The following is a 56,493-nucleotide window of genomic DNA, read 5'->3' on the forward strand; positions in this document are numbered from 1 at the left end:
ACTGCGCCGAGCCGGAGCGGTGTACACTTCGGAAGGTCGGGCGTCGGCGCAGAACAGAAATGTCGCTGATATTTCCGCACCGAGACGGTGCGATCCATCTCAGTACGAGACGCCTCTATCTGATGATGAACCCTGAATATCCGCCTGCGGAAACTTCGTCGCACTTCTGTCGGTAGGCCCCAACGCCACCGATGTAGGAAAGAAGTCTGCGCGTCTTGCCTTCGATATTCGACCCCATGTACCAGGAATTGGTTTTCGTCACGAGTGTCGCTTCGGCGATGCCGTCATGATGATCGACCCATCGGTCCTGGAACTGCTGATCGGCCTCGATGACCTGCAGACCGCGCTCGCGCATGTAAGCGATGCAGTTGCTGATCCACTCCGCCTGCTGCTGAAGACAGGTCGTCATGTTGCAGAGGGCGGCGGACGGCGCGAGCGGCGCGGCCGTGGTGAAAAGGTTCGGATAGCCATGCACCTGCAGGCCCATGGCGGTGCGGATATCCCGGCCCCACTCTTCCTTGAGCGAGCGACCCTCGCGACCGCGGATGTCGATCCGGGTCAGGGCTCCCGTCCCCGCATCGAAGCCGGTGGCCAGGATCAGGACGTCGAGGGCGTGCTCGGTGCCGTCCGCCAGACGCAAACCCTTGGGCGTGATGGCGGCAATCGGGTTGTCCTTGACGCTGACCAGCGACACGTTCGGGCGATGGAAGGTCCGCAGGAAGCCGCGCTCCAGCGGGACTCGGTGGGTGCCGAAGCCGTAATCCGTCGGGATCAGGAGTTCGCAGAGCGTCGGATCCTTGAGTTCCTCGCGCATCTTGCCGCGCACGAACTCCGACACTTCCGCGTTGACGGCGTCGTCGAAGAACATTTCCGCGAACGACGCGAGCCACAGCTTCAAGGAGCCGTCCTGCCAGACCTGCTCGAGGACCTCGCGGCGCTCCTCCGGCGTCTTCTCGGCCCAGGCCCCGTTCTCGAAATCGTACTCGAAGCCGGCGAAGGTGTGCGGAATGCGGGCGGCGAGATCATGGAACTTCGCCTTGTACGCCTCCTGATCGGCCGGCGTGTAGGTTGGGTTCTTCATCGGCAAGACGTATTGCGGCGTCCGGACGAAGACCGAGAGATGGCCGACCGTGCTGGCGATCGTCTGCACGACCTGGATGCCGGTAGCGCCGATGCCGATCACGCCGACGCGCTTTCCGGCGAAGTCGACCGGCTCCTTGGGCCAGCGCGCGGTATGGAAGAGATCGCCCTCGAACGTGTCCTGACCCTGGAACATCTCGGTCAGGGGGGCCGAGAGCATGCCGCAGCACGTGATCAGGAAGCGGGCATCGATGACCTGGCCCTGATCGGTTTCGATCCGCCAACGACCCGTCGCCTCGTCGAAATGCGCACTGGCGATCGTCGTATTGAAACGGATGTCCTTGCGCAGATCGAGCCGATCGGCGACGTAGTGCAGCCAGCGTTCGATTTCCGGCTGTGCCGGGAACTTCTCGCTCCAGCTCCAGCCCTTGTAGAGCTCTTCCGAGAACAAGTATTGATAAATATACCCCTCAGAGTCGAAGCGGGCGCCGGGATAGCGGTTCCAGTACCACGTTCCTCCGACATCCGAGGCCGTGTCGAAGGCTTTTACCGTCAACCCTTGCTTGCGTAACAGGTAGAGCTGATAGAGACCAGCGACGCCAGCGCCGATCACGGCGGCATCGAGTTGAAGTGGCGCCGTGGAAATTCCCACATCGCGCGATGAAGACATCACGGAGGACATTTCACTCTCCAGTTCTTGATTGCTTTGCAGCGAAACGAGATGATTTGCCGATGCGTTTCGGCGTGATCATCCCGCGGACATCGCTCCATCGACGGAATACAATCCGCCGGAACAGAAGGCGCTTTCGTCGCTAGCCAGGAACAACCCCACGGAGGCGACTTCCTCCGGCGTACCGTATCGGCCGGCCGGGATCTGGGTGAGGAAGTCGGCCTTCGCCGTGTTCGCCGCTCCTGGGGCAGCACCCTCCTCGATGGCGCGCATCATTCGCGTCTCGATCGGAGACGGGTGGATGGTATTGACCCGGATTCCGTGCGCCGCACCTTCGAGCGCAGCGCACCGCATGAGGCCGACCACGGCGTGCTTGCTGGTGGCGTATGCCGAAAGACCGGCGAAGCCCCGCAAGCCGGCGATCGACGAGGTGATGACGATGCTGCCGCCGCCCGTGCGCTGCATCGCCGGCATCGCGGCGCGCAAGCTGAGCCAGACACCGCGGACGTTGATCGCCATCACGCGGTCGAACACCTCGATCGGATAATCCGTCAATGGGACGACATGGCCCTCGATCCCGGCATTGCTCATCAGGATGTCGAGCCGCCCGTATCGGGCGAGGGCCATCTCGGTCGCCCGCTCGACATCGTCCGGATTGGACATGTCGGCCACGCAGGAGCTGCACCCGTGCGGCCCGATCCGCGCGGCCAGATCCCCCAATCCCTTCTCATCGCGATCGACGAGAAGCAACTTGGCCCCCTCGCGGACGAACAAGGCCGCAATGGCTTATCCGATACCGCCCGCCGCGCCTGTGACGATCGCGACTTTCCCCGACAACCGAGGCACGATTCCCTCCCCCTTTTCGTTTTCAGACCTGGATCGGTTCAGTGTTCCGAACGGTCAGGTTTCGGAGCATTAGGCTCGGCGAGCGGAAGGGGGTCTTGAATGAAAAGGCATGCCACGTTGTTCAAAATTGCTCTTGGCATCGCGCAGCCGGTCATCCGGCAAGGTGCCGGCGGTGGGTGGCCGGGGTCGTGCCGAGGAGGCTGCGGACGACGCGCGTCATATGGCTCTGGTCGGAGAGGCCGCACTCGGCCGCCACGACCTTGAGCGGAAGCTCGCGACGCGCCAGAAGGCGCTTGGCGCCTTCGAGACGCTGGCGCATCACGTAGTCATGCGGTGGCAGCCGAGCGTGCTGCGGAACTTGCGCGTGAAGTGGAACATGCTCAAGCCGACAGCGCCTGCGAGTTCGGCGAGCGTGACGGCGTGGTCGAGATTGTCCTCGATATCGGAAGCAAGCCGTCGGCCTTGGATCGCGGAGCGGCGTCCACGCGTCTCGGGCTCTCGGAACTGCACCTCTGCGTGGTGTCGCAGGAGGTCGATGCCGGCGGCCTGCTTCAGGGCTTCGACGTAGAGGCTGCTGCCGAGGCCGCCATGCCGCCTCTCCTGCGCGAAGCCGGCGACGAGACCCGCGAGAAGACGATCATCGGCCCGGAGCACATCGAAGGTTGACCTCGCCGAACTCGCGCTGGGAGAGGTCGGAGGCGGTCCGGGCCACCATCTCGGGCGAGACGGAGCGGTGCAGCACGTCGATGTTCTCGCTCCAGCGCCAGTGGGATCTCTGTGCGTGGCTGAGGACCGAGATCGAACCCGGCAGCATCTGGTTCGTCGGCCAGTCACCGGTGCAATGCCGGTGCAGCGGTGACGCCCCCTCTCTGTCGGTCACGAGCCGGTCGTCGCGCAGCGGGGGGGAATGGCCACGTCGGAGCCCGCGTACCGATAGCCGACCAGACGCCCCCCCTTCCCAGGAGAGAGGCGCGCTGTCGACGGTGAGCGTCCCAGGAGCCCAGATGGGGAGTTCGTCCGGCGTGATTGGCTTGCTCATTCGCGTTCTCCCCACCTTTGCGACCCGATCAGCCGTCGCGTTGGGCGGGAGATCTGCACCTCCCTATCCACGCCCGTAGCCGCGGCGCCCGCTCGGCGCCGAGCCGCGCCAGCGCGATGCCCTGCGCGTGGTGGTCGCTCATCCGGCGGATGAAGCCCTGATCCTGCGCGAGGTCGGACCCCGCCCAGGGCAGTTCGCGGCCGAGCGCGCCGAGGAGCGCGAGGAGACCGAGACCGAGGAGCGCGAGACCGCCGAAGCCGGCGCCGAGGCCTGCGGCCCGCGCGTGCGGGGAGGCGTGCGGGGAGGGACGCCCGGCGATCCGGTCCCGCAGCCAGGGAAAGAGCGGATAGACCAGCGCGGAGGTCAGGTGGACGAGGAAGCCGATCCAGCAGGGGCTGCTCCGGCGGGAAGATCGGCTGCCGGAAGGGGAGGGCGGGCACCAGCACGAGCCATGCCGCCGCCGAGGTGAGGAGGGCCCAGGGTACGGCGAGGGCGAAGAGCATGCGCGGGCGCAACTCCGCCGTGAAGCGACCGGGGAGGCCGAAGAACACCACCGCCCAGGAGAAGTCCGCCCCTTGGTGGAACAGGATGCCGGCCAGGATGGCGCTCCATCCCGGCTCGGCCTGGATCGCTCAGTCCCGGAGCGGGATCGCGGCGACCACCATCCCGTCGACCGCGGCGTCGCGGCCGATCCGCGCCGCCGCGGACTGGCTCGCCAGCGTCGAGACGCTGCTGCTGACGAGCCCGAGCAGGGCCGCCGCCCGCCAGTTCAAGCCGGCGGGCGCGCCCGCCCGATCACCCGTTCCGGGCGCGGGCCGAACCTCAGCAGAGCTGAATCGGGCCATTCCGCCGAGGTCCTTGGTTTCGCATCATGGGCACCGCCGAACCGGGGACCGCTTCGGCACCGGCCGCTTCGGCCGGCGGCATGATGCTGAGCGCAGGGGCGCCCGGTCACACCTTGCTGTTGGTGACCGGCGGCTCGGTCATCTGCTCCTTCTGGGCCCCGGAATCGGGCCGGGCCGGGCCGAGCACCGGCTCCTCGCCGAGGGGCTCGAAGGCCTTGAAGTGGAACTGGCCACGGCCGTCGATGGAGGGGCCCTCGCTGTAGCGGCCGGGCGTCACCGGGGTGCCGTTGCGCTCCGTTCCCATGAACATGTAGCTGAATTCCTGCGCCTCCTTCGACTGGTCGAAGCTGTTGGGCACCGGCAGCGACTCGCGCAGGCCCCCCAGATCCTCGATCACCGCGAGCCATTGCTGCTGGTGCATGGTGTCCCGGGCGATGAGGAAGCGCAGCATGTCCTGCATGCCGGTGTCGTGGGCGGCGTTGAACAGGCGCACCGCCAGGGTGCGGCCGGTCGCCTCCGCGGCGACGTTGGCGAACATGTCGCCCACGAGATTGCCGCTCGCGTAGACATGCGAGCAGTCGAAGGGCACGCCGTCGCAATTGGCCGGGAAGGCGGCCATGCCGGTGGACAGGATGTGGCGGTGGAGCATGCCCTCGATCACGTGGCGCGGGCGCTCGCCGCCGCTCATCACCGCGCCGATGATCGGGTTGGCCTGCGCGCTCGTCTCCTGCAGGGTCGCCGGCGCGTTCTCCAGGTTGAGCGCGACCGCGGTGGCGAGCATCTCGATGTGGCTGATCTCCTCCGTCGCCGTATTGAGCAGCACGTCGCGATACTTGTTGTCCGGCCCACGTGCGCCCCACGCCTGAAAGAAATATTGCAGACAGACACGGATCTCACCTTCGATGCCGCCGATCGCCTGTTGCAACTGGCGGGCGAAGATGGGGTCCGGCTTCTCCACCTTGACCGGATATTGCAGGCGCTTGTCGTGGTAATACATCGGGCTCTCCTGATCGTGTGATCCGGACGCGGCGGGGCCCGAGCCCCAAGATACTCGGCATGAGTATGACGCGCATCGCCGCCTCAACGCGTCGCCCTGACGAGGGTTCATGCGCCGGCGGGATTTTGCGCCGACGGATCCCGACCCGTTCCGGCGGCGACGCGCGCGATCGCACGGGCGGGTGCCGGGCGAGCGAAGAAACCGGCCGAGCGTCCAGAGCATCACCTCAGCAAGATGTGCATTCCCGAATGCTCTCATCGTCATTGATCGCACGTCACGCCATATCGGCCTGCCGGCGTCCATCTCACACGCCGCCGCAACAGCCCGCGACGAAAACCACCCAGCCAATCGGCATGGCGGCGTAAGATGAGAAAGAATTCACCCAACGGCGGCGTCCGCCCAGTATCAATGCATTCTTTACAATTTTAGATGTCACTGTCGGTGTCACGCCCAAGAACGCCACCAATCACAACAATGGGGAGCTTCTGACGCCATGAACCGCAGGCAATTCCTCTCGGCCGGTGCTTCCGCATTGGCCTGCATCGGGCTTCCGCCCCGGCCGGCCCGGGCCCATATCCGGCCTCAGGTCATGCGGTTCTCCTGCTCCAACGGCATCTCGTCGCAGCAGGGTCAATATGCCGTGGCCTTCGCGGCCCAGGTCCAGGCCCTGTCCGGCGGGCGCCTGCGGATCGAGGTCTACCCGTCATCGTCGCTCGGTGGCGAGGCCGAGACGATCGCGGACACGAGCAAGGGCGTCCTGGAGATGACCCTGGTCTCCAGCGCGGGCTACGCGGCCGTCGCCCCGCGCCTCGGCGTCTTCGACATCCCGTTCCTGTTCCGCGACGTGGCGCATGCCCGTGCAGTGCTGGACGGCCCGATCGGCCAGCAGGCGCTCTCGGAGGTCGAGGCCGCGGGCCTCGTCGGCCTGGCCTGGGGCGAGAACGGCCTGCGGCACCTGACGACCGCCACGGTCCCCGTCACCAAGCCGGAGGATCTGGCCGGGCTGAAGGTGCGCGTGCCCCAGTCGGAGATCATGGTGAAGGGACTGAAGGCCCTCGGCGCCGATGCGCGGCCGCTCTCCTTCCCGGAACTCTATGGCGCGCTCAGCTCGGGCGAGTTCCAGGCCCAGGAGAACCCGCTCTCCAACATCCTGAGCTCCAACTTCGATCGCGTTCAGAAGTATCTCAGCCTGACGGGACACGTGTATTCCCCGGCCATGCTGGTCATGTCGCGCCGCGCCTATGACGGCGTGCCCGAGGAGGACCGGCCCCTGCTGCATCGGGCGGCCCGGATCGCGGCGCGGACCTCGCGCGATTACGGCGACCAGTCGGAGGCCAGCGCCACCGCCGAACTCAAGCGGCGCGGCATGACGGTGCTCACCGACATCGATCGCCAGGCCTTCATGACGGCCTCGCTCCGGACGCAGGGCGAGTTCGAGGCGCTGTTCGGCCCGGCGACCCTCGCGGCCATCCGCGCCTACGGCAAGTAAACCGGCCCCTGAACCTCGTTCCATTCCCGCTTCTGCACGAGCGAACCATGACCTCGCTTCTCATGCGCGTGACCGATCGCCCGATCGGCACCCGGATCAATTTCGGGTTCGGATTGCTGCTGCTGCTGCTGTGCGGCATCGCCGTCTTCAACGGGGTGACCCTGCGCACCGTGGCGACCGGCGTCGCCGACATCGACGCGGCAGCGGCCGGATCGGACGCCCTGTCGGATTTCGCCGGCAGCGTGTTCGACGGCGAGCTGCGCGCCACCCGCTACCTGCGCTCCGCCAGCGGCTCCGACCTCACCGCCGTGCGCCAGGCGCAGACCGTCGTGCGCGACAGCATCGACAGGGTCGCGGCCCTGATCGGCAACGACGCGGCCGGGCTGAGACGGATCACCGCCGAGCTCGATGCGAGCTTCGACAAGGTCGTCGCCGACACCAAGCAGCGGGAGGGCGCCCTGTCCGCGATGACCGCGGCCTCCGCCCGGCTCACGAACTACACCCACACCCTGACGGCGGAGCTCGGCCGGTCGGCCGATCCGGCCGGCGAGGCGGCCCTGCGGCTCCAGCAGGCGGTCCAGTCCCTGATGGCTGCGGCCCGCCGCTACGCGCTGCGGCCGGTGGCGGCCGAGGCGGACATCCTCGCCGCCGAGCAGCAGCGCATCCGGCGGGAACTCGACGAACTCAAGCAGGCGCCCCCGGAGGCCGCCCTGGCGCGCGACATCGCGGGCGGCCTGCCCGCGACGATCGACCGGCTCCTGACCGCGGCGGAGACCTTCACGAAGGCCGCGCAATCCTTCGAGCAGGATGTCGCCGCGTGGCAGCAGGCCTCCGTGCGGATCGGCACCGCGGCGGACGCCCTGCGGACGCGCATGCTGAACCAGCGGAACGCGGATCTCGCCGCCACGAAGGGGCTGATCGGGCAGATCCTGACCACGGCGGCCGCGGTCGCCCTCGTCTCGCTCCTGCTCGGCGCGGCCTTCGCGGTGATGCTGGGCCGCTCCATCAGCCGTCCGCTCGCCAAGCTCGACCGCTCGGTCCAGGCGATCGCCCGCGGCGACCTCGACGTCGCCGTCGAGGGCACCGAGCGCAAGGACGAGATCGGGGCGCTGGCCCGGGCCCTGCAGGTGTTCAAGGCCAACGCGGTCGCCCGGTCGGAGCTGGAGGCCGAGCAGCGCGCCGAGCAATCCGCCCGCCAGCGCCGGGCCGATCAGGTGGATGCGCTGGTGAAGAGCTTCCAGCGCAAGATCTCGGGCTCGCTCCAGATCGTCACCGCGGCCGCCACGGAACTCGACGCCACCGCGCGCAGCATGAGCAGCGTGGCCGACGGCACCAACAGCCAGGCGGCCGCGTCGAGCGCCGCCGCCGAACAGACCTCCGCCAACGTGCAGACCGTCGCGGCGGCGGCCGAGGAGATGGTGTCCTCGCTCCGGGAGATCGAGCGCCAGGTTCTCCGCTCCACCGCGGTCGCGGGGGATGCGGCCCGCGAGGCCGAGGCCACCGACGTCGCGATGGCGCGCCTGAGCGCGGCGGCCGAGCAGATCGGCTCCACGATGAGCATGATCGCCTCGATCGCCGGCCAGACCAACCTGCTGGCCTTGAACGCCACCATCGAGGCGGCGCGGGCCGGGGAGGCGGGGCGCGGCTTCGCGGTGGTCGCCGCCGAGGTCAAGGAACTCGCCACCCAGACCGCCAAGGCGACGGAGGAGGTCGGCGGCCACATCGCGGCGATCCAGGGCGCGACCACGGAGGCCGTGACGGCGATCCGGCAGATCGGCCGGACGATCGGCATGGTCAACGAGATCTCGGGAACCATCGCCTCGACCGTGGTGCAGCAGACCGCGGCGACGAACGAGATCTCGCGCAGCGCGGCCGAGGCCGCCCGGGGCACGCACGAGGTCTCGGCCACCATGGCGGGTGTTCTGTCCTCGGCGGGCGAGACCGGCAGCGCCGCCTCCCAGGTCCTGAGCGCGGCGGCCGAACTCGCCAAGCAGTCCCTCTCGGTCAAGCAGGAGGTCGACGGCTTCCTGCGCGACATCCAGGCCGCCTGAGCCTCGTTCACCGAGGCGGTCACCGATCCCGCCACCCCGCCGCGTCGCCGCGGCGGGGCTCCGGCCGACCGGAACACCCCGGCCGTCCCGGAGGTTGACCGGGCGCACCCGGGCGGGCCGCGCCGGCTCGTCCCGGCGCTGCTGTCGCGCGCGGCCCGAGGCGGAGCATGGCTGAGACCCGGACGGATCTTCCCCCGACCCACACGACGAAGCCGATCGACCCGCCGCCCGCCACCGGGGCCACCACGGCGCAGCTCAAGGCCGACATCGACAGCGGCCGCACGGGCGACAAGGTGGAGGTCTACGATCCCGGCCTCTCGCCGCTCGGCACCGACGACGAGGCCGCGGGCCACCCGCCCACGCCCGAGCGGGTGGCCGAGGCGCGGCGGAACGAAGGCCCGGCCCGCTTCGCCGGCGGCGCCGAGAAGCCGTCCTACGCCCATCACCGGCAGAACAAGGCGCTGCCCTTCTTCCTCGCCTTCATCGTGCTGGCCGCCCTGGTCTTCGCCAGCGTGCTCTGGTTCAAGTGACGCCGGATCGCGCCGTCAGTCGAAATGGCCGACCCAGCGCAGGGTGTAGCGCTGCCCCTCGGGCCGGTTGCGGGCGCCGAACTCGTAATAGGCGTTGAAGAACAGGAAGTTGTCCTTGTCGAGGGCGAGCAGCGCGCCCGGGCCGAGGCCGAAGACGCGCTCGCGCCGGCCCGGCACCGCAATCCCGTTGGCGAGGGTGTCGGTGATCTGCTGGAGCCAGTAGCCGTTGACGCCGAGCTTCAGCGCCTTCGACACGCTGACCTCGCTGGCGAAGTTCGCGTGCAGCGCCTGCCCGGCCTGGGTCGAGAGCACGCTCGGGCCGAAAGCGACGGCCGGCCGGTCGTTGGTTCCGTTCCACAGGTAGTGGAAGCGGGCCGAGATGGTCCAATCCGGGGTCACGAACAGGGTCCCGGCGATGTAGGGGTTGAACGACCAGGCATTGGCCCCCGGGTTCACGGCCGCCGCCGGATCGTAGCGGCCGGTCGGGACGATCACCTGCGCCTCGATGCGGGCGAGGAAGCGCGGCCCCTGGTCGCCCATGATCGGCGCGAATTGATAGAAGGGACCGATCAGCAGGTCGCCCACCCCCTGCCGCGCCTTCAGGGCCGCACCGCCGAGCCCGTCATCCGTGCTCGAATCCGGGAGGTAGGGCAGCAGGATGTCGAGGCCGAGCGACCCGGGGCCGAGCGTGACCGGCGAGACGTAGAGGAGCTGGGTGATGCCGGCGATGACGCTCACGTCCTGGCGCGGCAGCCCGAGCCGCCGGCCGGCATTGTCGGTGAGCCGTCCGGCCGTATAGACCTGCAGGTACTGCGTCGGATACCAGCCCGGCCCCAAGGGCGGGGCCCCGTCGAGGAAGCTGGTGAAGCCGAGATTGAGGTTCGGCAGGTCGTAGGACGAGGCCGGGCCGGCGAGCAGGGTGGCGCCCATCAGGCCGGCGGCGATGCTGCGCAGGCTGTGGCGGGGGGCGTGCGGTGTTCTCATCGGGGAGCCTGGATGCGGGGTCGGGCGCCCGGGTGCCGGGCGTGGGCTGTCGATCGGGACGGGGGGCGGCTCACGCGCCCGGAACAGCGCCCGGCGGCAGGAAGTCGACCTCGCAAGTGGCGGAGCGGCGCACCACCTCGGCCGGATCGGTAAGGCCGTGCAGGAGGTCGAACAGCTCCTTCAGGCGGCGGCCGGGGCTGACCCAGAAGATCGCGCGGTTCGGCCGGTCCGTGCGGTTGTAGTAGGCGTGCGGCTTGCCCATCGGCATGCGCACGAGGTCGCCCGGCTGCGCCTTCAGCCACTGCCCGTCGAGGTAGAGATCGAACGTTCCCTCAAGGACGTAGATGAATTCGTCCTGGGTCGGGTGAATGTGCGGCGGCACGAAGGTGCCGGGCGGATCGAAGGTCTCGAAGGAGAAGGCGCTGTCGCTGTTGGCCTTCAGCCAATAGGTGTGTCCCAGCACGTTCCAGACGGTGCCGTCGATGCCCTCGCCCGCACGCGTGATGCCGGCGGCCAGCGGTCCGATGCTCATGTGTCGCCCATCCCGATGATGAATGCACCCCTGCCCGGCCCGATGATCGGGGCTCACCCGCCCGATGATGAGGGCTCGACTTGGCGGTCTCTACTTGCGAAGTGTCTTTTACCTCTCCGGCAGGCGCTATCCGGACCGTGCCGCCCCTGTCCAGATCGCGCGGGAAAATGGATGAGGTTCCAGGGCGCGCAACGGCGTGGCATCATTCCCGCTTCGACGATCCGGCCTCTGAAGACCGGACGAGGGGGGAAAGGCCATGGACGACCCCGGAGCGGCCGCGCGGCCGCTCGCTCGCTACAGCGTCGTCGACACGCGCGACCCGGATGCCGCGCGCGAGCAGATCGGGCGGATCTTCTGTCCGCACCGGCTGCTGCCGATCGGCCCGGAGGCGGCGGCGTGCTTCGACGCCCGCCACCACAGCGCTCCGTTCGGGCCGCTCCTCGTCAATTACGTGGCCTATGGGGCGCAGGTGACGATCGATCCCGGCTGCCTCGGGCGCTTCTACCTGCTCCAGGTTCCCCTCGGCGGCAGCGCCCTGGTCGCCAGCGGCGGCCACCTCGTCGAGGCCGGTCCCGCCCGCGCCACGCTCCTCTCGCCGACCGTCGAGACGCGCATGACCTGGGCGGAGGGCTGCGAGAAGCTCATCGTCCTGGTGCCGCGCTCCGTGATGGAGGAGCATCTGGCGCGGCTGCTCGACCAGCCCCCGCGCAGCGTCGCGTTCGACCCGGCGGTTTCCCTCGCCGACCCGCGCGGATCGGCGATCCTCGCCCAGGCCCGGCTGCTGCAGCATCTCGTGGAGGAGCGCCCGCCCGGCGCCGCGGCGGGCGGCGTGCTGGAGCGTGAACTCGCCTCCTCCTTCGTCACGATGCTGCTCGGCCACGCGCTCGTGGCGGGGGCCTGCGGCGGCGCACCGGCACCGGCCTCCACCGTCGCCCCGGCCCATGTCCGGCGCGCCGAGGAGTATATCCGCGCCCATCTGGAGGAGGCGCTGACGCTGCCGCATCTCGCCCGGCAGGCCGGCAGCAGCATCCGGACCCTGCAGGAGGGCTTCCGGCAGTTCCGGAACACCACGATCTCGGACTTCATCCTCGCCCAGCGCCTCGACCGCTGGCGGGCGCTGATCCGCTCGTCGACGGGCGAGGCCCGGGTGGGCGACCTCGCCTTCGCGGTGGGCCTGAACCATCTCGGGCGCGCGGCGGCAGCCTACCGCGAGCGGTTCGGCGAGAGCCCGTCGCAGACGCGCGCCGCCCGCCGCGGCTGATCCCGGCCGCTCGGCAGGCGGGCGCCGGCGCGTCCGGGCGCCCGCGCGGCCTCATACGGTTTCCGGATGATCGCTTCGCGATGCGGAAACCGGCCTCGCTCAGGCGCCGCGCGGGCTCGTGATACGGTTTCCGAAAGTGATCGTCCGGAAACCGTATCAGGCGGGGCGCGGCGTCCGCTCGGGCCGGCCGGCCGGCGCGTCCGCGGGCCGGGCGCGGTCGTCGGGGGCCCGCGCGAGCAGGGCGGCGTAGGTCGACGGCCGCAGGGGCGCGAAGGTGGCGGTGAGCGGGTTCGGTCCCCGGGTCCGCACCCCGATGTCGCGCAGGAGCGCATCGAAGTGCCGGTTGTGATAGGGCGCGATGCACAATCCGCCGTAAGCGCGGGCGGAGGGCCGCTCGCTGCGTCGCCACGCCAGGGAGCGGGCGATCTCGGCCTCCATCGCGCCCCGGCCCGGCTGCCGCCGCAAGCGGCCCTCCATGTAGCGCACGAGCCAGTGGGCGCCGATCTCGGCCGAGAGATTGGTGGCGAAGCTGGAGTTGAAGCCCACGAAGCCGAGATCGGGCAGATCCGGATTCACGATCATCCGGTAGAGGCGGTACTGCCCGTCCGGCTCGACCAGCCTGGCGCGGTCGGCAGGCTCCAGGATCGGCAGGTCCTGCTTCCAGCCGGTCGCCATCACGACGAGATCGGCCTCGACGCGCTCGCCCCCCGTGAGCACCGCCGTCGCTCCCTCGTAGCGGTCGATGGTGCCCTGGACCGGCCGGATCTTGCCCTCCGCGATGAGCCGGTAGAAGCCCGGGGTCTCGACCGCGAGGTTGCAGTGGATCTCGTCCTCGATGCGCGCCGTCGGGACGAGGCCGTGCCGCTTGAGCCCGAACTGCAGCGTGAGCAGCGCCTCGAGGGCGCGCCAGTTGGCCCAGGTCAGCGGCGCGGCGAGGCGCTGAAGCACGCGCCGGACCGGCCCGGCATCGAAGGGCAGGAACATCGCCTCGGCGGCGCGGCAGTACAGGATCCGCTTGAAGTTGATCAGGCCGCCGAAGAAGTAGGGGATCTTCCAGGCCGGTTCGAGGAAGACGAGCGTCACCGCCTGCGCGCCGTGCCGCACGGCGCTGACTGCGACGTCGGTGGCCGATTTGGAATAGCCGAGCACGATCACGCGCCGGCCGCGAACCGACGCGGCATCCGTGTGCTCGCTCGAGTGGAGGATCGTGCCGCCCCGTGCGGCGAAGCCCTCGGCCCCCGGATGCACGGGCTTGTTCTTCTGGCTGAACTGTCCGGTGCAGACCGCGACGAAGTCGTAGGCTTCGGTCGTGGACCCGTTCCCGGCGGTGACGGTCACGTCCCAGCCGCGGTCCGGGCGCCGCCGGATCCCCGTCACCGTGCGGCCGAAGCGCAGGGCCGGCCGCAGGCCGAAGCGCTCCGCATAGCTCGTCAGATAGGCATGGACCTGATGGCCGGCCGGCCACTCGGGATAGGCGGCGGGCATCGGCATCTCGCTGAAGGCGTAGATGTCCTTGGGTGTCTGGGTCCTGACGTCCGGGTAGGAGCGCGAGGGCTCCCAGACCCCGCCGAGATCCGGACCGCGCTCCAGGACGGTGACCCGGTGCCCGCGGGCCAGGAACGCCTTGGCGGCGGACAGGCCGCTGATCCCGGCACCGATGACGCACACGTTGCGGCTGCTGACCTTAGTCATCGCGACCTCCCCTGCGCACCCGGCGGCGGCCGGGCCGATGGCGGAAGTCTCCCGCGGGGGGGGCGCGCCGGCTATCCTTCCTGCGAGGGCGCTGTCCGGATCGCGCGGCAATGCGCCGGACGCGCCGGATCCGGTCAGCCGCCCCGGATCGCGGTTTCCACCGCGCGGGCGAGCACGCCGTCCGGCTCGCTCAGGCTCAGCGCGATGTCGAAATGGTGGTGGTCCGGCATCGCGATCCGGCGGGTGGGATGGCCCGCTGCCTCCCAGGCCCGCGCGAAGGCCTCCGTCTGCGCCTTGAAGGCGTCGCTCTCGCGCCCGCCCACCGCGGCGAGCAGCCGGGCATCGGAGCGCGCCGGGATGTGCCGGAGCGGGCTGTTGCGCCGCGCCGCCGCCGGATCGAGCCCCATCCAGGCGTTGATGTGGGTGTGGATCAGCGGCTCCAGATCCATCAGGCCGGAGAGCAGCAGGGCGGAGGCGATCACGTCCTCCGGCAGGTCGAACGCCGTGTGCCAGCCCTCCGCCAGCAGCATGCCGCCGAGATGGCCCCCGGCCGAGGAGCCGCCCAGGTGCAGCCGGCGCGCATCGATGCCGTAGCGGCCCGCGTTCCGGTGCAGCCACGCCGCCGCCGCCCGGGTCTGCCGCACGATCTCGTCGAGATGGACGGCGGGCGCGAGGCCGTAGTTCAGCACCGCCACCGAGACGCCCCCCGGGACGAGGCCGAGCGCCGCGAAGGCGTTGTCGTCCTTGGACAGGGCCCGCCAGTAGCCGCCGTGGATCCACAGGAACAGGGGCGTGCCGGGACCGGCCGGATAGAGATCGAGCACCTGCGCCGAGGCCGGGTCGTAGACGAGGTCGGGGATGCGCGCGAGCTCGGCCCGCGCCCGCTCGCTCGCGGCCACGTAGCGCGCGTATTCCGCCTCGAAGCTCGGGACACTCGCCCGCGCGTTGTATTCCCGGTCCAGCCGCTCGCGCTCCTCAGGCGTCATCGTCCCGCTCTCCGTCTCGTCACTCCGGCAGGACGGCGGTCGCCTCGATCTCGACCCGCGCGGCCGGCTCGACCAAGCGCACCACCTGCACCAGCGCCATGGCCGGGTAATGGTCGCCGAACACCGCCCGGTAAACCCCGCCGAGGTCGCGCCGGGCGCCGAGATACTCGTCCATGTCCACGACGTACCATGTCAGGCGCACGAGGTGGCGCGGCTCGGCGCCGGCCTCGGCCAGGATCGCCCGGATGTTCTCCAGCGCCTGGGCGACCTGCGCCACCAGCCCCTCGGGGAAACGCTCCTGCGCGTCCCAGCCGACGACGCCGCCGGTCACCACGAGGCGGCCGCGCGCCGCCATGCCGTTGGCGTAGCCGCGCGGCGCGGGCCAGCCGGCCGGTTGCAGGCGTGCCGGGCCGTCCGGCGTCCCGATCACGGGTTCCATCACTCTCACGGGCTCACTCTCCAGATGGGGCGGGGCGCGGGGCCGGCGGGCCGGTCCCCCCGCGGCGGGTCAGGCGGGAACCGAGACGGGCGCGGCGGAGGCGGCCTCGGCGGCGAGCCGGCGCAGCTCGAAGCGCTGGATCTTGCCGGAGGTGGTCTTCGGCAGGGCGGCGACGAACTCGACCGCGCGCGGATACTTGTAGGGGGCGATTTCTGCCTTCACGAAATCCTGCAGGGCCTTGGCGAGGTCCGGCCCCGCCTCCGAACCGGGCGCCAGCACCACGTAGGCCTTCACGAGGGTGCCGCGGGCCGGATCGGGGGCGCCGACCACGGCGCATTCCAGCACGGCCGGATGGCGCAGCAGGGCCGCCTCCACCTCCGGGCCGGCGATGTTGTAGCCGGCCGACACGATCATGTCGTCGGTGCGGGCCTGATACCAGAAGTAGCCGTCCTCATCCATGAGGTAGCTGTCGCCGGGATAGTTCCAGCCGTCGACGACGTATTGGGTCTGGCGCGCATCGGCGAGGTAGCGGCAGCCGACCGGGCCCCGCACGGCGAGGCGCCCGACCGTGCCCGGCGGCACCTCCCGGCCCGCCTCGTCGACGACGCGCGCCTCGAAGCCCGGGACCGGCCGGCCGGTGGCGCCGGGCCGGACCTGATCCTCCGGGGCGCTGATGTAGATGTGCAGCATCTCGGTGCCGCCGATCCCGTCGAGGAGCTTCAGCCCGGTGGCGGCCTGCCACGCCTCGAAGGTCGCCCGCGGCAGCGCCTCGCCCGCCGAGACGCAGCGGCGCAGGGAGGTGAGGTCGTAATGCGCGATCTTGGCCAGCATCGCCCGGTAGGCGGTGGGGGCCGTGAAGCAGATCGTCGCCCGCTCCCGGGCGATCGCGGTGGCGAGGGCGTCCGGCCCGGTCAGCTCCAGCACGATCCCGGTCGCCCCGATCCGCATCGGGAACAGCACGATGGCGAGGCCGAAGGTGAAGGCGAGGGGCGCCGTGCCGATGAAGCGGTCCTCCGGCGCCGCCCGCACCACGTGGCGGGCATAGGTGTCGCAGATCGCCAGCATGTCCCGGTGGAAGTGCATCGCCCCCTTCGGCTCGCCGGTGGTGCCCGAGGTGAAGGCGATCAGGCAGACGTCGTCCGCGGCGGTGTCGAGCGCCGTGAAGGCCGGGCTCTCCCGGGCCGCCAGGGCTTCGAGGGAATCCGGGGCGCCCGAGCCCCAGTAGACGACCCGCTCCAGCCCCGGCGCCATCGCCCGCGCCCGCTCCATCTCGTCGGCGAGGCGGTGATCGCAGAGGGCGAGCGCGATCTTCGCCTTGTCGAGCGGGTAGGCGAGTTCGCGCGCGCGCAGCATCGGCATGGTGGCGACGACGATACCGCCCGCCTTGATCACCGCCAGATAGGCCGCGACGAGGGCCGGGGTGTTGCCGGAGCGGAGCAGCACCCGGTGGCCGGGCTTCAGCCCGAGCCGGTTCACCAGGAGGTTCGCGATGCGGTTCACCCGCTCGAAGAGCTGGCGGTAGGTCAGCGATTCCTGCTCGCCGACGAGGCAGAGGGCATGGCCGCGCCCCTCGGCGATCCAGCGGTCGAGGAACTGCGAGACGCAGTTGAGCCTCGCCGGATAGCGCAGCTCCGGCAGCGCGAAGACCAGGTCGGGCCAGAGCTCGCGGGGCGGAAGGTTGTCGCGGGCGAACGGATCGAGATGAGCGGATTCGGTCACGGGATGTCACCTTGGGCTCGACGCGTCGGCGGCCGCCGGACACCCCGTCGAGCGTCTGGCGGATATCAGTGGCTGATCTCTTGCATGCTCCCCGGGAGGCGGCGCCCGCCTTCCCGCAACCTGACGCAACCTGGAGCCTCCGCGACGGACGCGGGGGGCTCGAACGCAATGCTTTAGGCTTAAAGCATCTTGCCGCCGGCGACAAGATGCTTTAAGCCTGAAACATCACCCCGGGCGGGCGCCGCAGCGCCGTGAGCCAAGGAGCGGGCGCGATGCCGAAGTCGATTGCGGTGGTCGGAGGCGGCCCTGCCGGGCTCTACTTGTCGCTCCTCGTCAAGAAGCGCTTTCCCGAGACGGCGATCACGGTCTACGAGCGCAATCGGGCCGACGACACCTTCGGATTCGGGGTGGTGTTCTCGGACGCCACGCTCGACATCTTCGAGCGCTACGATCTCCCGAGCTACGAGCGGATCACGCAGGAATTCGCCTACTGGGACGACATCGCCATCCACGTGAAGGGCGAGGTCCACCGCATCGGCGGCAACGGCTTCTGCGGCTGCGCCCGGGGCACGCTGCTCGGCATCCTGCAGGAGCGGGCCCGCGGCCTCGGCGTCGATCTGCGCTTCGGGCAGGAGATCGATGCGGGGGAGATCGAGGCCGATCTCGTCGTGGTGGCGGACGGCATCAACAGCGCCTATCGGCAGCGCCATGCCGATCATTTCGGCACCAGCACCGACCTGCGCCCCAACCGCTTCGCCTGGATGGGCTCCACCAAGCCCCTCGACGCCTTCACGTTCCTGTTCCGCGAGACGGAATGGGGGCCCTTCATCGCCCATGCCTACCAGTACGAGCGGAACCGCTCGACCTGGGTGTTCGAGACCGATCCCGACACCTTCGAGCGGGCCGGGCTGCCGGGGATGGGGGAGGCGGACTCGGCCGCCCTGATGGAGCGGATCTTCGGCGATTTCCTCGACGGCCACCGCATCCTCACCAACCGCTCGATCTGGCGGCAATTCCCGATGATCCGCAACACCCGCTGGGTGCGCGGCAACCGGGTGCTGATCGGCGACGCCAAGGCGACGGCCCACTTCTCGATCGGCTCGGGCACCAAGCTCGCCATGGAGGACGCCATCGCCCTCTACGAGGCGCTGGCGGCGGAGCCGGAGGTGGAGGCGGCCCTCGCCCGCTTCGAGCGCGGCCGGCGCGAGGAGGTCGAGAAGACCCAGCACGCCGCCGACGTGTCGCTGGTCTGGTTCGAGCACGTGGCGCGCTACCTCGATTTCGAGCCGGTGCAGTTCGCCTTCGGGGCGATGACCCGCGCCAAGGCGATCACCTACGACAACCTGCGCCTGCGCGCCCCCGGCTTCGTCGCCGAGGTCGACCGCGCCTTCGCGGAGGGCGTGCGGCGCGAGGGCTTCGACGTCTCCGTGGAGGCACCCGCCGCGCCGATGTTCCAGCCGCTGCGCCTGCGCGAGATGGTTATCGGCAACCGGGTCGCGATGTCGCCGATGTGCATGTACTCGGCGCAGGAGGGCGTGCCGGGCGAGTGGCACCTCGTGCATTACGGCTCGCGGGCGATCGGCGGCCCCGGGCTGATGTTCACGGAAATGACCTGCGTCTCGCGCGAGGCCCGCATCACGCCCGGCTGCGCGGGCCTGTGGACCGACGAGCAGGAGGCGGCCTGGGCCCGCATCGCCGCCTTCGTGCACGCCCATTCGGCGACGAAGATCTGCCTCCAGCTCGGCCATGCGGGCCGGAAGGGCGCGACCAAGCTGATGTGGGAGGGGATGGACCGGCCCCTGGAGCAGGGGGGCTGGGACGTGCTCTCGGCCTCGCCGCTGCCCTACTTCCCCGACGGCCCGGTGCCGCGCGAGGTCACGCGCACCGACATGGACCGGATCGTCGCCGATTTCGCCGCCGCGACCCGGCGGGCCGAGCGGGCGGGCTTCGACATGCTGGAGCTGCACTGCGCCCACGGCTACCTGCTCGCGAGCTTCCTCTCGCCGCTCACGAACCGGCGCACGGATGCCTATGGCGGCAGCGTCGCGAACCGCCTGCGCTTCCCCCTGGAGGTCTTTGCCGCCATGCGCGCGGTCTGGCCGGCCCACAAGCCGATGTCGGTGCGCCTCTCGGCCACCGACTGGGCGGAGGGCGGGCTGACGCCGGAGGATTCGGTCGCCATCGCGGCGGGCTTCCGGGAGGCGGGGGTCGACCTCGTGGACGTCTCGACGGGCCAGACCGTGCGCGGCGCGCGGCCCCTCTACGGCCGGATGTTCCAGACGCCCTTCGCCGAGCGGATCCGCAACGAGGCGAAGACGGCGACGATGTGCGTGGGCAACATCACCACGGCGGATCAGGTCAACACGATCCTGGCGGCGGGCCGGGCCGACATCGTCGCCCTGGGGCGCCCGCACCTCGTCGACCCGTTCTTCACGATGCGGGCGGCCGCCTGGTACGGGGCGCCGGACTTCCCCTGCCCGCCGCAATACGCGCCGGGCCAGGACCAGATCGTGCGCAACGCCGTGCGCGACCGGGCCGACCTCGACGACCTGAAGCGCCGCGGCAAGCCGAAGACCCGGGCGGAGCTGCGGCAGGCCGGAGAGGCGTGACGACGCGAAGGCGCCCCAGGTCCTGGACTTCCCGCGCCTGATACGGTTTCCGGAAGATCACTTTCGGAAACCGTATCACGAGCCCGCGCGGCGCCTGAGCGAGGCCGGTTTCCGCATCGCGAAGCGATCATCCGGAAACCGTATGACGCGTGGAACACGACCGGGGCGAGCGCTGCATGATCGCTGCCGATTTTGCCCGCCCCTTTCCCGGATCCCCGTCCACTGACGCTTCAATCGTCCGGGAAAGGGCGTGTCGGGGCCTGCGAAGGCGGTGGAGCAGGCGTCCCGAGGCCGGCCATCGCCGCAAGGTTGGCATCCCGCGCGATCTGGCCCACCATTCGCTTCCCGAAGCCATCGGGCCGCACGGATGTGGACGGACATCGTCCACGGCGTCTTGCCCCGATCCGTTCCATCGGCCCCGGCCGGGCGCCAACCGAAAGTCCGTCCCTTGACCCTGGTTCCGCAGCCCAACGACCTCCGCCCCGTCATCGAAGCCGACCGCGCGCATGTCTGGCACCACCTGCTCCAGCACAAGGCGCTGGAGACGAGCGACCCGCGCATCATCGTGGAGGGCAAGGGCCTGCGGGTCTGGGACGCGACGGGCCGCGAATTCATCGACGCGGTGTCCGGCGGCGTCTGGACGGTGAATGTCGGCTACGGCCGCGCCTCGATCGCCGATGCGGTCCGCGACCAGCTCCTGCGGATGAACTACTTCGCGCAGGCCGCGGGGTCGGTCCCGGCGGCCCGCTTCGCCGAGGCGCTGCTGGGCAAGATGCCCGGCCTCTCGCGCGTGTATTTCGGCAATTCCGGCTCGGAGGCCAACGAGAAGGTCTTCAAGATGGTGCGCCAGATCGCGCAGCGCCATCACGGCGGCCGCAAGTGGAAGATCCTGTACCGCGAGCGCGACTATCACGGCACCACGATCGGCGCCCTCGCCTCGTCCGGACAGCCCGAGCGGGCGGCGATGTACGGCCCCTATCCGGACGGCTTCGTGATGGTTCCGCACTGCCTCGAATACCGCAAGCAGTGGGACGTGGAGAATTACGGCGAACGGGCGGCCGACGCGATCGAGGAGGTGATCCTGCGCGAGGGGCCCGATTCCATCGGGCTGCTCTGCCTCGAACCGATCACGGCGGGCGGCGGCGTGATCGTCCCGCCGGACGGCTACTGGGAGCGGGTGCAGGAGATCTGCCGGAAATACGACATCCTGCTCCACATCGACGAGGTGGTCTGCGGTCTCGGGCGGACCGGCACGTGGTTCGGCTACCAGAATTTCGGCATCCGGCCGGATTTCGTCACGATGGCGAAGGGCGTCGCCTCCGGCTACGCCGCCATCTCCTGCACGGTGACGACGGAGGCGATCTTCGACCTGTTCAAGGACGCCTCCGACCCGATGGCGCATTTCCGCGACATCTCGACCTTCGGCGGCTGCACGGCCGGCCCGGCTGCGGCGATCGAGAACATGCGCATCATCGAGGCGGAGGATCTGCTGGGCAATTGCCGCGTCATGGGCGAGCGGCTGACGGCGAATCTCGCGGCGCTGAAGGCGAAGCACGCCGTCATCGGCGACGTGCGGGGCAAAGGCCTGTTCCAGGGCGCGGAACTCGTCGCCGACCGGGCGACGAAGGAGCCGGTGGACGAGAAGCGGGCCCAGCGCGTGGTGGCCGAGGCGAGCGCCCGCGGCGTCATCATCGGCATGTCCAACCGCTCGATCCCGGGCTTCAACAACGTCATCTGCCTCGCGCCCGCTCTCGTGGCCACGGCCGACGAGATCGACCGCATCACGGACGCCATCGACGGCGCGCTGACCGCCGTCTTCGGCTGAGCCGGCGGCCGGACGATCCGTTCGTCGCTCAGGCCCGGGAGCCCCTCACGGGAGAGGGGCTCCCGGGCCTGGATCGGAACGCACGGGCCAGATCCGGACGCTCATGAAGGCCGTCGCGGCCCTCATCCGCGGGGTTCGCAGCCGCTGGACAATTCCTGCTGAGGTGCCGCGCGATCGGCGATCACCCTGCATCTCATACGATTTCCGGTTGATTGCTTCGCAATGCGGAAATCGGCTTCGCTCAAGCGCCGCGCGGGCTTGCTGAGACGCAATCCGCTTCGATCAAGCGGATTGCGTATCAGCCGGAGGAGCATTGCGAGTTCCGTCCTCTGCCGCATGCCGAGCGATCACGCCGCCGCGTCGGCCGCGATCAGATCCGCGGCCTTCTCGGCGATCATGAACACCGCGGCCTGGGTGTTGCCCGAGACGATGTCGGGCATGATCGAGGCATCCGCCACCCGCAAGGCCCGCAGGCCGCGCACCCGCAGCGCCGGATCCGTGACGGCGAGCGCGTCGCTTCCCATGCGGCAGGTGCCGCAGATGTGGTAGATCGTCTGGCCGTCCCGGCGGGCGAAGTCGAGCCAGTCGGCATCGGTCCGGCAATCCGGGCCCGGGGCCAGCTCATGGGCGCGGAAGGGATCCATCGGCGCCTGCTCGACGATGTGCCGCGCGATCTTCATGCCCTCGACCATGGCGCGGCGATCCTCCTCGGCCGACAGGAAGTTCGGGCGGATGGCGGGGGGCGCCAGGGGATCGGGCGAGGCGGCGTGGATGGTGCCGCGCGATTGCGGCCGCAGCTGCGTCACCCCGATCGTCATGCCGGGCTGACGGTCGAGCTTGCGCTCGGCGGCGTTGGCGTAGCTCGCATGCATGAAGAAGTACTGGACGTCCGGCCCCGCCAGACCCGGCCGGGTGCGCACGAAGCCGTGGGCGAGGCCGGTGCCGAGGGTCAGGATGCCCCGGCGCGTCGCCCCGTACTGCGCCACCGCGAGCGCGAGGCGCAGGCCCCGCGTCGCCTCGTTCAGCGTCACCGGCAGCTTCACCCGCCAGTTCATCCGGGTGCAGTAATGGTCGATGTAGTTGGCCCCGACCCCCGGCGCGGCGTGGCGCACCGGCACGCCGAGGCCCGCCAGCACCGCCGGATCCCCGATGCCGGAGAGTTCGAGGATCTGCGGCGTCTGCGCGGCGCCCGCCGCCAGGATCACCTCGGCGCGGGCCGCGAACCGGCGCTCCTCGGTCCCGATGCGGGCCACCACCCCCGTGGCGCGGTTCCCCTCGAAGGTCAGCCGCAGCACGTGCGCGTCCGTCCGCACCGCGAGGTTCGGGCGCCGCCGGGCGGGTGCCAGATAGGCATCGGCCGCGCTGACGCGCCGGCCGCCACGCTGGTTCACCTGGTAGTAGCCGAAGCCGTCCTGGCTCCCGGCATTGTAGTCGGGATTGCGCGGGTGGCCCGCGGCCTCGGCCGCCGCGATGAAGGCCTCGGCGATCGCGGGCCGCTCCGCCACCTCGACGATCGGCAGCGGCCCGCCCCGGGCCCGCAGGGGATCGGCCGGCCCGGAAAAGTCCTCGACCTTGCGGAAATAGGGCAGGACGTCCTCGAAGCCCCAGCCGGTGCAGCCGGTCTGCGCCCAGTGATCGTAGTCCTGCGGCTGCCCGCGGACGTAGATCATGCCGTTGATGAGCGTCGAGCCGCCGAGCCCCTTGCCCCGCGGCACCGCGATCACGCGGCCCCCGGTCGCCTCCTCGGGCTGCGTCGTGAAGCGCCAGTTGTAGGCCGGGTTGGTGAGGAGCTTGCTGAACCCGGCGGGAATCGTGATCCAGGGATGGCGCGCGGCCCCGCCCGCCTCCAGCATCAGCACCGCGTGGCGGCCGGAGGCGCTGAGCCGGTTGGCCAGCACGCAGCCCGCCGTGCCGCCACCGACGATGACGTAGTCGAAGGTTTCCGGATCGTGCATCGCCTCAGAGCGCCCCCATGTGCCGCGCCATCAGCACGATCTGGTGTTCCAGCATCGGCCGCCCGCGTTGGATGCGGCAGCCCGCCGCCTCGGCCGCGGCGAGGAGCGGCGTCGTCGCCGGTTCCATGATCGCCTCGGCCACGAAGGGCCGGGACCCGAACAGGGCCGGATCGAGGGGGAGGGGATCGTCCGGCCGCATCCCGAGCGAGGTGCCGTTGACGAGGAGGTCGTGGCCGCCCGCCGCGGGGTCCGTGCCGAGGGAGAGGCCCGGATGGGCGTCGCGCAGGCGCGCGAGCAGCCCCTCCGTGCGGGCCGGGCTGCGGTTGACCACCGTGAGATGGGCGATTCCCGCGCCCGCCAGCGCGAAGGCGATGGCGCTCGCCGCGCCCCCCGCCCCCGCGAGGCAGACCCGCCGCCCGGCGGGATCCTCGCCCGAGGCGCGCAGGGCCGCGACGAAGCCGAGGCCGTCGAGCATGGTGCCGACCATCCGCCCGTCCGGCTCGCGCCGCACGCAATTGACCGCCCCGACGCCGCGCGCGTCGGGCGAGACCTCGTCGCAGAGGTCGAGCATCGCGGTCTTGTGCGGCACGGTGGCGATGAAGCCGCCGAAGTTCTGCATCCGCCGGAGGCCCTCGACGGCGGCGGCGAGGCCCTCCGGCGCCACGTGGAAGGGCACCAGCACGCCCGCGACGCCGGCCCGCGCGAACAGCGCGTTCATCACCTCGGGCGTCTTCACGTGGTAGATCGGGTCGGCCAGGATCCCGTAGACCCGGGTGGTGCCGGTGATCGCGCGCATGCCGTCCCCGTCAGGTCATGTAGAGGCCGCCGGCCACGTCCACGGTCTGGCCCGTGACGAAGCTCGCCTCGGCGGAGGTGAGGTAGAGCGCGAGATCGGCGACCTCCTCGGGCGCGCCGAGCCGGCCCATCGGGGTGAGGCGGGCCTGCTCGTCGTTCACCGCGTTGCCCACCGCCCGCACCATCGGCGTCTCGATGCGGCCCGGCGCGATGGCGTTGACCCGGATGCCGAAGGGCCCGAGCTCCGCCGCGAGGTGCTTGGTGAAGCCGATCAGCGCGGCCTTGGAGGCGGCGTAGTGGCAGGCCACGATCGGCGAGTAGGTCTTGCCGGCCACCGAGGACAGGTTGACGATCCAGCCGCGCCCCGCCTCCCGCATGGCGGGGGAGAGCGCCCGCACGGTGTTGAAGCAGCCCGACAGGTTGACGGCGATCACCCGGTTCCACTCGGCCGGATCCATCTCCCAGACCTTGTGCGCCACGCCGTCGTGCTTGGGCGAGATGCCCGCGTTGTTGACGACCGTGTCGAAGGGGCCGTCCAGGGCGAGCGCCGCCTCGGCGAGGCGCGTCTCGACCTCGGCGTAATCCGCGACGTCGAGGAGGAGGGCCAGGGCCCGCCCGCCCGCCGCCTCGATGGCCTGGACGGTCGCCGCGACGTCGTCCCGGTTGACGTCCGCCACGCCGACGAGGGCGCCGCGGGCGCCGAAGCCCTCGGCGATGGCCCGGCCGATGCCGCGGCCGGCCCCGGTCACCAGCACGCGCCGGCCCGCATGGCTCGGCCGCCGCGCGATCTCCGCGGGGTTGCGCTCTCGTTGCGTCATCTCAGATCCCCAGATAGGCGCGCCGGACATGGTCGTTGGCGAGGAGGGCCTTGGCGGCGTCCCGCAGCACGATCTCGCCGTTCTCCAGCACGTAGCCGCGGTCGGCGACCTGCAGCGTGTGGAAGACGTTCTGCTCCACAATCAGCACGGTGACGCCGGTCTTCACGATCCGGTCCACCACCGCGAAGACCTGGGCGACGATGATCGGGGCGAGCCCCAGCGAGGGCTCGTCGAACATCAGGAGCTTCGGGCGGGCCATCATGCCCCGGGCGATGGCGACCATCTGCTGCTCGCCGCCGGAGAGGGAGCCGGCATTCTGGTCGAGGCGCTCGCGCACCCGCGGGAAGAGGTCGAGCACCTCTTCCAGGGTCTCGGCCTGCCGCGCCCGCGCGGCCCGGCGATAGGCGCCCATCAGCAGGTTCTCGCGGACCGTCATCTCGGGGAAGAGCTGGCGCCCCTCCGGGATCAGGGTCACGCCCCGCTCCACCATCCGGTGCCCGGAGAGCCGCGTGACGTCCTCCCCCTCGAAGGTGATGCGCCCGGCCGTCGGCGTGAGCAGCCCCGCGATGGTGCGCAGCGTGGTGGTCTTGCCCGCCCCGTTCGCCCCGATGATCGTGACCACCTCGCCGGCCCCGATCTCCAGGGAGACGTCGTGCAGGATGGTGGTGGCGCCGTAGCCGGCGTGGACGCCCTCAAGCCTGAGCATGGACGAACTCCTTGCCGAGATAGGCTTCGACGACGGTGGGATCGCGCACCACCTCCTGGGGCTTGCCCTCGGCGATGATCCGCCCGGAATTGAGCACGATCACCCGGTCGGAGAGGGACATCACCGCCTGCATCACGTGCTCGATGGCGATGATGCTGACGCCGCCGTCGCGGATCGACAGCATCAGGTCGATGGCCCGGCGCACGTCCGTCTGGTTGATGCCGGCCATCACCTCGTCGAGGAGGAGCACGCGCGGCTTCATGGCCATCACGCGCGCCACCTCCAGCCGCTTGAAGCCGCCGATGGTGAGCCCGCGCGCCTCCGCGTCGAGCCAGGGGCCGAGACCCATCCGGTGGGCGGTCTCGCGCGCCACCTCCCGGGCCTCGCGCACGTCCGCGTGCCGGTGGAAGGCCCCCACCATGATGTTCTCCTCGACCGTCATCGCCGCGAAGGGCTGGACGATCTGGAAGGTGCGGCCGACCCCGAGCCCGGCGAAATCCGCCGGGCTGAGCGGCGCGTGCCAATGCCCGTCCGGCCCGCGCACGCTGACGCGGCCCTCGTCGGGCCGCAGGAAGCCCGAGATCATGTTGAAGACGGTGGTCTTGCCGGCCCCGTTCGGGCCGATCAGGCCGAGGATCTCGCCCTCCCGCAGGGTGAAGCCGACGCCGTTGGTGACGTGCAGGCCGCCGAAATGCTTCTGCAGCCCCTCGACCCGCAGGATGTCCCCGCCGATCGGCGGGCGCTCGGCCGCGGGCGCGGCAGGCGCCGCGGGCACCGCCGCCGCCTGGCCGCCCCGGGCGGGGGCGCGGCCCCGGGCGAGGCGCGAGACCAGCCCCATCAGCCCGTTCGGCATGAACAGGACGACGAGCATCAGGACGAGGCCGTAGACGAGGCCGTGGAGCCCCAGCGCCTTGGCGCCGAGCCAGCCGCGGGCGAGTTCGGTGAGCGGCACGAGGAGCACGGCGCCGAGCAGCGGGCCGAACACCGTGCCGATGCCGCCGATCAGCGCGAACATGGCGATCTGGATCGAGAGCGTCAGCGAGAACACCGCCGCCGGCTCGATGAAGGTGAGGTACATGGCGTGGAAGGTGCCGAGGATCGCGGTGAGGCCCCCCGACAGGGAGACCGCGATCAGACGCACCCGCACCGTGTCGACCCCCGCGGCCTGGGCGGCCGATTGGCGCTCGCGCGTCGCCACGAGGTAGTAGCCGAGGCGGCGCCAGCGCACGAACCACGCCACCGCGAGGCTCGCCAACAGCAGGCCGAAGGCGATGGCGAGCTGCGGCGGGCGCTCGCGGAACACCATCCATTCCCAGCCGAGCTTCAGGGGGATCATCAGTCCGGTCGCCCCGCCCGTCACCTCGCGGAAATGCAGGGCGAGGACGCGGAACACCTCCAGGAAGGCGATGGTGGCGAGCGAGAAGAACGGGCCGCGCAGGCGGAAGCACGGATAGCTGATCGCCACCGCGACCAGCACCGCCACGGCGGCGCCCGCGAACATGCCGAGCCAGGGGCTGATCCCCATCCCGGCGAGGATCACCCCGCAATAGGCGCCGATGCCGTAGAAGATGCCGTGGCCGAGCGAGAGCTGCCCGGTGAAGCCGCCGACGATGTTCCAGGCGGTGGAGAGACCCGCGAAGACGCAGATCGTGATGAAGACGTGGTAGACGAAGGCGTTGTCCACCGCGACCGGGATCGCCACCAGGGCGGCGAGCACGAGGACGAGCGCGGCGCTGCGCCCGCGCGGGATGGCGGGGGCTCCGGCGGCGGGAGCGAGCGGGACGTTCGTCATCGGGGAGACCGTCGTCATGGCGAGACGTGCGCGAGCTTGAGGGACGAGCCGAACAGGCCGGAGGGCCGCAGGATCAGGATCAGCAGGAAGACGCCGAACACCGCGATCTCGCGCATGTCCGAGCCGACGTAGAATCCCGCCACGCTGTCGATGAGGCCGATGAGGAGCGAGCCCGCGAAGGCGCCGCCGATGGAGCCGAGGCCCCCCAGCACCACCACCACGAAGGCGGTGAGCACGAAGTAGGTTCCGGTGTTCGGCGAGGTTGGATAGAGCGGCGCCACCAGCACCGCGGCGACGCCCACGCAGGCCGCGCCGATGCCGAAGGTGAGCGCGTAGATCCGCTTCACGTCGATGCCCATCAGCTCGGCCGCCGCGCGGTTCTGCGCCACCGCCCGGATCGCCCGGCCGGTCTGGGTGCGGGCGAGGAAGGCCTGCAACCCGACGACGAGCGCGACGGCGGCGATCAGGATCACCACCTGCCCGGTGAGCACCCGCACCGGGCCGATCTCGATCGGCGCGCGCAGGCCGTGCGGGGGCGTGTTGGCGATGTCCGCCCCGAAGACCAGGAGGGCGAGGTTGATGAGCGCGGTCGAGAGGCCGACCGTGGCGAAGATCTGGATGTGATCGTCGCCCGCCGCCATCAGCGGCTGGATCAGCAGCCTTTGCGTCAGGGCGCCGATGATGAAGAGCACCGGCACCACCACGATCACCGCCACGAACGGGTGCAGGCCGAGCGCGGTGGTGACGAGGTAGGTGCCGTACATCCCGAGCATCAGGAACTCGCCATGGGCGAAGTTCACGACCTTCACGATGCCGAAGATCAGCGTGAGCCCGACGCTCACGATGGCGAACAGGCCGCCGAGCATCAGCCCGTTGGCGATCACCTGCAGGAGGATGTCCATCCGCACCTCGCGACACGGGTCCTGGGGGGCGGCGGGCTACGACCCGCCGCCGGTGAAGCGCTAAGCGTTCCTTGCCGCGTTACTTGCGGAGCTGCATGGTCGAGACGGCGGCCTCGTCCGGATAGACCGTGACGAGCTTGCCGTTCTGCCACTGCATGCCCATCATCGCGGCCCGCTCGTTCTGGTTGTTGGCGCCGAACTTGAAGCCGTAGCCGACCGCCGTCGCGCCCGGCTTGACGTCGATCGCCTTCATCGCCTTGGTGATCGTCTCGGGCGTGAAGCCCTTGGTCTTGTTCAGCTCCTGCAGGATGATCTTGGCGCCGACATAGTTGTTGAGCGAATGACCCGAGCGCGGCCCGCTGTTGTACTTCTTCTTGTAGGCCTCGACGAAGCCCTCGATGCCCGGCGTGTACTTGGTGTTGACGAGGAACTGGGTGAAGTCGGTATCGAGCACGCCCTCGATGACGCCGTGGCCGACGGCGTCGGCGGTGGGCTGCATGGAGTAGCCGCCGCCTCCGCCGATGATCGCGCCCGGCTTGAAGCCCGCCTCGTTGGCCTGCTGCAGGAACAGCACGGAATCGTTCTGGTAGGAGGTCTGGAGCACCACGTCGATGCCGCGCCGCTTCAGGTCGAGGACGAGCGAGGACATGTCGACCGTCGCGGCCGGGTAGGCCTGGGACGTGACGACGTTCAGCTTGGCCGCCGCCGCGTATTTCTTCTGGTGGCCGGCCACCGAGGTGCCGTAGTTCGAATCCTCGTAGATGATCCCGATCTTCAGCTCCTCGGGCTTCTTGCCGAGGCCCGCCGCGACCTTGTTGACGATCATCTCGACCGCGAGCTTGGCCATGTCCTCGGCGGTCGGGTTGGTGCGGTAGAGGAACTTGAGGCCGCGGCCCGTGACCTCGTCGGCGACGGCGCCGAGCTCGAAATACGGCACGCCGGAGAGTTCCGCGACCTGGCTCGCCGCGATGGAGCGCGCCGAGGAATAGGTGCCGAAGACCGCCGCCACCCGCTCGAGGGAGATCAGGCGGCGCGCCTCGCCGATGGCTTGGTTGTTGTCCACGGCGTCGCCGCGCACCAGCACGACCTTCTCGCCCTGCACGCCGCCCGCGGCGTTGATCTCCTCCACCGCGAGTTCGAGGCCCCGGGCGCTCTCCTCGCCGAGGAGCGCGAGCTGGCCGCTGAACGGGTAGAGCGCGCCGAACTTCACCTCCGCCTGCGCCGCCGTGGCGGCGAGCCCGAGCAGGATGGCGGCGACGGACGTGGTCACTGCATGTCTCATGGTCGTCCCTCCGGTTCTCGGGCTGTTGCCGCCCGTCATGACACTCGCGCCTCCCCCCTCTCCCGAGGAGGGAGAGGGGTCCCCGGGTTTCCCGGGCGGCCTCAATAGGCCAGCGCGTCCTTGCCCTCGAAGCTGGTGATCGGCGGGTAGGCCCGCTGGTCGGTCACGACGTCGATCACCGTCAGCCCGTCCGCCGCCAGCGCCGCCTGCAGGGCTCCGGCCAGATCGCCCGGATGCTCGACCCGCACGCCGGCGCAGCCGCAGGCCCGGGCGATGGCCGCATGGTCCACGGCCTCGAAGTCGCAGACATCGGTGAAGTTGCCGAACAGCGAGAGTTCGGCGTGCTTCTGGTAGCCGAGGATCTGGTTGTTGAGGACGACCACGACCACCGGCAGCTTCATGCGCCGGGCCGTCTCCAGCTCCGACCAGACGTGCCCGAAGCCGCCATCGCCGGTCACGCAGATCACCGGCGCCTCGGGCTTCGCCACCTTGGCCCCGAGGGCGAAGGGCAGGCCCCAGCCGAGGCCCGCGATGCCGCGGGGCGTCAGGAAGCGCTGGCCGGCCCGGCGGGCGGTGAGGAAGTTCGCGATCCAGATCGAGGCATAGCTCGCATCCGCGACCGCGATCGCGTCGGGCGTGAGCACGGCGTCGATCTCGGCCATGATCCGCTCGGGCCGGATCGGCACCGCGTCGCGGTCGACGAGGCGGGCCATGTCCTCCCCGTGGCGCACGCGCGCATCGGCGATCTCGCCTTCGAGCGCCGCGCGGCGGTCCTGCGAGCCCGGCAGGCCGCTGGCGCCGAGCGCCTGGGTGAGCGCCGCCAGCGTCAGCTTGGCATCGCCCGCGAGCCGCAGGGCCTCGTAGTTGCGGCCGATCTCGGCCCCGTCCACGTCGACATGCACGTAGCGGGCGTTGCGCGGGTAGAGCGACCAGCTGTCGGTGCCGTTCTGGTTCGCCCGGTTGCCGACGAGGACGACGACATCGGCCTCGGTGATCACCGCGCGCAGGTGGCTGGACCGGCCGCGGGGCGCCATGAAGTAGCCGACGACGCCGAGGGAGAGCGGATGCGTCTCGTCCACCGCGCCCTTGCCCATCACGGTGGTGCCCACCGGCAGGCCGAGCGCCTGGAGCGCGGCGAGTTCGGCGCTGGCGCCGGAGGAATGGACGCCGCCGCCCGCGATCACCACCGGGCGCTTCGCCCCCGCGATCAGGGCGGCGGCCTCCGCCACGCGGGCCGGATCCGCCACCGTGCGGTCGAGCGGGTAGGTGCCGAGGCTCGCCGCGCGGCGCGGCGCCACGGCGTCGATCTCGGCCCGCTCGTCCAGGATGTCGAGGGGCACGAGCAGCACCGCCGGCCCCGGCCGGCCGGAGGCCGCCGCCGCGAAGGCCATGTCGACGTAATCGTCGATCCGGGCCGGATCGCCGATGCGCCGCACCCACTTCGCGACCCCCGAGAACAGGGCGAAATGGTCGAGTTCCTGGAAGGCGTTCTTGTCGGTGAAGCGGCGGTGGACGTCCTGCACGATGGCGACGACCGGGATCGAGGCCTTGAGCGCCTCGGCGAGGCCGGGCACGAGCAGGGTCGCGGCCGGGCCGTTCTGGGCGGCCACCACGCCGACCCGGCCGGAGATCCGCGCGAAGGCGTCCGCCATCGCCGCGCCGGCATTCTCGGTGCGGTAGCCGATCTGCCGGATGCCGTAATGCGGGGCGGCGAGGAACAGGGCCGAGGGGATGCTCTGGCCGAAGACCTCGCGCACGCCGTGGCGCTGCAGGGCGGCGGCGAGCGCGTCGGCCCCGGTCATGTTGCCTCCCGCTGGCGCGGAGGCGGATCTCACCGCGATGGTCATGCTGGCGTCCTTTCCCCGATTGCGGCTTGCTTCGATGCCGTCACGCCGCGTCGTCCTTGCCCTGCGGCAGCAGCATCACCTTGACGGCCGCGCGGCTGCGCGCGAGGTCGAAGGCTTCGACCGCCTCGGTCAGCGGGCGGCGATGGGTGATGAGTGCGGCGAGCCGGTCGGCCCGCAGCGCGAGGAGGCGGATGGCCTCGTCCAGGGCCTGCGGCGTCGTGTCGTGCGCGGCACGCAGCTGCTTCTTGGCCCGGACGAAGGCCGTGAGATCGAGGGCGAGGGGGGCGGAATGGATCCCGGCCACCACCATGACGCCGCCCGGGCGCAGGACGGCGAGGCCGTCCGCGACGGAGCGCGCGACGCCCGTGGCTTCGAGGCCGCGATCCGCCGGGCCGCCGAGGATCCGCCCGACCGCCGCCTCCAGGCTCTCCCCGCGCAGGTCGACCGTGTGGGCGATGCCCATCCGGTGCGCCGTCGCGAGGCGCAAGTCGTCGTCGAGGCCGGCGAGGAGAACCCGCGCCCCGCGCTCCTGCGCCACGAAGGCGATGGCGAGCCCGATCGGCCCCGGGCCGAGCACGACCACGCGCTCGCCCGCCGCCACCTCGGCCACGTCGACCGCGTTCACCGCGATGGAGAGCGGCTCGGCCAGGGCGGCGATCTCGAAGGGCAGGCCCGCCGGAACCGGGCGGCAGTTGCGGGACGGCACGGCGACCCGGGCGGCGAAGCCCCCATCCGTGTGGAGGCCGATGATCGAGCGGCGCGCGCAGAGCTGGGGCCGGCCGGCGCGGCAGGATTCGCAGGCGCCGCAGGTCACGGTCGGCCAGCAGGTCACCGCATCGCCGGGCGCGACGTCCGTCACGCCGTCCCCCACCGCCCGCACCGTGCCGGCGAATTCGTGGCCGAGCGTCACCGGCATCGCCTCGGCCATGAACTCGTAGCCGGGCGTCCATTCGTAGGCGTGGAGGTCGCTGCCGCAGATCCCGGCCGCCGCGACGTCGATGGTCACGAAGCCGGGCGCGGGTTGTGTCGGGCCCTCGACCTCCACGAGATCGAGCCCGAACGCGGCGGCGGTCTTGCGCAGCGCGAGCATGGTCCTCCCCGGGTGCGATGGTGGTCACCGTCGCGCGGTGCCTTGCCATCAGGCACCGCTTGTAATTTGTTATAACAGTCATCGTCTGAGACAGGGCCGCATGTCAAGCCGTTCCGCGCAGCCAGATCGCCCCGAAACCGAACCGGCCGATTGGGTGCGCCCGCTCGCCCGGGAGAATCTCGGCGAACGGGCCTATGCGGAATTGCGCGCGGCGCTGATGCGCGGGCAGCTGCGCCCCTCCGAGCGGCTGCGCCTGCGGCCGATGTCGGTGCGCTTCGGCATCAGCGCGACGCCGATGCGCGAGGCGCTGCTGCGGCTCGTCTCCGAGAAGGCGCTCGCCCTCGACGCCCGCGGGACCGTGGTGGTGCCGATGCTCAGCCTGGCCGAACTCATGGAGATCCGGGCGATCCGCATCGATCTGGAGGGGCGGGCCGCGGCGACCGCCGCCCTGGTCGCCCCGCCCGAGGAGATCGACCGGCTCGCGGCCATCCACGAGGCCATCACGCTCTGCCACCAGACGCGCGATTTCGTGCGGGCGGTGAACCTGAACACCGAGTTCCATCTCGGCCTGTGCCGGCTGGCGCGGCTGCCGGTGCTCACCGAGATCGTGGAGATGCTGTGGGTGCGCTGCGGGCCGATCCTGTCCCACCTCTACGACGGCGGGCTGCCCGACTGGGAGCCGCATCCGCACCGGCGGGTGATCGAGGCGCTGCGGCGCCGGGATCCCGTCGAGGCCCGCGACGGGGTGCGCGAGGACATCGAGCGCGGCGGCCAGGGGCTGCTGGTGCGTGTCCAGGCCGCGGAAGGGCCGTGAGCGCCCCCGCGGCACGCAACTTGAAGGGGCGGGCCCGCACGACCGGGCCCGCTCCCCGACGGCCCGCACGATGGACCCGATGCCCGAATCCCTTCCACACCGATGCCGGCGTGGCCCAACCCCGGAGCCTGTGACATGACCCTCTCGACGGATGGGCGGGTGCGGGTCGGCGTCGATATCGGCGGCACCTTCACCGACGTCGCCCTCGAACATCCGGGCGGCCTCGCGAGCGCGAAGGTGCTCACGGATCACGCCAAGCCCGAGCGCGCCATCGTGCGGGGAATCGTGGAGGCGGCCCAGGCGGCCGGGGTGGCGCTCGCCGCGATCGCCCAGGTCATCCACGGCACCACCCTCGTCACCAACGCCCTGATCGAGCGGCGCGGCGCCAAGCTCGCCTTCGTGACCACGCACGGCTTCCGCGACGTGGTCGAGATGCGCACCGAGAACCGCTTCGAGCAGTACGACCTCAACCTCGTGCTGCCCCAGCCCCTGGTGGCCCGGCCCGACCGCTTCACCCTGCGCGAGCGCGTCGCGGCGGACGGCGCGGTGCTCCTCGCCCCCGATCCGGCGGAGATCGAGGGGCTCGCCGCCCGCATCGCCGCGGGCGGCTACGAGGCGGTGGCGGTGGGCTTCCTGCACGCCTACGCCAACGGCGCCCACGAGCGGATGATGGCGGACGCGCTGCGCCGTGCCGCGCCCGATCTCTCGATCTCGCTCTCCTCGGTGATCTCGCCGCAGATGCGCGAGTTCGAGCGCTTCAACACGGTGATCGCCAACGCCTACGTGCAGCCGCGGGTGGCGGCCTATCTGCGCCGCCTCGTGGAGGCCCTGCGGGCGGCCGGCATCGCGGCGCCGGTCTTCCTGATGCATTCGGGCGGCGGCCTCATCGGCCTCGAGACCGCGGCCGAGCAGCCCGTGCGCCTGCTCGAATCGGGGCCGGCGGGCGGCGCGATCTACGCGGCCGAGACCGCCCGCGCCCACGGCCTCGACCGGGTTCTGTCCTTCGACATGGGCGGCACCACGGCCAAGATCTGCCTGATCGAGGGGGGCGAGCCCAAGACCGCCAACCGCTTCGAGGTGGCGCGGACCTACCGCTTCAAGAAGGGCTCGGGCATGCCGGTCTCGACCCCGGTGGTCGAGATGGTGGAGATCGGCGCCGGCGGCGGCTCGATCGCGCAGGTCGACGGCCTGGGGCAGGTGCGGGTCGGGCCGCGCAGCGCCGGTTCCGAGCCCGGCCCGGCCTCCTACGGGCGGGGCGGGGAGGAGCCCACCGTCACCGACGCCAACCTGCTCCTCGGCCGCCTCGATCCCGCGCGCTTCGCGGGCGGCTCGATCCCGCTCTCGGTGGCCCGCGCCGAGCAGGCCGTCGCGGCGGGGCTGACGGTGGCGGGCCTGTCCATCGCGGAGGCGGCCTTCGCGGTGACCGAGATCGTCGACGAGAACATGGCGAACGCCGCCCGCGTCCACGCGGTGGAGAACGGGCGCGACATCGAGGCCTTCACGATGATCGGCTTCGGCGGCGGCGCGCCGCTGCACGCCTGCCGGCTGTGCGAGAAGCTCGGCATCCAGGCCCTGCTGATCCCGCCGGGCGCGGGCGTCGGCTCGGCCATCGGCTTCCTCAAGGCGCCGATCAGCTTCGAGGTGACGCGCGGCCTGTTCCAGCGCCTCGCGGCCTTCGATGCGGAGGCGGTCAACGCCGCGCTCGCGGCGATGGCGGAGGAGGCGCGCGCCTTCGTGCGGGCGGGTGCCGGCGAGGCCCCCACCGTCACCACCCTCACCGCCTTCATGCGCTACAAGGGGCAGGGCTGGGAGATCCCGGTCCCGGTGCCCGCCCGCGCCCTCGCGGCCGAGGACCGGGCGATGCTGGAGGAGGCCTTCGCGGCGGCCTACCGCGCCCTGTTCGGCCGCACCATCGACGGGCTCGCCGTCGAGGTGACGAACTGGTCGCTGCGCATCGCCACGACGCGGCCCGCGCCGGAGCCGGTCGCCCCCTCGCGCGACGGACCGGGCCTGCGCCCGGAGCGCAGCCGCCGCTTCTTCGACGCGGCCCTGCGCCGGATGGTGACCGCCGCCGAGGTGGAGCGCAGCGCGCTGACGCCGGGGCGCCGGGTGGAGGGGCCCGCCATCGTGGTGGAGGACGAGACCTCGACCATCGTGACCTCCGCCTTCTCCGTCATCGGCCAGGCCGATGGCAGCCTGCTCCTCCTGCGCAAGGAGACACTCGCGTGACGAGCCGTGCGATCGACTTCCAGATCATGTGGAACCGCCTGACGGCGGTGGTGGAGGAGCAGGCCGCGACCCTGATCCGCACGGCCTTCTCGACCTCGGTGCGCGAGGCGGGCGACCTCTCGGCCGGCCTGTTCGACCGGCGCGGGCGCATGATGGCCCAGGCCGTCACCGGCACGCCGGGCCACGTCAACGCCATGGCCGAGAGCGTGGCGCATTTCATCCGCGAGATCGGGCCCGAGGCGATCTTCGCGGGGGACGTCTACGTCACCAACGATCCCTGGAAGGGCACCGGGCACCTGCACGACTTCACGGTGGTCTCGCCGGTCTTCCGGGCGGGCGCCCATATCGGCTTCTTCGCCTGCACCGCCCACGTGGTCGATGTCGGCGGGCGCGGCTTCGGGCCCGACGCCAACGAGGTCTACGAGGAGGGCATCCTCGTGCCGATCATGAAGTTCGCCGAGCGGGGCATCGTCTCGGCCGGGCTGCTGCGCATCCTGCGCTGGAACATCCGCGAGCCCGATCAGGTGATCGGCGACCTCTACTCGCTCGCCGCTTGCAACGAGGCGGGCGACCGGCGGTTGCAGGCGATGCTGGACGAGTTCGATCTCGCGCATCTGGAGGACCTGTCGGACTTCATCGTCGAGACGAGCCGGCGCGCCACCCACGCGCGCATCGCCGCCCTGCGGCCGGGCACCTACGCCAACACCATGCGGGTCGACGGCTACGACGCCCCGGTCACCATGGCGGTGACGCTGACGGTGGAGGGCGACCGGCTGCGGGCGGATTTCTCCGGCACCAGCGGGGTGAGCCGCTTCGGCGTCAACGTGCCTCTCGTCTACACCCGCGCCTATGCCTGCTACGGGCTCAAATGCGCGATCGCCCCGGAGGTGCCGAACAATGCCGGCTCGCTGGCGCCCTTCGAGATCACGGCCCCGGAGGGCTGCATCCTGAACGCGCCGCGGCCGGCCGCGGTCGCCGTGCGCCACGTGCTCGGACACCTGATTCCGGACGTGGTGCTGGGCGCGCTCCACGCCTGCCTGCCGGACACGGTGCCGGCCGAGGGGGCGAGCGCGCTCTGGAACGTGCAGATCTCCGCCCGGCCGGCGGAGCCCGGCAGCGGCCTGCGCAGCGCCGAGGTGCTGATGTTCAATTCCGGCGGCACCGGCGCCCGCCCGGGCCTCGACGGGCTCTCGGCGACGGCCTTCCCGTCCGGCGTCTCGACCATGTCGGTGGAGGCGACCGAGCAGGTCGGCCCGATCGTGGTCTGGCGCAAGGAGCTGCGCGAGGGCTCGGGCGGCGCGGGGCGGTTCCGCGGCGGCCTCGGCCAGACCATCGAGATCGCCCCGCGGGCCGGCTACGAACTGTACTTCAACGCGATGTTCGACCGGATCGGCAATCCGGCCCGGGGCCGCGACGGCGGCGGCCCGGGGGCGGCCGGCGCGGTCGCCCTGGCGGACGGCACCCGCCTGAAGGGCAAGGGCCGCCAGCGGGTCCCGGCCGGGTCGCGGCTGGTGCTCGACCTGCCGGGCGGGGGCGGCATCGGCGACCCGAAGGCCCGGCCCCGCGAGCGCGTGCGCGCCGACCGGGCGGCGGGCTACATCACGGACGCGCAGGCGCGGACCGATTACGGCCTCGCCGAGGATTGAGCAGGAGCCCCCGGATGACCGACCAGCCCATCGCCCTCGTGACCGGTGCCGCGCAGGGCATCGGCTATGCCTGCGCGGAGGCGATCGCGGAGAGCGGCGCGCGCGTGGTGCTCGCCGACGTCAAGGCCGAGGAGGTCGCCGCCGCCGCCGAGCGGCTGGGTGGCGGAGCCGTGGCCATGCCCTGCGACATGGGGGATCCCGACCAGGTCGCCGCCCTGTTCGCGCGGATCGCCGCGGAGGTGGGCGCGCCCTCGATCCTCGTCAACAACGCGGGCATCGCCCTGCCGGGGGATTTCCTCGACACCTCGCTCGACCAGTTCCGCAGGGTCATCGACGTCAACCTCGTCGGCGTCTTCCTGGCGACCCAGCACGCCGCGAAGGCGATGATCGCGAACGGGATTCCCGGCGCGATCGTCAACATGTCGTCGATCAACGCGGTGCTGGCGATCCCGACCATCGCCGCCTATTGCGCCTCCAAGGGCGGCGTCATGCAGCTCACCAAGGCGACGGCGCTGGCGCTCGCGCCCCACGGCATCCGGGTCAACGCGGTGGGGCCGGGCTCGATCGACACCAGCATGATGGCGAGCGTGAACGCCAATCCCGAGGCGATACGCACGGTGATGTCCCGCACGCCGCTGAAGCGCCTCGGCAGCGCCCGCGAGATCGCCGATGTCGTCGCCTTCCTCGTCAGCGAGAAGGCGGGTTACATCACCGGCGAGACGATCTACGTCGACGGCGGCCGCGCGGCCCTGAACTACACCTGCTGACGGATCCCGGCCCCCCGGCCCCGGCCGGGCGGCGGGGCCGGGACCTGCTCCGCGCCTGAGCGGGCCAAGCCGATCCGCCTCGGGCCGAGAGGCCGATGGTCGGCTCGCGTGCCTCAAGGCGTCCGACAACCTGTCGATACAATATTGCACAATGCAGTTCCAGGTTGAAGTTCCTGGTATCCTCGTACCAGGCCATGAGTATAGGAATATTTACCACCAATCCGGTTGCTTCCTTAAGAGAAGCATGGCAATGCTGATGCATGACGAACGCAAACTATTTGCGTGCAGATGTTTTTTGCAGACGAAATCCCTTTCATTCGATGAAATTCGCAAGACCGAGATTTTCGACTGTATTTTCCGATACGAAAGCGAGCATCGCCACGATGTCCGCGGCGGTGCTTCCGGTTCTTGTCGGCGTCGTCGGCCTCGCGGTCGACGCGTCGATCTGGATCGGCGAGAAGAACGCCACCCAGGGCGTCGCCGATCATGCGGCGCTCTCGGCCGTCGTGGCCGTCGCGGCGGGCGCGGACCCGTCCCAGGCGGCGGCCGAGGCCCTGGCGGTCGCGGCCGCCAGTGGCTTCGCGGACGGCCGGAACACCGTCTCCGTCACCGTCAACAACCCGCCGGCATCGGGCGCCTACGCCGGCAAGGCCAATGCCTACGAGGTCATCATCGCGCGCGTCCAGGATGCGTATTTCAGCAGGCTGATCGGTCTGACGCCGACGGTGAGCAGCCGCGCCGTCGCGATGGCGGGCGGGATGCCGGCCTGCATCCTCGCCCTGGACCGGAGCGCCCAGGCGGCGCTCGACCTCAGCGGCACGGCCTCGATCAACGCCCCCGCTTGCGGGGTTGCGGCCAACAGCAGCAGCCCGCAGGCGGTGAGCCTGTCGGGCAACGCCAGCATCAGGACCGCCGCGCTGACGGTCGCCGGCGACTACGCGATCTCCGGCAACGCCGGCATTCGGGCGGACAGGATCACCCGCGGCGCCGCTGTCGCGGATCCCTATGCCGGCCTGGCGGTTCCGCGCTTCTCCGGCTGCGACCAGACGACCGCCTACGCGCTCAAGGGCGGAACCGCCCGCATCTCGCCCGGCGTCTATTGCGGCGGCATCGCGGTGAGCAGCGGCGGCACGCTCATCCTCGATCCCGGCAGCACCGGCCTCTACATCATCAATGGCGGCGACCTGACGGTCAGCAGCGGGACCCTCAACGCCAGCGGCGTGAGCATCGTGCTCACGAGCACCACCGGCAACTGGGGCAAGGTCACCGTCAGCGGCAACGGCAGGCTCAACCTCTCGGCGAATCCCTCCGGGCCGCTCCAGGGCGTGGCGATCTACGCCGACCGGGCCGCGCCGGCGAGCATGGAGCATGCCTTCAGCGGCGGAGCGGATTTCTCCGTGTCCGGATCGCTCTACATGCCGAGCGGGCGCGTGACCTTCTCGGGAGGGAGCAGCGCCGAAGGCGGCTGCACCCAGCTCATCGCCCGCCTGATCACCGTCTCGGGCGGCGCCTCCTTCGGACGGAACTGCGGGTCCCTCACCGTGCCCGGCCTGCGATCGACATCGAAAGGGCTCCCGGTCGAATGACCCTCCCGCGGATCCCGCCTCTCGGCCGTCTGGCGGCGCGCGCGCGGCGCCATGCGGGCGGCGCGATGGCCGTCGAGTTCGCGCTCCTCACACCGATCCTGCTCGTGCTGGCCACCGCCGCCACCGACCTGGCGCTGGCCATCCGCGTGCAGATCTGCCTGGCCAATGCGGCCCGGGCCGGCATCCAGTACGCCGCGCTGCGGGGCTACGACGCGGCCGGCATCGCCGACGCGGCCGGAAGCGCCACGACGCTGACGCCCGCCGTGACGGTGAGCCGGTATTGCGGCTGCCCGACCAGAACCGGCATCGCCCAGCACGGATGCGGCGGGTCATGCGCCTCCGGCCTGCCGCCGGGATCCTACGCCCAGGTCGTCACGCGTTTCGACCATCGTCCGATCTTCGATTTTCCCTGGAATCAGGCCCTGACCTCCGGATTCCTGCCCCTCACCGTCACCCTCGTCATCCGCATCGAGTGAGGCCGCCATGATGTCCGTCCCCGCGCGCAGGCGCCGCGCCGGGTTCGGACCGGACCAATCCGGCGCGGCCGCGCTCGAATTCGCCTTCATCCTGCCTCCGCTGCTCGTCCTGCTGTTCGGCATCGTGGAGGGCGGACGACTGCTCTGGGCCTACAACGTGCTCCAGTTCGCCGTCGAGGCGGCGGCCCGCTGCGCCGTGATCGACCAAGCGCAGTGCGGAACCACCAGCCTCGTCCAGACCTACGCGGCGGCCAAGACTTACGCGCTGAACCCGGATCCCGGCATCTTCTCGGTCGACACCCTCCCCTGCGGCACGCAGGTGGCCGGGCGGCTGACCGTGACAACCCTGGGCCCGGTCGCAGTCACGGTAACGCTCGAGGCCCGATCCTGCCGCCCGCGCTGACGGCCCCCCGGACGGGCCGGCGGCTCGGGCGGGGGGAACACTCCTCCGGCGCCGCTGTTGCCCGGAAGGCTCCCTACGGACGAGGCCGGCGATGAGCAACCGAGACCTGATCGTGATCGGCGGCTCGGCGGGCGCGATCGAGCCGCTGCGGGCCATCCTCGGCAGCCTGCCGACCGACCTGCCCGCCGCCGTGCTCGTGGTGCTGCACATGCCCGTGCAGGGCGGCGAGATCCTCGCCCGGCTCGCGAGCAGCGTCACGGCCTTGCCGGTGCTGCCGGCGGAGAACGGCCTGCCGATCCGGCTGGGACACATCTACGCCGCCGTCCCGGATCATCACCTCCTCGTCTATGACGGCCACATCGTGCTCGGGCGCGGGCCGCGGGAGAACCTCGCGCGGCCGGCCATCGACCCGCTGTTCCGCTCGGCCGCGGTGAATTGCGGGCCGCGGGTGATCGGGGTGGTGCTGAGCGGGCTGCTCTCGGACGGGGCGGCCGGCCTCAACGCGATCCAGCGCTGCGGCGGCTTCACGCTGGTTCAGGACCCGGGCGAGGCCATCGCCGAGGAGATGCCCCGGCGCGCCCTGGAAGCGACCACCGTCGATCTCTGCGTGCCCGCCGCCAAGATCGGGCCGACCCTCGCCGACGTGGTCCGGGAGCCCGCCGGCTCCCCGATGCCGATTCCCGCCGAGCTTCGCCTGGAGGTCGACATCGCCGCCGGCGAGCGCTCGGACGGCACGCTGCTCACGCGCTTCGCAGACCCTGCGGCGCTCACCTGCCCGAGTTGCGGGGGCGTGCTCTCGCAGGTGCGGAACGGCCGGCCCCTGCGCTTCCGCTGCCAAGTGGGGCACGCCTACACGGCCGATGCCCTGGCCAGCGAGCAGGAGGGCCGGGTCGACGAGGCCCTGCGCGTCGCGCTGCGCATCATCGAGGAGCGGGCCGAACTCGTGCATCGCATGGCCGAGGACGGGCGCCGCAGCGGCCGGCGAGCGGTCGCGGAGATGTACGACGCGCGCGCCGAGGAATATCGCGACTATGCCGACACGATCCGCCGCGCGGTGCTGCGCACGGCGGGACCGGTGAATCCGGACGGCGACGCGGATCCCTGAACCCGGGCCGGATCGCGCAGAGAGCCGGACGGGCGAAGGGCGGTTTGCCAAGAGGGGCCGGCTGGCCAAGAGGGACCGGCTGGCCAAAAGGGGCCCAAGCAGGATTGGCTTGCCAAGGCGTTCGCGCTCGGCACCTTGGCAAACCGGGATCCCGATGGCGCGAGCCAGTTCCGTGAGCGGTCGCGGAGCGGGCCGGCCGGCGCCGGCGATGGAAGGTGACAGTGACGAATACGTCAGAGCGAGACGACCGGACCGCGGATGCCACGGTGTTCATCGCCCTCGGGGCATCGGGGGGAAGCCCGCGCTCCCTGGAGCGGCTTCTCTGCCGCCTGCCGCCCCAGAGCGAGGCGGCCGTCATCGTGGTGCTCCAGAACCGGGAGGCCCTGGACGAGGCGGGGTTCGGGCGCGCCTTGGGGGAGGCCGGCCGCACGCTCACCCCGATCACCGAGGGCTCCCCCGCCGAACGCGGGCGCATCTACCTCGCCGACGCGAACCTCATCGTCACCCTTGAGGACGGGCGCTTCCACGTCCGCACGGCGCAGGAGCGGATCGGCGAACGCGGCACCATCGACAGCTTCCTGCTCTCCCTCGCGGCCAACGAGGAGGCCCGCAGCCTCGCGGTGATCCTCGGGGGCACGGCGGGCGACGGCACGCTGGGCTTCAAGGCGATCAAGGAGGCGGGCGGCCTCGCCCTCGCCGAGGAGACGGAGGAGACCCGGGCCGGCACCCTCGCCGCCAGCGTCAATCCGGCGGCGCTCGCGGACGCCATCCTGTCCATCGACGACCTCGCCGACCGCATCGTCGCCCATGTCGGCACCATCACCCACCGAGCGGTCGGCCGGTCCGTCAGCTCCACGGACGCCGAGGTCTCCGCCAGCCTGACGGCCATCGCGGCGATCCTGCGCAACCGCACGGGGCATGACTTCCACGGCTACAAGCCCGGGACCTTCGTGCGCCGGGTCCAGCGGCGGATGCAGGTCGTCCAGACCGACACGGTGCAGGCCTATTTGGAGATCCTGCGCACGAAGCAGGAGGAGGTGCAGCAGCTCTTCAACGACCTGCTCATCGGCGTCACCCGCTTCTTCCGGGATCCGGCGGAGTTCGCGCTGCTCGAACGGGATGTCATCCCGAAGCTCTTCGCCGGCAAAGGACGGAGCGACCCGCTGCGGGTATGGGTGATCGGCTGCTCCACCGGCGAGGAGGCCTATTCCATCGGCATCCTGCTGCGCGAGCGCATGGCGACGCTCGACGTGGTGCCGCAGATCCAGATCTTCGCCACCGACCTCGACGGCCGGGCCCTCGCGGCCGCCCGGGCCGCGCGCTACCCGGAGAGCATCGCCCAGGACCTGACGCCCGAGCGCCTCGCCCGCTGGTTCGTGCGCGAGGGCAACACCTACTGCGTCGTCAAGGAGTTGCGCGAGATGTGCATCTTCTCGCAGCACAGCATCGTCAAGGACGCGCCGTTCTCCCGCATCGACCTCATCTCCTGCCGCAACCTGCTGATCTACCTCGACGCCGAGTTGCAGAACCAAGTCGTGCCCCTGCTGCACTTCGCGCTGAAGCCCCAGGGGGTGCTGTTCCTCGGCAGCTCCGAGAGCGTGTCCCGGCACCCGAAGCTGTTCACGTCGGTCGGGGGCCGATCGCGCATCTTCCGGCGGCTGGAGACCGGGGTGCGGATGCTGCCGAACTTCCCCTTCGCCACGGCGAGCCAGCTCGCCGGGAGCCCGCCCGCCATCGACATCGACCAGCGCCTGCGGGCGGAAGCGTCCCTGACCCGGCGCGCCGAGCGCTTCGCCGAGCGCTACGCGCCGGCCTACGTGATCGTGGATGCGAGCTACAACGTCCTGCACTTCTCCGGCCGCACCGGGCGCTACATCGACCCGGCCGGGGGCGTCGCCAGCCTGAACCTGCTGCAGCTCGCCCATCCGGACCTGCGGCTCGACCTGCGCAACGCCCTCACGAAGGCCGCCGAGGAGGAGCGGACGATCCAGGTCGAGAACCTGCGCATCGGCCAGAACGGGCACAGCCTGGTCATCGGCCTCGTGGTCGAGCCGATCCCGGAGAAGCCCGGCACCCCGCACGGCTTCTTCGTCCTGTTCCGGGACGGATTGCGGCTGCCGGCCGAGAAGGCCGACGCGGCGCCCTCGCAGCAGCACGAGCACACCCAGCGGCTCGAAGCGGAGCTGCGCACCACCCGCGACCGGCTCCAGGCCACCAACGAGGAGCTGGAGACCACCAACGAGGAGCTGAAGGCCTCCAACGAGGAGTATCAGGCCCTCAACGAGGAGCTTCAGGCCGCCAACGAGGAATTGCAGACCTCCAAGGAGGAGCTGCAATCGATCAACGAGGAGCTCACCACGGTCAACGGCGAGCTCGGGCATCGGGTGCACGAACTCGCCCGGGCCAACAGCGACCTCAAGAACCTGATCGAGAGCACGCAGATCGCCACCGTGTTCCTCGACAACGAGCTGCGCGTGACGAGCTTCACGCCGGCCGCGACGGAGATCTTCCACCTCGTCGGCTCGGACGAGGGGCGGCCGATCGCGCACATCAAGGCGCGCGTGGCCTATGACGAATTGCCGGAGGACGCACGGCGCGTGCTGCGCACCCTCAGCTCGGTGGAGCGCGAGGTGTCGAACGCCGCCACGGGCTCGTTCTACATGGCCCGGGTGCTGCCCTACCGCAGCGTGGACAACTACATCGCGGGCGTCGTCATCACCTTCATCGACGTCACGGCGCGCCGCCGCGCCGAGGCGGCGCTGGGCGAGAGCGAGGCGCGCCACCGGGCCCTGATCGAGGGGGTGCCGCAGCTCGTCTGGCGGGCGGTGGGCCGCGGGCACTGGACGTGGTCGAGCCCGCAATGGAGCGCCTTCACGGGCCTCTCCGAGGCCGAGAGCAGCGGCCTCGGCTGGCTCAACGCCCTCCATCCCGACGACCGCGAGGCGGCCCTGGCCTGCTGGCAGGTCGCCGAGACCAGCGGCGAGATGAAGATGGAGGGGCGCATCTGCCACGCGGCCGAGCAGCGCTTCCGCTGGTTCACCACCCGCGCCGCGCCCGTGCGCGACGAGCAGGGCCGCATCGTCGAGTGGCTGGGCACCTCCACCGACATCGACGACCTGCGCCAGCTCCAGGAGCAGCAGCGCGTGATGGTGGCGGAGCTGCAGCACCGCACCCGCAACCTCATCGCGGTGGTGCGCTCGATCGCCCGCCAGACCAGCGCCGCGAGCCCCTCGCTCGAGGCGTTCGGCGAAGCCTTCAACGAGCGGCTCGGCGCCCTCTCGCGGGTGCAGGGCCTGCTGTCGCGCTCCGACGAGGAGCGCATCACCATCGGCGCCCTGGTGCGCCAGGAGCTGGGGGCCCTGGGGGCGGACGAGCTGCAGGCGCATCTCTCGGTGAGCGGCCCCGAGGTCGCCCTGCGGAACTCCACCGTGCAGACCCTGGCCCTCGCGATCCACGAGCTCGCCACGAATGCGCGCAAGTACGGCGCCCTGTCGCGCGCGGGCGGCCGGCTGAGCGTGACCTGGACCTTCGAGGAGGAGCGGCGCCTGCGGCTGGACTGGGTCGAGGAGGGGATCACGGTGGACGGGGAGCGGGGGAGCGGCTACGGGCGCGAACTCATCGAGCGGGCGCTGCCCTACGCGCTGGGCGCGCAGACGCGCTACGAGCTCGATGCGTCGAGCCTGCGCTGCCGCATCGACCTGCCTCTGGACAAGCGCAGCGCGGAGGCACGCTGATGGCGGGCGCTCTGGCGGGACGGCGCATCCTCGTGGTGGAGGACGATTACTTCATCGCCGACGAGATCAGGGCCGATTTCGAGGCGGCGGGCACCACGGTGATCGGGCCGGTGCCCACCGTGGCGGAGGCCCTGGCCCTCATCGAGCGCACGCCGGACCTGGACGGCGTGGTGCTCGACATCAACCTCCGCGGGGAGATGGGCTACCCGGTCGCGGATGCGATCATCGCCCGCAGCGTGCCCCTCGTCTTCGTGACGGGCTACGACGCGGGCCGGATCCCGGTCCGCTACCGGCATGTGACCTGTTGCGACAAGCCGATCGAAGTGCGCCAGATCGCGCGGGCCCTGTTCGGCTGAAGCGCGGCCTCAGCCGAACAGGGCCCGGGCGATCTGGCCCGGATCGACCGGCTTCTCGCAGCGGCGGATCGTCCCGTAGCGCGGCGGGATGGTGGTGTGGTCGTAGCCGGTGGCGAAGACGAACGGCACTCCGCGCGCCAGGAGCGCGTCGGCCACCGACTAGGCCATCTCGCCCTGCAGGTTGATGTCGAGCACCGCCCCGTCCAGCGCCTCCGTGCGCCCGAGCAGGGCGACGGCGTCGCCCACGGTGCCGACCGGGCCGATCACGGTGGCGCCGTTGGCCTCGAAGACCTGCTGGAGGTCGTTGGCGATGAAATACTCGTCCTCCACCACGAGGATGCGACGATCCCGCAGATCGAAGACCGATTGAACGTCACACATGGCGTGCCTCCGCGTCGCATGAGGAGATCGGTGGCGTGATCAGGCAACGCACGCTGCGCACGTTGAGTTCGTCGGCTGTCCTGCGCCTGCTGGTTGGGCCAGGGCCGCCCGCAGCCGGCGCCGCCCGCCGCGGCCCTCAGGCGGCGACGGCGAGCCCATCCTGGCCGGCGAGGCTCTCGGTGAGGAAGGTGATCAGCGGCTGGACGAGGTCGGCGGCCCGTTCCTCGCCGATCACCGTCACCTCGGTCATCGGCAGGGCCGGCCAGAGATCGGGCGCCCGCAGGATCTGCATGCCCTCCTGCACGAAGGAGCGGCCGAGCAGCGTCACCCCGAGCCCCCCCGCCACCGCCGCCTGCACGCCCATCAGGCTCGACGCCGTGCAGGCGGCGACCCATTCGCGGCGCACGGAATCGAGGGCGGCGATCATCATCTCGCGATAGGTGCAGGGCGGGGCCAGCATCACCAGCCGGGCGGGCTTGGTGAAATCGGGCTCGTAATCGGCGGCCGCGAGCCAGACCAGCGGCTCGCGCCAGATCACCCGGCCGCGCGGGCTCACGCCGCCGCGCTTGGCGATCACCGCATCGAGACGGTCGGCGTCGTACGCCTCCAGAAGGTTGCAGCTCAGGCCCGTGACCAGGTCGATATGCACGCCCGGATAGAGCCGCCCGAACCGGGCCAGGAGCTTCGGCAGCTGGCCGGGGATGAAATCCTCCGACACGCCGAGGCGCAGCGTGCCGGCGGCGGGCGGCTCGCGCCATTCCCGCATCACCTTGTCGTTGAATTCTAGCATGTGGCGCGCGGCGACGAGCAGGCGCTCGCCATCGGGCGTGAGGCCGAGCGTTCGGCTCGTGCGGTCGAAGACGCGCCGGCCCAGGATCTCCTCCAGACGCAGCACCTTCTGGCTCACCGCCGATTGCGAGCGGCCCACCACGTCGGCGGCCGCCGTGAAGCTGCCGGTCTCGGCCACCGCCACGAAGGCCCGCAGAAGATCGAGTTCGAGATCCGGGTAGCGCATGGCCCATGCGATTTCCTGCTGACAGCAATCAGAACTATGCGTTTCCCTTCTTGTCCGCAACGGCCGAGCATTCGTCGTGACGGCGGGCCGGAGCGCGGGGCCGCCGCCTCCCGTCACCGCGCGCAAGGCTTCGCCCGATGATCACGCCCCGTCTCGCCCTGCCGAGCCTCGCGCCGCTGGTGCTCCTCGCGGCGGGTTGTGCCAGCGTCGAGCCGCCGCCCGTCGCCGCCACGCCGAACCGCAACGCGGCCTTCGCGTCCCTCTACGGGGCGCGGCCGGAGGAGCGCTTCCCCCTGCCGGCCACCGACATCACCGGGGTCGATCCCCGCTACTTCCGGCAGGAGGTCGCCTATCCGCGCGCCGAGCCGCCGGGCACCGTCGTGGTCGATCCGGGCGGCAAGTTCCTCTACCTCGTGCGCGAGAACGGCCGGGCGCTGCGCTACGGCGTCGGCGTGGGCAAAGCCGGGCTCGCCTGGAGCGGCACCGCCCGGGTCGCCCGCAAGGCCGAGTGGCCGCGCTGGACGCCGACGCCGGACATGATCGCCCGGGAGCCGGAGCGGAACGGGCCCTGGCGCCTCGGCATGGCGGGCGGGCCCGGCAACCCGCTCGGTCCGCGGGCCCTCTACCTCTTCGACGGGGACCGCGACACCCTCTACCGGATCCACGGCACCACCGAGCCCGGCACCATCGGGACGAACGTCTCCTCCGGCTGCATCCGGATGTTCAACCAGGACGTCATCGACCTCTACGGCCGGGTGCCAGTGGGCAGCCGGGTCGTCGTCCTGCCGGCCGGCGAGCGCGTGGAGCCGGCCGTCCCGGCCATCGCCCGGGCGGAGGACGGCCCGCCGCCGGCCGACGCGCTCTGAGCCGGCGCTCCATCCAGCAGAAAACCAGATCGCATCGATCAGAACTATGCGCTTTCCCGATCGATGTGCCGGCCGCATCGTGGCCGTGCTTCACCGCCGGCATCGGTCCGGCATCCACCGTCCTCCCGCCACGAGGCCCCGCATGTCCGCCTCAGCCATCGCCCCTCGCCCCCGCCACGCCCTGCCCGCCCCGGCGGGTCTCGGCTCCGCCCGCCGGCCGCTTCGCCTCGGCCGCCCGGTATCGCGGGGGGTGCCCGGGCCGGGCGCCTCGGCGGCGCTCCTCGGCGGGGCGATCCTGCTCTGGGGGGCGAACTGGCCGGTGATGAAGCTCGGCCTCTCCCACGTCTCGCCCCTGTGGTTCTCCGCCCTGCGCTTCGCCACCGGGGCGGCCTGCCTGTTCGCGTGGCAGGGGATCCGGGGCGGGCTGCGGCTGCCGGGCCGGGCCGACTGGCCCGTCGTCGCCTCGATCGGCCTCCTGCAGATGATGCTGTTCACCGCCCTCGGCGCGGTGGCGATGACCCGGCTGCCGGCCGGGCGCTCGGCCATCCTGAGCTACACCACGCCGATCTGGGTGGTGCCCGCCGCGGTGCTGCTCTTCGGCGAGCGGATCGGGCGGCGGCGCTGGGCCGGCATCGGGCTCGCCACCCTCGGCGTGCTGATCCTGCTCAACCCGTGGGCGGTCGACTGGCGGGACGGCGCGGTGCTGGGCGCGAACGCGATGCTGCTCGCCGCCTCGGCGGCCTGGGCCTCGTGCATCCTGCATCTGCGCTACGGGCGCCCGGCCGCCACGGCGGTGCAGCTCGCCCCCTGGCAGATGCTGCTCGCCGCGGGCCTGCTCGCGCCGCTCGCCCGCGCGGTCGAGGGCCCGTTCACGGGCGACGGCACCGGCGGCTTCTGGGCCTGCCTGGTCTTCGTCGGCCCGGTCGCCACCGCCTTCTGCTTCTGCGCCGTCAACGCCGCGAGCGCCCGCCTGCCCGCGAGCGCCATGTCCACCCTGATGCTCGCCGTGCCCGTCACCGGCCTCGCGGTCTCGCTCGCAGCGCTCCACGAGGCGCCGAGCCCCGACCTCATCCTCGGTGCCGGCGCGATCGTCCTCGGCATCGCGGCGAGCGCCGTGCCCTCCCGCCGCCCCCGCGGCTGATTCACCCCGAAGAAGGACCACGACCATGCGCGCCATCGGTTTCACCCAGCCCCTGCCCATCGAGGATGCCCGGGCCCTCGTCGATCTCGACCTGCCCGCGCCGGTGCCGGGCCCGCGCGACCTCCTCGTGCGCGTGCAGGCGGTGTCGGTGAACCCGGTCGACACCAAGGTCCGCCGCCGGGCGACGCCGCCCGAGGGGCAGCCGCGCATCCTCGGCTACGACGCGGTCGGGGTCGTGGAGGCGGCCGGGGCCGAGGCGCGCCTGTTCGGGCCGGGCGACGCGGTGTTCTACGCCGGGGCCCTCGACCGGCCCGGGACCAATGCGGAGCTGCACCTCGTCGACGAGCGGATCGTCGGCGCCAAGCCCGCCTCGCTCTCCCTGGCCGAGGCGGCGGCCCTGCCGCTCACCGCCATCACGGCCTGGGAGGCGCTGTTCGACCGGCTCGACGTGCGGAAGCCGGTGCCGGGTGCGGCGCAGGCCGTGCTGATCGTCGGCGGGGCCGGCGGCGTCGGCTCCATCGCGACCCAACTCGCCCGGCAGCTCACCGACCTCACCGTCATCACCACCGCCTCGCGGCCGGAGACCGCGGCCTGGAGCCGCGCGCTCGGCGCCCACCACGTGGTGGATCACGGCAAGCCGCTGGCGGCGGAGGTGGCGGCGCTCGGGCTCGGCGCCCCGGCCTTCGTGTTCTCCACCACCGGCACCGACCAGCACCTGCCCGAGATCGTCACCCTGATCGCGCCGCAGGGCCGCTTCGCGCTGATCGACGATCCGGCCGCCCTCGACGTGATGCCGTTCAAGCAGAAGAGCGTGTCCACCCACTGGGAGTTCATGTTCACCCGCTCCATGTTCGGCACGGCCGATCTCGGCGAGCAGGGCCGGCTGCTGAACGAGGTCGCCCGGCTGGTGGATGCGGGCACGCTGAAGACGACCTTCGCGGAGAGCTTCGGCACCATCTCGGCGGAGAATCTCCGGCGCGCCCACGCGCTGATCGAGAGCGGGCGCGCCAAGGGCAAGATCGTGCTGGAGGGGTGGGCATGAACAGGCGGGCCTTCCTGGCCGGAACCGGGGCCGCGGCGCTCCTCGCGGGGGCGCCGGGCCGCGCGGCGGAGCCGGGGCTCACGCTGGCCTTCTCCCTGCCGGACGCGGTGACGAACGGGGTCGCGGTCACGCCGGAGGGCCGGATCTTCGCCGCCCTCGCGCGCATCGACGGCAGCGCCGGGCCGCGGGTGGTGGAGATGCGGAACGGCACGCCCGTCGCCTATCCGGACGCGGCCTGGAACGAGGGCGCGCGGAGCGCGGACGCGGCCTCTACCCTGATCTGGGTGAACGCGCTGCGGCTCGGGCCGGACGGGGATCTCTGGCTCGTCGATACCGGCTCGCCCGGCTTCGGCCAGCCGATGCGCCCCGGCGGGGTGAAGCTCGTGCAGGTCGACGTCGCGGCGAACCGCGTCCGGCGCACGATCCCGCTCGCCGGCGTGGTGACCCCGAAGAGCTTCGTCGACGACGTGCGCTTCAACGGCCGCCACGCCTACCTGACGGATGCGGGCGCGCCGGCCCTCATCGTGCTCGACCTCGCGAGCGGGACGGGCCGCCGTCTCCTCGAAGGCCATCCCTCGGTCACCGCCGCGCGGCCGATCTCGGCGGAGGGCCGGATCGTGCGCGGGCCCGACGGCCAGCCGGTCTTCGTGCATGCCGACCAGCTCGAGGTCTCGCCGGACGGCGCGTGGCTCTTCTACCAATCCTGCACGGGCCCGCTCCACCGGGTGCCCACCCGCCTGCTGGACGATGACCGGACGTCGCCCGGGGCGCTCGCGGCCGCCGTCGAGATCGTGGCCGACACCCCGCCGACCGGCGGCACCGCCATCGCGGCGGACGGCACGATCTTCGTCAGCGACACGGACGCGCAGCGCATCCTGCGCGTCGCGCCGGACGGCACCGTCTCGACCCTGATCCAGGATCCGCGCCTGCTCTGGGTCGATGCCATGTGGATCGACGCCACCGGCCGGCTCTGGATGCCGGCCGCGCAGCTCAACCGCCTCGCCCTGTTCCAGGGCGGCACCGCCCGCGTGCAGTTCCCGATCGCGGTCTACACGCTTGCGATCGGAGCGAGGCCCGCGCCGAACGACCATCGCTGAGAGGAGCCGGACCATGGCGGAACCCGAGACGACCGGACGCTTCGACCTGACGGCGATCGCCGCCGCGCTCCCCGCCACGGCGGAGACGCTGCTCGTCGACACCTACCTGACCGACCGGGAGGCCGCGAGCGCGCGCGTCTTCCGCGTCTACAAGGCCACGCCGCCGCACTACCACGCGACCTGCGACGAATACCTCTACGTGCTCTCGGGCCGCGGCACCTTCTGGATGGGCGACGCGAGCACGGTGGCGCGCTTCGGTCCGGGCGAATTGCTGTTCTTCGAGCGCGGCACCGTGCATGCCCTGCCGGAGCTCATCGAGGAGCCGGTCGTGTTCCTCTCGGTCGACACGCCGCGGCGCGAGCCGACCGACATCATCTTCGTGAATCCCGGGGACGGGACGCCGGCCACCTTCATGGCGCGCAACGCCAAGCCCACCTGACCGTGCCCGGGGTTCACGGTGCAAAAAGGCCCGGCTGCGCGAGAACAGCCGGGCCAAGGCGGAGATCCGAGGGGCTCGAGATCTCGGGCATGCCGCAAAGAGCACAAAGTCCCCGGCAACGAAACACCGTGGAGCGGCAGCCGATGACCCGGTATCCGGATCAGGCCAGGAAGTCGCCGTAGCGGTCGACGTGCTCGGCGAGGCCCAGCGCGTGGTCGCGCACCAGCCGCTCGGCCAGCGGCGCGTCGCGCTCCTCTAGCGCCGCGATGATGCGGACATGCTCCTGGATCGAGGTCTTGGCCCGGTCGCCCTGGGTGAGCGCGATGTTGCGGATGCCGCGCACGTGGATGAGCAGGTTGCTCGACAGGCTCTGGATCACCTCGCAGCGGCCGAGCGAGATGATGGTCTGATGGAAGCGGATATTGGCGTCCGAGTACTCGGTCATGTGCTCGGCCGGGGCATCGACGAAGAATTCCGGGAAGGCCGTGCGCAGGGCGCGCAGGTCGGCGTCCGAGGCGCGCGCGCAGGCGAGCCGCGCCGCCATGCTCTCCAGCCCCGCCCAGGCATGGATCATCCCGATGATCTCTCTCTTCGTCTTCTTGACGATGAAGACTCCGCGCCGCGGCTCGGAGCGCACGAAGCCCTCCTGCTCCAGCACGGTCAGCGCCTCGCGGACCGGCGTGCGGCTGACGCCGAGATCCTGCGAGAGCTTGCGCTCGTCGAGGCGGATCTCCTCGTCGCTGCTGTAGATGTCCATGTTCGTGATGGCCGATTTCAGAGCCTCGTACGCCAGGGTGCGCAGGCTCGAATTCGTCACGATCGGTTTCACGGCGAAACTTTTGTCGCTTGCCATCGGCTGCACCTGACGCTTCCCGCGGCCGGCCCCCACCGCCCCGGCCCTCGCGCCCGGCCCCACGGTCGGACGTCACGGCCCCTCATAAAACAGGCGGGAATGGTATGCCAGCGAAACCGTGCTCTTCCCCTGTGGGCGAACCGGCTGGTCACGAGGAACGATCACGCCCGACAGTATCGACCGCCGGTGCGGCCAAGCAGATCTTGCGATGGACGGATGAGCAACTTGGACTTTCGTCCGAACGCCGCCGTGGGCCGGAGCGGGTCCGGCCGGCGGCGGACGGGCGGAGGATCACGCGATGCCGACGTAGCGGCCGTTCGCCGGGGAGGCCGGACGCTGGCCCTCGACCCGGCCGGGCTTGCCGCTCAGCCGGTCGGCGAGCTTGACGACGAGGATCCCCTGGATGCCGATGACAGCGGCGAGGAAGGCGGTGGCAGAGACGATCATCGGATGTTCCCGGAAGGATGGTGCGATGCGAGATATGCCGTATTGCGCCGCAACTTGGTATACCAGACACCACAACCGGGGCATTCCGCGTTTGCATGACTGCGGGCCCTGCCGCCGGCCGGGACCAGGATGCCGGGCACGAAAAAGCGCGCCGCCCTCGCGGACGGCGCGCTTTTTCGCGGGATTAAAAATCGCCTCAGGCGGCGCTCGCCGCGTTGCAGGCCGAGACCCGCAGGTCGTAGCCGTCCTCCCAGAGGGCCTCCGCGCGGGCGTGCCAGTCCGCATTGAAGAAGGCGTCGCAGGCCGCTTGGCTCTCCCAGATGCAGATGCACAGGAGCTGGCCGTCCCGCACCCGCAGGTGGCGGGTGGAGAGACCCGGCGTGATCCCGAGGGAGGGGCATAGGGCGCGGCTGGAGGTGGAGGTTTCATCCTCCCCCTCGCCGCTGACGGGACAGTTCAGAACGGAGAGATATTTTTCCATCGCGCGTTCCTCCCGGAACGGGCCGGCTCTTTGCGAGGTCATGGCCCTGTTGTACGCGACCATGATAGCAGGGCGATCCGGCCCCGCACCGACAATAATTCTGTCCGCCCGGACGCCTCTACGGAGGTTTTGCTGAACCGTCGCGGGACCAGATCGATCGATTACGATGCGGCGCGAAAAAGCGAGGGCGGCGCCGGCTCGTCGCCGGCGCCGCCCTCGGTTGGTATCGCGGCCGAAGGCGTCACATGGTTTCCGGAGGATCGCCTGGCGATTGCTGCGCCATCGCGTCGCGATGCGGAAACCGGTTTCGCTCGGGCGTGCGCGGAGCCTCGGGCGTGCGCGGAGCCTTGCTCCGCGCCGCGCGGGCTGGTGATACGCTTTCCGGAAAGCGTATCAGGCGGCGGGGGCGGGGGTCAGCACGGCGGCGGACTTGGTGTAGGCCGCGCGCATCGGCTTGAGGACGAACAGGGCCATCAGCGCCGCGATGATGTTGAGCGCGGCCGCCGCGATGAACACCGCGTGCCAGCTTCCGGTCCAGGTGGTGAGGAGGCTCGTATAGGGCACGATCAGCGCCGCGGTGCCCTTGGCGGTGTAGAGCAGGCCCGCATTGGTGGCCGCGTACTTGGTGCCGAAGGTGTCGCCGCAGGTGGCGGGGAACAGCGAGTAGATCTCGCCCCAGGCGAAGAACACGAGGCCGGTGAGCAGCACGAAGGCGAACGGATCGCTGCCGAACACGCTGAGCGCGTAGATGCCGAGGCCCTCGATGGCGAAGGACAGGAACATCGTGTTCTCGCGGCCGATATGGTCGGAGACCCAGCCGAAGAAGGGCCGCGTCACGCCGTTGAGCACCCGGTCGAGGGTCGCCGCGAAGGTGAGCGCCGGCAGGGTGATGCCGAGGAGGCTCACCGGCACGTCGGCGATCTTGAAGTCCTTGGCGATGGGTCCGAGCTGCGCCGTCGCCATCAGGCCGCCCGCCGCCATCATCACGAACATGGCGTACATCACCCAGAAGATCGGGGTGCGCACCATCTCGCCCGGGGTGTAGTCGCGCCGGCTCTGGCTGACGCGCGCCACCGCCGGCACCTCGCCCTTGCGGGGCGCGGCGAGGAAGAGGGCGAGCAGGCAGACGATCAGGCCCTGGCCGATGCCGAAGTAGAAGAAGGCGGATTCGTAGCCGTGCGTCTTGATCATCCACTGGATCGGCACGACGGTAAGGGCCGAGCCCGCGCCGAAGCCCATGGCGGTGATGCCGGCCGCGAGGCCGCGACGGTCCGGGAACCACTTGAGCGAGTTGCCCACGCAGGTGCCGTAGACCGCGCCCGCCCCCGTGCCGCCGACCGCCGCCGCGACGTAGAGCATGGTGAGGGAAGTGGCGTAGGAGTTCATCACCCAGGCGAGCGCGCAGAGGACGCCGCCCACCAGGGTCACGATCCGCGGACCGTACTTGTCCACGAACCAGCCCTCGATCGGGACCAGCCAGGTCTCCGTCACCACGAACAGCGTGAAGGCGACCTGGATCGCCGCGCGCTCCCAGCCGTGCCGCTCCTGCATCGGGTTCACGAAGAAGGTCCAGCCGTACTGCATGTTGGCGATCATGCACATGCAGATCACGCCGAACGCGAGCTGAAGCCACCGGCCCCCTTTTACCGTTTCACCTGTCCCTGACATGCCTGTTCCCGACATGGGCGTTTCTCCTCGGTCGTTCTTGTTGATGTCGCGCGGCCACGCTGCCGCGACTCTCCGGTCGCTGGTCGGCGTGAGCCGTTGCGAGGGGCCCACTCGGCAACTCCCCGCCCCAACCGTCGCAGGTCGACGGTATACCAGAGGAGTGTGAGCCGAGGAGATGCGCCCTGTCAATCGGTCGCATCACGACCATTGGGCAGTCCGGGCCGTCGATGCCAGGCACGCGAAGCATGCGCCCAAGTCATACGATGTCTTCAATCGAACGAACGTTCGCACATTTGCCGCACCGCACCTCAAGCGCACGACGCCGGAGCGGCGCGTTCCTTCCGAATACGCGTGTCACAGCACGGGCGACCGGCCCCACAAAGCCGGACGATGGTCCAGGGAGGGGACGCGGCGGCGCGGATCGCGTAGGATCGGGAGGGAACCTTGGCCGTGCGCGGCCGTCATCATGAGAGAATGATCGTGCCGGGGAGGGGGCGGATGATGCGGTGGTGGATCCTCGCGGCCGCGCTGGGGCTGGCCACGTCCGGGCCCGCCGGGGCCGAGGTGCTCGTGACGGTGGACAAGGCCACGCAGCGCATGACGGTGTCCGTGGACGGCCAGGAGCGCCACGTCTGGCCGGTCTCGACCGGGGCCTCCGGCTACGCGACGCCGGGCGGCAGCTTCACGCCCTCCCGGCTGGTGCGCGACCATCATTCCCGGGAATGGGACGACGCGCCGATGCCCTTCTCGATCTTCTTCACCGATGCGGGGCACGCGATTCACGGCAGCCGCGCGGTCGGCCGCCTCGGCAGCCCGGCCTCGCACGGCTGCATCCGGCTCGCCCCCGCCCATGCCCGCGTGCTGTTCCAGCTCGTCCAGGCCGAGGGGCTCGCCCGCACGCGGATCGAGGTCACGGGCAACGAGGCGATCGCCATGGGCGGGGAGGGGGCCCCGGGCGCCCCCCTCGACTACCGGCGCCTGACGAGCTTCAACCCCATGACGATGGGCATCATCGCGGGGGAGCCCGCTCCCCGGCCGCGCACGCCCTGAAGCCCCCGCCGGTTCCTGGCGCAGGCGGCCCGATCGCGCGAGGACCGCCCAGGGAGAGCGATGTGGACGAGGACGATTTCCGCGCCGCGGCGCACCGGGCGGCCGACTGGTCGGCC

At 71.1% G+C, this 56,493-nt stretch carries 49 protein-coding genes and 2 pseudogenes (1 of these 51 running past the window's edge); 23 read left to right on the top strand and 28 right to left on the bottom strand.

Features of this window, described 5'->3' with window-relative positions; all coding sequences use genetic code 11:
* Positions 1-115: 115 nt before the first annotated feature.
* The 7 genes and pseudogenes from ACE101_RS01970 to ACE101_RS02000 form a co-directional block, all read right to left on the bottom strand.
* Positions 116-1,762: a flavin-containing monooxygenase gene (locus ACE101_RS01970; protein WP_379125856.1), complete on the bottom strand. Its 1,647-nt coding sequence runs from the start codon at positions 1,760-1,762 to the stop codon at positions 116-118.
* A gap of 66 nt (positions 1,763-1,828) precedes the next feature.
* Complete coding sequence (locus ACE101_RS01975; RefSeq protein WP_379125857.1) at positions 1,829-2,524, bottom strand: SDR family NAD(P)-dependent oxidoreductase; 696 nt, start codon at positions 2,522-2,524, stop codon at positions 1,829-1,831.
* A 223-nt stretch (positions 2,525-2,747) separates the two neighbouring features.
* On the bottom strand, positions 2,748-2,915 hold the full coding sequence (locus tag ACE101_RS01980) for a helix-turn-helix domain-containing protein (protein ID WP_379125858.1): 168 nt from the start codon (positions 2,913-2,915) through the stop codon (positions 2,748-2,750).
* Complete coding sequence (locus ACE101_RS01985; RefSeq protein WP_379125859.1) at positions 2,915-3,250, bottom strand: helix-turn-helix transcriptional regulator; 336 nt, start codon at positions 3,248-3,250, stop codon at positions 2,915-2,917. Before ACE101_RS01985 ends, ACE101_RS01980 begins: the two co-directional genes overlap by 1 nt.
* On the bottom strand, positions 3,234-3,476 hold the full coding sequence (locus ACE101_RS01990) for a hypothetical protein (protein WP_379125860.1): 243 nt from the start codon (positions 3,474-3,476) through the stop codon (positions 3,234-3,236). The genes ACE101_RS01985 and ACE101_RS01990 overlap by 17 nt, the downstream gene beginning before the upstream one ends.
* A gap of 229 nt (positions 3,477-3,705) precedes the next feature.
* Positions 3,706-4,480, bottom strand: a pseudogene (locus ACE101_RS01995) (DUF305 domain-containing protein); the annotation flags it as partial.
* 106 nt (positions 4,481-4,586) lie between these two features.
* On the bottom strand, positions 4,587-5,477 hold the full coding sequence (locus ACE101_RS02000; RefSeq protein WP_379125861.1) for a manganese catalase family protein: 891 nt from the start codon (positions 5,475-5,477) through the stop codon (positions 4,587-4,589).
* Between the two features lie 493 nt (positions 5,478-5,970).
* Between ACE101_RS02000 and ACE101_RS02005 the strand changes: the two genes are divergently transcribed.
* From ACE101_RS02005 to ACE101_RS02015, 3 genes are all read left to right on the top strand, one after another.
* The gene (locus ACE101_RS02005; RefSeq protein ID WP_379125862.1) at positions 5,971-6,966 is read left to right on the top strand and encodes a TRAP transporter substrate-binding protein; all 996 of its coding nucleotides are present in this window, start codon (positions 5,971-5,973) and stop codon (positions 6,964-6,966) included.
* A 47-nt stretch (positions 6,967-7,013) separates the two neighbouring features.
* A complete protein-coding gene (locus tag ACE101_RS02010; protein ID WP_379125863.1) occupies positions 7,014-9,017 on the top strand; it encodes a methyl-accepting chemotaxis protein in 2,004 nt (667 codons plus the stop codon).
* A 167-nt stretch (positions 9,018-9,184) separates the two neighbouring features.
* The gene (locus ACE101_RS02015; protein ID WP_379125865.1) at positions 9,185-9,547 is read left to right on the top strand and encodes a hypothetical protein; all 363 of its coding nucleotides are present in this window, start codon (positions 9,185-9,187) and stop codon (positions 9,545-9,547) included.
* Positions 9,548-9,562: 15 nt separating this feature from the next.
* On the opposite strand, the gene ACE101_RS02020 is transcribed toward ACE101_RS02015, so the two are convergent.
* On the bottom strand, positions 9,563-10,531 hold the full coding sequence (locus ACE101_RS02020) for a SphA family protein (RefSeq protein WP_379125866.1): 969 nt from the start codon (positions 10,529-10,531) through the stop codon (positions 9,563-9,565).
* A 70-nt stretch (positions 10,532-10,601) separates the two neighbouring features.
* Positions 10,602-11,063, bottom strand: coding sequence for a cupin domain-containing protein (locus tag ACE101_RS02025; protein ID WP_379125867.1), 462 nt, complete (start codon positions 11,061-11,063; stop codon positions 10,602-10,604).
* Positions 11,064-11,319: 256 nt separating this feature from the next.
* On the opposite strand from ACE101_RS02025, the gene ACE101_RS02030 reads away from it, so the two are divergent.
* Entirely contained in the window at positions 11,320-12,324 is a 1,005-nt protein-coding gene (locus ACE101_RS02030) for an AraC family transcriptional regulator (RefSeq protein ID WP_379125868.1), read from the top strand.
* A 156-nt stretch (positions 12,325-12,480) separates the two neighbouring features.
* Here the strand turns inward: ACE101_RS02030 and ACE101_RS02035 are convergent, their stop codons facing one another.
* The 4 genes from ACE101_RS02035 to ACE101_RS02050 form a co-directional block, all read right to left on the bottom strand.
* On the bottom strand, positions 12,481-14,016 hold the full coding sequence (locus ACE101_RS02035; protein ID WP_379125869.1) for a flavin-containing monooxygenase: 1,536 nt from the start codon (positions 14,014-14,016) through the stop codon (positions 12,481-12,483).
* A gap of 134 nt (positions 14,017-14,150) precedes the next feature.
* Positions 14,151-15,002 carry an alpha/beta hydrolase gene (locus tag ACE101_RS02040; protein ID WP_379125870.1) on the bottom strand — a complete coding sequence of 284 codons (852 nt, stop codon included), beginning with the start codon at positions 15,000-15,002 and terminating at the stop codon, positions 14,151-14,153.
* Between the two features lie 19 nt (positions 15,003-15,021).
* Complete coding sequence (locus tag ACE101_RS02045; protein WP_379125871.1) at positions 15,022-15,441, bottom strand: RidA family protein; 420 nt, start codon at positions 15,439-15,441, stop codon at positions 15,022-15,024.
* 69 nt (positions 15,442-15,510) lie between these two features.
* Positions 15,511-17,160: a benzoate-CoA ligase family protein gene (locus ACE101_RS02050; protein ID WP_379125872.1), complete on the bottom strand. Its 1,650-nt coding sequence runs from the start codon at positions 17,158-17,160 to the stop codon at positions 15,511-15,513.
* Between the two features lie 272 nt (positions 17,161-17,432).
* On the opposite strand from ACE101_RS02050, the gene ACE101_RS02055 reads away from it, so the two are divergent.
* The gene (locus ACE101_RS02055; RefSeq protein WP_379125873.1) at positions 17,433-19,769 is read left to right on the top strand and encodes an oxidoreductase; all 2,337 of its coding nucleotides are present in this window, start codon (positions 17,433-17,435) and stop codon (positions 19,767-19,769) included.
* Positions 19,770-20,217: 448 nt separating this feature from the next.
* On the top strand, positions 20,218-21,594 hold the full coding sequence (locus tag ACE101_RS02060; protein WP_379125874.1) for an aminotransferase family protein: 1,377 nt from the start codon (positions 20,218-20,220) through the stop codon (positions 21,592-21,594).
* A gap of 347 nt (positions 21,595-21,941) precedes the next feature.
* On the opposite strand, the gene ACE101_RS02065 is transcribed toward ACE101_RS02060, so the two are convergent.
* The 9 genes from ACE101_RS02065 to ACE101_RS02105 all read right to left on the bottom strand — a co-directional run bounded on the left by ACE101_RS02065 (position 21,942) and on the right by ACE101_RS02105 (position 32,781).
* Positions 21,942-23,549, bottom strand: coding sequence for a GMC family oxidoreductase (locus tag ACE101_RS02065; RefSeq protein ID WP_379125875.1), 1,608 nt, complete (start codon positions 23,547-23,549; stop codon positions 21,942-21,944).
* Between the two features lie 4 nt (positions 23,550-23,553).
* Positions 23,554-24,345 carry a shikimate dehydrogenase family protein gene (locus ACE101_RS02070; protein WP_379125876.1) on the bottom strand — a complete coding sequence of 264 codons (792 nt, stop codon included), beginning with the start codon at positions 24,343-24,345 and terminating at the stop codon, positions 23,554-23,556.
* Positions 24,346-24,355: 10 nt separating this feature from the next.
* Entirely contained in the window at positions 24,356-25,162 is an 807-nt protein-coding gene (fabG, locus tag ACE101_RS02075; protein ID WP_379125877.1) for a 3-oxoacyl-ACP reductase FabG, read from the bottom strand.
* A gap of 1 nt (position 25,163) precedes the next feature.
* Positions 25,164-25,868: an ABC transporter ATP-binding protein gene (locus ACE101_RS02080; RefSeq protein ID WP_379125878.1), complete on the bottom strand. Its 705-nt coding sequence runs from the start codon at positions 25,866-25,868 to the stop codon at positions 25,164-25,166.
* A complete protein-coding gene (locus ACE101_RS02085; protein ID WP_379125879.1) occupies positions 25,855-27,660 on the bottom strand; it encodes a branched-chain amino acid ABC transporter ATP-binding protein/permease in 1,806 nt (601 codons plus the stop codon). Before ACE101_RS02085 ends, ACE101_RS02080 begins: the two co-directional genes overlap by 14 nt.
* A gap of 14 nt (positions 27,661-27,674) precedes the next feature.
* A complete protein-coding gene (locus ACE101_RS02090; RefSeq protein ID WP_379125880.1) occupies positions 27,675-28,562 on the bottom strand; it encodes a branched-chain amino acid ABC transporter permease in 888 nt (295 codons plus the stop codon).
* A gap of 79 nt (positions 28,563-28,641) precedes the next feature.
* On the bottom strand, positions 28,642-29,844 hold the full coding sequence (locus ACE101_RS02095) for an ABC transporter substrate-binding protein (RefSeq protein ID WP_379125881.1): 1,203 nt from the start codon (positions 29,842-29,844) through the stop codon (positions 28,642-28,644).
* 101 nt (positions 29,845-29,945) lie between these two features.
* Positions 29,946-31,691, bottom strand: coding sequence for an acetolactate synthase catalytic subunit (locus ACE101_RS02100; RefSeq protein ID WP_379125882.1), 1,746 nt, complete (start codon positions 31,689-31,691; stop codon positions 29,946-29,948).
* Positions 31,692-31,731: 40 nt separating this feature from the next.
* Positions 31,732-32,781: a zinc-dependent alcohol dehydrogenase gene (locus tag ACE101_RS02105; RefSeq protein WP_379125883.1), complete on the bottom strand. Its 1,050-nt coding sequence runs from the start codon at positions 32,779-32,781 to the stop codon at positions 31,732-31,734.
* 100 nt (positions 32,782-32,881) lie between these two features.
* Between ACE101_RS02105 and ACE101_RS02110 the strand changes: the two genes are divergently transcribed.
* The 10 genes from ACE101_RS02110 (at position 32,882) to ACE101_RS02155 (ending at position 45,897) form a co-directional block, all read left to right on the top strand.
* Positions 32,882-33,595: a GntR family transcriptional regulator gene (locus ACE101_RS02110; protein ID WP_379125884.1), complete on the top strand. Its 714-nt coding sequence runs from the start codon at positions 32,882-32,884 to the stop codon at positions 33,593-33,595.
* Positions 33,596-33,730: 135 nt separating this feature from the next.
* Positions 33,731-35,824 (top strand): hydantoinase/oxoprolinase family protein, encoded by a 2,094-nt coding sequence (locus ACE101_RS02115; protein WP_379125885.1) that lies wholly within the window; start codon positions 33,731-33,733, stop codon positions 35,822-35,824.
* Positions 35,821-37,470 (top strand): hydantoinase B/oxoprolinase family protein, encoded by a 1,650-nt coding sequence (locus ACE101_RS02120; RefSeq protein WP_379125886.1) that lies wholly within the window; start codon positions 35,821-35,823, stop codon positions 37,468-37,470. Before ACE101_RS02115 ends, ACE101_RS02120 begins: the two co-directional genes overlap by 4 nt.
* Positions 37,471-37,484: 14 nt before the next feature.
* Positions 37,485-38,237 carry an SDR family NAD(P)-dependent oxidoreductase gene (locus ACE101_RS02125; protein ID WP_379125887.1) on the top strand — a complete coding sequence of 251 codons (753 nt, stop codon included), beginning with the start codon at positions 37,485-37,487 and terminating at the stop codon, positions 38,235-38,237.
* Between the two features lie 395 nt (positions 38,238-38,632).
* Positions 38,633-39,823 (top strand): hypothetical protein, encoded by a 1,191-nt coding sequence (locus ACE101_RS02130; protein ID WP_379125888.1) that lies wholly within the window; start codon positions 38,633-38,635, stop codon positions 39,821-39,823.
* The gene (locus ACE101_RS02135) at positions 39,820-40,299 is read left to right on the top strand and encodes a TadE/TadG family type IV pilus assembly protein (protein WP_379125889.1); all 480 of its coding nucleotides are present in this window, start codon (positions 39,820-39,822) and stop codon (positions 40,297-40,299) included. Before ACE101_RS02130 ends, ACE101_RS02135 begins: the two co-directional genes overlap by 4 nt.
* A 7-nt stretch (positions 40,300-40,306) precedes the next feature.
* Positions 40,307-40,702, top strand: coding sequence for a TadE/TadG family type IV pilus assembly protein (locus ACE101_RS02140; RefSeq protein WP_379125890.1), 396 nt, complete (start codon positions 40,307-40,309; stop codon positions 40,700-40,702).
* A 91-nt stretch (positions 40,703-40,793) separates the two neighbouring features.
* Positions 40,794-41,807: a chemotaxis protein CheB gene (locus ACE101_RS02145; protein WP_379125891.1), complete on the top strand. Its 1,014-nt coding sequence runs from the start codon at positions 40,794-40,796 to the stop codon at positions 41,805-41,807.
* 221 nt (positions 41,808-42,028) lie between these two features.
* Positions 42,029-45,541, top strand: a complete 3,513-nt coding sequence (locus tag ACE101_RS02150; RefSeq protein ID WP_379125892.1) for a CheR family methyltransferase — start codon at positions 42,029-42,031, stop codon at positions 45,539-45,541.
* Positions 45,541-45,897 (top strand): response regulator, encoded by a 357-nt coding sequence (locus ACE101_RS02155; RefSeq protein WP_379125893.1) that lies wholly within the window; start codon positions 45,541-45,543, stop codon positions 45,895-45,897. Before ACE101_RS02150 ends, ACE101_RS02155 begins: the two co-directional genes overlap by 1 nt.
* Positions 45,898-45,906: 9 nt before the next feature.
* Here the strand turns inward: ACE101_RS02155 and ACE101_RS02160 are convergent.
* Together ACE101_RS02160 and ACE101_RS02165 are read right to left on the bottom strand one after the other, a co-directional pair.
* Positions 45,907-46,278, bottom strand: a pseudogene (locus ACE101_RS02160) (response regulator).
* Positions 46,279-46,414: 136 nt separating this feature from the next.
* Positions 46,415-47,293, bottom strand: coding sequence for a LysR substrate-binding domain-containing protein (locus tag ACE101_RS02165; RefSeq protein WP_379125894.1), 879 nt, complete (start codon positions 47,291-47,293; stop codon positions 46,415-46,417).
* Between the two features lie 137 nt (positions 47,294-47,430).
* Between ACE101_RS02165 and ACE101_RS02170 the strand changes: the two genes are divergently transcribed.
* The 5 genes from ACE101_RS02170 (at position 47,431) to ACE101_RS02190 (ending at position 51,878) form a co-directional block, all read left to right on the top strand.
* Positions 47,431-48,159 carry a L,D-transpeptidase gene (locus ACE101_RS02170; RefSeq protein ID WP_379125895.1) on the top strand — a complete coding sequence of 243 codons (729 nt, stop codon included), beginning with the start codon at positions 47,431-47,433 and terminating at the stop codon, positions 48,157-48,159.
* Between the two features lie 142 nt (positions 48,160-48,301).
* The gene (locus ACE101_RS02175; protein ID WP_379125896.1) at positions 48,302-49,300 is read left to right on the top strand and encodes a DMT family transporter; all 999 of its coding nucleotides are present in this window, start codon (positions 48,302-48,304) and stop codon (positions 49,298-49,300) included.
* Between the two features lie 25 nt (positions 49,301-49,325).
* Complete coding sequence (locus ACE101_RS02180) at positions 49,326-50,342, top strand: zinc-binding alcohol dehydrogenase family protein (RefSeq protein WP_379125897.1); 1,017 nt, start codon at positions 49,326-49,328, stop codon at positions 50,340-50,342.
* Positions 50,339-51,439, top strand: coding sequence for an L-dopachrome tautomerase-related protein (locus tag ACE101_RS02185; protein WP_379125898.1), 1,101 nt, complete (start codon positions 50,339-50,341; stop codon positions 51,437-51,439). The genes ACE101_RS02180 and ACE101_RS02185 overlap by 4 nt, the downstream gene beginning before the upstream one ends.
* A gap of 13 nt (positions 51,440-51,452) precedes the next feature.
* Positions 51,453-51,878: a cupin domain-containing protein gene (locus ACE101_RS02190; RefSeq protein ID WP_379125899.1), complete on the top strand. Its 426-nt coding sequence runs from the start codon at positions 51,453-51,455 to the stop codon at positions 51,876-51,878.
* A 160-nt stretch (positions 51,879-52,038) separates the two neighbouring features.
* On the opposite strand, the gene ACE101_RS02195 is transcribed toward ACE101_RS02190, so the two are convergent.
* The 4 genes from ACE101_RS02195 to oxlT all read right to left on the bottom strand — a co-directional run bounded on the left by ACE101_RS02195 (position 52,039) and on the right by oxlT (position 55,327).
* Positions 52,039-52,731: a GntR family transcriptional regulator gene (locus tag ACE101_RS02195; protein ID WP_379125900.1), complete on the bottom strand. Its 693-nt coding sequence runs from the start codon at positions 52,729-52,731 to the stop codon at positions 52,039-52,041.
* A 291-nt stretch (positions 52,732-53,022) separates the two neighbouring features.
* Positions 53,023-53,178 carry a hypothetical protein gene (locus ACE101_RS02200; protein ID WP_379125901.1) on the bottom strand — a complete coding sequence of 52 codons (156 nt, stop codon included), beginning with the start codon at positions 53,176-53,178 and terminating at the stop codon, positions 53,023-53,025.
* Between the two features lie 196 nt (positions 53,179-53,374).
* Positions 53,375-53,659, bottom strand: a complete 285-nt coding sequence (locus tag ACE101_RS02205) for a hypothetical protein (protein ID WP_379125902.1) — start codon at positions 53,657-53,659, stop codon at positions 53,375-53,377.
* A gap of 393 nt (positions 53,660-54,052) precedes the next feature.
* On the bottom strand, positions 54,053-55,327 hold the full coding sequence (gene oxlT / locus ACE101_RS02210) for an oxalate/formate MFS antiporter (protein ID WP_379125904.1): 1,275 nt from the start codon (positions 55,325-55,327) through the stop codon (positions 54,053-54,055).
* Positions 55,328-55,828: 501 nt separating this feature from the next.
* Between oxlT and ACE101_RS02215 the strand changes: the two genes are divergently transcribed.
* Complete coding sequence (locus ACE101_RS02215) at positions 55,829-56,377, top strand: L,D-transpeptidase (RefSeq protein ID WP_379125905.1); 549 nt, start codon at positions 55,829-55,831, stop codon at positions 56,375-56,377.
* 62 nt (positions 56,378-56,439) lie between these two features.
* Positions 56,440-56,493, top strand: partial view of a pyridoxal phosphate-dependent decarboxylase family protein gene (locus ACE101_RS02220; RefSeq protein ID WP_379125906.1) — the 5' portion only. Its footprint extends 1,365 nt past the window's final position; the window shows 54 of its 1,419 coding nt (coding positions 1-54); its start codon is at positions 56,440-56,442; the stop codon falls past the right edge of the window.

Origin of the sequence: Methylobacterium carpenticola (assembly GCF_042748905.1) — a bacterium.
GTDB lineage: Bacteria > Pseudomonadota > Alphaproteobacteria > Rhizobiales > Beijerinckiaceae > Methylobacterium > Methylobacterium carpenticola.

What these genes read in the sequence shown, in the direction of transcription:
- ACE101_RS02135 (WP_379125889.1), top strand. Translation starts at nt 39,820, where the DNA reads ATGACCCTCCCGCGGATCCCGCCTCTCGGCCGTCTGGCGGCGCGCGCG.
- ACE101_RS02180 (WP_379125897.1), top strand. Translation starts at nt 49,326, where the DNA reads ATGCGCGCCATCGGTTTCACCCAGCCCCTGCCCATCGAGGATGCCCGG.
- ACE101_RS02000 (WP_379125861.1), bottom strand. Translation starts at nt 5,477, where the DNA reads ATGTATTACCACGACAAGCGCCTGCAATATCCGGTCAAGGTGGAGAAG.
- ACE101_RS02055 (WP_379125873.1), top strand. Translation starts at nt 17,433, where the DNA reads ATGCCGAAGTCGATTGCGGTGGTCGGAGGCGGCCCTGCCGGGCTCTAC.
- ACE101_RS02105 (WP_379125883.1), bottom strand. Translation starts at nt 32,781, where the DNA reads ATGCTCGCGCTGCGCAAGACCGCCGCCGCGTTCGGGCTCGATCTCGTG.
- ACE101_RS02025 (WP_379125867.1), bottom strand. Translation starts at nt 11,063, where the DNA reads ATGAGCATCGGACCGCTGGCCGCCGGCATCACGCGTGCGGGCGAGGGC.
- ACE101_RS02125 (WP_379125887.1), top strand. Translation starts at nt 37,485, where the DNA reads ATGACCGACCAGCCCATCGCCCTCGTGACCGGTGCCGCGCAGGGCATC.
- ACE101_RS02010 (WP_379125863.1), top strand. Translation starts at nt 7,014, where the DNA reads ATGACCTCGCTTCTCATGCGCGTGACCGATCGCCCGATCGGCACCCGG.
- ACE101_RS02165 (WP_379125894.1), bottom strand. Translation starts at nt 47,293, where the DNA reads ATGCGCTACCCGGATCTCGAACTCGATCTTCTGCGGGCCTTCGTGGCG.
- ACE101_RS02020 (WP_379125866.1), bottom strand. Translation starts at nt 10,531, where the DNA reads ATGAGAACACCGCACGCCCCCCGCCACAGCCTGCGCAGCATCGCCGCC.
- ACE101_RS02035 (WP_379125869.1), bottom strand. Translation starts at nt 14,016, where the DNA reads ATGACTAAGGTCAGCAGCCGCAACGTGTGCGTCATCGGTGCCGGGATC.
- ACE101_RS02030 (WP_379125868.1), top strand. Translation starts at nt 11,320, where the DNA reads ATGGACGACCCCGGAGCGGCCGCGCGGCCGCTCGCTCGCTACAGCGTC.
- ACE101_RS02040 (WP_379125870.1), bottom strand. Translation starts at nt 15,002, where the DNA reads ATGACGCCTGAGGAGCGCGAGCGGCTGGACCGGGAATACAACGCGCGG.
- ACE101_RS02100 (WP_379125882.1), bottom strand. Translation starts at nt 31,691, where the DNA reads ATGACCATCGCGGTGAGATCCGCCTCCGCGCCAGCGGGAGGCAACATG.
- ACE101_RS02155 (WP_379125893.1), top strand. Translation starts at nt 45,541, where the DNA reads ATGGCGGGCGCTCTGGCGGGACGGCGCATCCTCGTGGTGGAGGACGAT.
- ACE101_RS02110 (WP_379125884.1), top strand. Translation starts at nt 32,882, where the DNA reads ATGTCAAGCCGTTCCGCGCAGCCAGATCGCCCCGAAACCGAACCGGCC.
- ACE101_RS02005 (WP_379125862.1), top strand. Translation starts at nt 5,971, where the DNA reads ATGAACCGCAGGCAATTCCTCTCGGCCGGTGCTTCCGCATTGGCCTGC.
- ACE101_RS02195 (WP_379125900.1), bottom strand. Translation starts at nt 52,731, where the DNA reads ATGGCAAGCGACAAAAGTTTCGCCGTGAAACCGATCGTGACGAATTCG.
- oxlT (WP_379125904.1), bottom strand. Translation starts at nt 55,327, where the DNA reads ATGTCAGGGACAGGTGAAACGGTAAAAGGGGGCCGGTGGCTTCAGCTC.
- ACE101_RS02045 (WP_379125871.1), bottom strand. Translation starts at nt 15,441, where the DNA reads ATGGAACCCGTGATCGGGACGCCGGACGGCCCGGCACGCCTGCAACCG.
- ACE101_RS02170 (WP_379125895.1), top strand. Translation starts at nt 47,431, where the DNA reads ATGATCACGCCCCGTCTCGCCCTGCCGAGCCTCGCGCCGCTGGTGCTC.
- ACE101_RS02205 (WP_379125902.1), bottom strand. Translation starts at nt 53,659, where the DNA reads ATGGAAAAATATCTCTCCGTTCTGAACTGTCCCGTCAGCGGCGAGGGG.
- ACE101_RS02015 (WP_379125865.1), top strand. Translation starts at nt 9,185, where the DNA reads ATGGCTGAGACCCGGACGGATCTTCCCCCGACCCACACGACGAAGCCG.
- ACE101_RS01980 (WP_379125858.1), bottom strand. Translation starts at nt 2,915, where the DNA reads ATGCGCCAGCGTCTCGAAGGCGCCAAGCGCCTTCTGGCGCGTCGCGAG.
- ACE101_RS02140 (WP_379125890.1), top strand. Translation starts at nt 40,307, where the DNA reads ATGATGTCCGTCCCCGCGCGCAGGCGCCGCGCCGGGTTCGGACCGGAC.
- ACE101_RS02095 (WP_379125881.1), bottom strand. Translation starts at nt 29,844, where the DNA reads ATGAGACATGCAGTGACCACGTCCGTCGCCGCCATCCTGCTCGGGCTC.
- ACE101_RS02190 (WP_379125899.1), top strand. Translation starts at nt 51,453, where the DNA reads ATGGCGGAACCCGAGACGACCGGACGCTTCGACCTGACGGCGATCGCC.
- ACE101_RS02065 (WP_379125875.1), bottom strand. Translation starts at nt 23,549, where the DNA reads ATGCACGATCCGGAAACCTTCGACTACGTCATCGTCGGTGGCGGCACG.
- ACE101_RS02085 (WP_379125879.1), bottom strand. Translation starts at nt 27,660, where the DNA reads ATGACGAACGTCCCGCTCGCTCCCGCCGCCGGAGCCCCCGCCATCCCG.
- ACE101_RS02200 (WP_379125901.1), bottom strand. Translation starts at nt 53,178, where the DNA reads ATGATCGTCTCTGCCACCGCCTTCCTCGCCGCTGTCATCGGCATCCAG.
- ACE101_RS02215 (WP_379125905.1), top strand. Translation starts at nt 55,829, where the DNA reads ATGCGGTGGTGGATCCTCGCGGCCGCGCTGGGGCTGGCCACGTCCGGG.
- ACE101_RS02070 (WP_379125876.1), bottom strand. Translation starts at nt 24,345, where the DNA reads ATGCGCGCGATCACCGGCACCACCCGGGTCTACGGGATCCTGGCCGAC.
- fabG (WP_379125877.1), bottom strand. Translation starts at nt 25,162, where the DNA reads ATGACGCAACGAGAGCGCAACCCCGCGGAGATCGCGCGGCGGCCGAGC.
- ACE101_RS02080 (WP_379125878.1), bottom strand. Translation starts at nt 25,868, where the DNA reads ATGCTCAGGCTTGAGGGCGTCCACGCCGGCTACGGCGCCACCACCATC.
- ACE101_RS01970 (WP_379125856.1), bottom strand. Translation starts at nt 1,762, where the DNA reads ATGTCCTCCGTGATGTCTTCATCGCGCGATGTGGGAATTTCCACGGCG.
- ACE101_RS02145 (WP_379125891.1), top strand. Translation starts at nt 40,794, where the DNA reads ATGAGCAACCGAGACCTGATCGTGATCGGCGGCTCGGCGGGCGCGATC.
- ACE101_RS02115 (WP_379125885.1), top strand. Translation starts at nt 33,731, where the DNA reads ATGACCCTCTCGACGGATGGGCGGGTGCGGGTCGGCGTCGATATCGGC.
- ACE101_RS02175 (WP_379125896.1), top strand. Translation starts at nt 48,302, where the DNA reads ATGTCCGCCTCAGCCATCGCCCCTCGCCCCCGCCACGCCCTGCCCGCC.
- ACE101_RS02185 (WP_379125898.1), top strand. Translation starts at nt 50,339, where the DNA reads ATGAACAGGCGGGCCTTCCTGGCCGGAACCGGGGCCGCGGCGCTCCTC.
- ACE101_RS02090 (WP_379125880.1), bottom strand. Translation starts at nt 28,562, where the DNA reads ATGGACATCCTCCTGCAGGTGATCGCCAACGGGCTGATGCTCGGCGGC.